Source organism: Shewanella sp. YLB-07 (assembly GCF_009377275.1).
This window is the reverse complement of sequence record NZ_VOQB01000007.1, coordinates 288357-343481: the sequence shown is the minus strand read 5'-3', so window position 1 is coordinate 343481 and position 55125 is coordinate 288357. Positions and strand designations below refer to the sequence as shown.

The window sequence follows — 55125 nt, the reverse complement described above, 5'->3', positions numbered from 1 at the left end:
TATCTTAATATCGCGCATGGTGTTGTTATCTGGTTTGTTTTTGGCGAAATTGATTAGATCAAATTGCACCATGTGTGTCTAGCTTTTGAAAACAAAAGAAATTATCTGGGGATTCCCTAGAACAGGGCGTTAGCAGTCTAATGAGGATTTATGTTATTCATTAAGGAAAACGAAACCACACTTACAATTTGGTGGAAATTGATAGGGTCAACAATTATTTTTGTTGTAGCAGTAGTCGCCGCTCTGACAGGCACACTATACATCCCGTCAAAATATGGATTCCTTACAGCGGAATCTAACCCTTTAACATTTATTGGCTTGGTTATTTTTTTCTTCTGTTTATCGGCATTGTCGTTCTGGCAAGGTGGTTATGGAATATATCAAAAGTACTTTGCAAAGCCGAAGTGCAGCTAACAAGCTGCTAAATTAAGGTTCACCAAGGCTGTCATGCCATTTGCTGAGCAAATCGCCCGCCAGCACATGGTTCACTTATTAGCAGGGCGTTACCGTATATCTGTTTGCAATACTTCCTCTAATGGAAATAGTCATTTCGAGAGCTTTAGTTCTAACGCATTTATGTCAAAAAATGCGTTAGAGCAGCTTTGCTTTAGTGATGAAATATATCTTTAGACTATAACTGAGTACCAAAATACTTTGCCGATCACTGTTACCTGTTTTAACTGGTTGGCATCGAGGCGTTCGTCGGGGTATTCGTCGAGGTTGTAGCTGCGAAGGCGCATACCGCCACCAGGAAGTTTGTACAGCATTTTGACTCGCATCATGCCGTCGTGATTGATGGCGTACATTTTGCCGTCAATGATGGTTGTCGCGGATGTGTCTACCCCGACTGTTGAACCGTGTGGGAGTACGGGTTCCATGCTGTTGCCATTCACTTTTACGCAGGCCGCTTGTAGGCTGTTAACGCCTTGGCGTTTTAGGCTGCTTTTAGCAAAGCGTAGCTTAGGCCCTTTGTGTTCGGCGGTTTCCGCAATGCCTTGACCCGCCGAGAGTTCGACCTCCATGTAAAACGGTATTTCAACTTCATCTTCACCTAATGGGCTATCACTGTCCCATAGTTCAAACCCGCCAGCCCATTCAGCATTTGATTCTGGCTTGGTTTGTCTATTTTCGCCAAAGAGTAACCAATCAGGTGAGCATTTTAGTGCTTTAGCTAACTTATACAGGTTTTCACCTTTTGGTGATGTATCACCAGACTCCCATTGTGAGATTGTCACGCCAGATACTCCAACTTTTTTACTGAGTTGGATTTGAGTTAACTTGATGATTTTTCTTCGCTCTTTAGAGCGTTCGGCTAATGTTTTCATATAAGTAATCTTAAATCAGTTTGACTTAGGTTTTATTTGGTTTTAACTTAAGAAAACTTAAATTATTAGAGTTTCTTAAAATGAATACAGCTGAAGCAGTTGATTACTTTAAAGGGAAAGCAAAATTAGCTAGAGCGTTAGGTATTAATCCCGCGTCAGTTTCCCAATGGGGTGATGACGTTCCAGCGCTTCGCGCATTTCAAATTGAGCGCTTAACCCATGGGGCGCTGAAAGTGAATGCGGTGGCTATTGATAACGCCAAGCCAGTGAATGTGGCTTAGGTTTACTTTAGGTTGAAGGAGAAAAAAGCACATGAAAACCAATTCACATAAGTGCGTGAGCCGTTTGAGTTTGTTGATGAAGACCATTCATCGGGTGTTAGAACTGCCCAAAATGACACGCTTTGCGCTGGCGATGGATTTTGTGGCGGCGGTTGATCGCCTTGGTTTAGCGGAGGTGCTCGCCACTGAGGGCATTAGCTTTGCCCATACCCAAGACATACATAACGATGCGCGGGTGAATGCACAAAAGCTGTTCCGTTGGTTGGGGCAGTACGAGGGGCAGCACCCGCAGGCTGAGCGGTTGTTTCATGTAGAGCAGGCGTTAGTGGCGGCATTGCCGGAGCATTTGCGGGTGCGCTATTTAAATGACGTGTTTAGTTGCGTTGGCGTGACGGTGATTGCCGACAAGGTGAGCGACGGTGCCGTGCTTAAGGTGGTTGATATGGCGGCGTCACTCACCAAAGAGAATGCTGAGGCGCAAGTGGCGGTGATCCATTTGGGCGAGGCGCCTAGCCGTGAGCAGTTAGTGGCGGCGCATCGTGAACTTAGGGAATCGGCAGCGACGACGCAGGGGAGTATGCAAGCGTTAGAGCTGGCTTATCCATATTTGGCAGCAAGGTGAATAAAATGATGATTATGAGCACAAATCAGTTCAGTGATAAGCCGTTAGATGACTTAGACCCTTTAACACATAACCGTATTGAAATTAAAAGCTGTGAGGCCGCCAGCTTAAAGCTTAAGGCCGCTGCTACGGATTGCGAATCTACTCGGTGGCTGCTTTTGGCAAAGTCCAATCTTGCATTTCTTGAGTCAGTAAGAATCGAAGATCTTGCTCGGTCATCGCTTGGCTTCCAGCAAAATTTTAAACAAACATAGAGGTGTACAGCGTCTATGGCTGTTACTCCTTTGTTGTGTGAGTGAAGTGAAATAAGAAAGCCCGCTTTAGTTTGGCGACCGAACGGCTTAATACCTATGAGAGGCAACAACTATGTTACGCATACAAGCATGTTTCGTCAATTTGGCGAGAGTGTGGGGGAGCCCCACATGAGTATGGATCTGATGGTAAAGGCCATGAAGGCAAAAGTGGGCAATCCTTTACGTAAGTTAGTGCTCATTAAGCTGGCTGACAACGCCAGCGACACCGGCGAGTGTTGGCCCAGTTATCAACATATTGCTGAGCAATGTGAAATTAGCCGGCGAAGCGTGATGAACCACGTAAAAAACCTTGAGAACGAGGGCTTTTTGAGGCGTGAATTTAGGAAGGGTGAAAAGGGCAATTCAAGCAATATTTTCCACTTAAATTTAACGTCTTTTGACCGTAATCGACCTAGTGCAGCAGATTCACCCCCTAGTGCAAGAGATTCACTAGGTAGTGCAGCAGATTCACTACCTAGTGCAGGAGATTCACTACCCCCTAGTGAATCTCCTGCACCCAGAACCAGTCACTCTTTTGAACCAGTCAATGAACCTTTAAAAGATTTACCCAAATCGAAAAAAACGATGTTGGATTTTTCTTGTTGGCCAGGCATGCCGAGTGAACAGACCTTGGCTGATTGGATGGCAATGCGTAAGCGTCAAAAAGCCGATGTGAGTCAGACAGTGATCAACCGTCTTGCAAAGCAACTGCATGTTGCAGTCGCTGCTGGATACCCAGTCGATGATTGTTTGGCTGAATGTGTGACTCGAAATTGGCGTGGATTTGAATTGGCTTGGTTGACCAATGCCGGCGTTAGTAAGACAAGGCCTGGGCAAGTATCCGGTGATCCCGAACATTTGAATAACGGTTGGGCTCAACATGTTTTTAACGATAAGGACCCGCTGATATGAGAGCTAAAAGTCTGCAAACCTTGCTGAGTTCAGGGCCGATAGTGGGTGTTGGTGGTTCAGCATCTGGTAGGCCTGAACCGTCAGATATGGATATTGCCATTGTCGATAGTGTGTTTGAGAAGCTTAAAATTTTGTTTCCTGTTGGGGCGCCAAAGATCGAGGTAGAGGGAACTCATAAGGCTGAGTGGCTAAAAACCCTTGCTGCACAAAAAATTCGAAGCCGTGATCAAGTTCAATACGGTTTGAATCGTGCCCGGAGTGAAGTAGGGGAGAGAAAATTTTGGCCTTCACCACGTCAGTTCTGCATTTGGTGTTTGCCTTGTGCGAATGATGCGGGGTTACCTGAAACTGAGCAAGCATTTCGTGAGGCGCTTAAGCACTACCGCAATGCAGCTAGTCACAGTTGGACTCATGAGTTGGTGTGGTTGGCAATGCGTGAAACGGGATACTGGATGTTCAGTCGAGCGAACAAAAAGGAAGTGTTTGAGGTGTATACCCGTAACTACGATGTACTTGTTCGTCGTTTTTTGGCTGGTGAGCCGTTTGATATTGAGCTCCCTAAGGCGCTGCCTCCTAAGATGAATATTCCAACCAAACCTGATGCTGCAAAACAAAATATTGCTTTGATTCGTAAAAATTTAGATTTGAGAGGTTCTAATGACTACAAATGAAACTAATAAACTCACACAAAAATCTCGCCTACAGCAAATCATTACAGGGCCTCAATTCTGGACTCTGTTTGAGATTCAGCTGGAGTGTCTTACTCGCTTTAGCTCTCATGATAGTGAGACTGCACTTTCTGCTCGTTGGCGTGAATTTCCTTTATCCAATCGGGTTAAGCGGATCCGGGCTGGAACCTGTAATACATATGAATATCGTCTAGTGGGTCCTATATGATGTCAGGTGTTGATATTGGTAAATTGAATGATGCGGCGATCAGAAGGTGGCTTAAAGGGGGGATCACTCGTGATTTTCGTGATCTTCGCTTTCCTGAGTTACGTCTAAGGGCAAATGCTGGCCGTGCTAAGGCAAGTGTCTTCTTGGTGTTGAATGTGGGTGGTGAGACAAAGTGGGAGAAGATAGCCACCTGGCCAAGTGTTTGTATCAAGACATTAGCCAATGATCTGCCTGTCATGCTAGCTAAACGGAGCATTGGAAATATGGTTATAGGCCAGTTTGAAAGTTTGGGCGATCTCCTTAACTGGTATCAGGCTCATATCAAAAACAATTCAACTTATAGTGCTAGTTGGCGTAGCAATGTAGCTTCGTTGATTAAGTGCCATCTTATGCCCCGCTTGGGAACGCTTCGTTTGAGTGAGGTCAGTTTTGTTGAAATAGATACTCGACTGGTTAAGACAATGCTTCAAGATGAGTTTTCACCTAACTATATTCGTGAAGCTGTGAATAAGCTTAAGGTGGCGTTCGCTGCAGCTGCAAAGCTTCGTTTACTTAATACAAACCCAATCGCCGGTTATCAAGTGACTGACTCGATAAAGTTAGACGGTGCCAAAGATACCCGACTCTTTGAAACCGATTTATCAGAGTTGTTTGCTCGTTTGAGTGTTGAAATTATGCCGGTACAAATGTTGTTTGTATTGATGATGATGTTTGGTACCCGGATTAATGAGACTCGCCAAGCACGATGGGAGTATTTTGCAGGTGATATTTGGGTGATCCCCGCTAGCCATGTAAAAAATAAGCAAGAGCACCGATTGCCCTTAACAGATTCAGCCAGATCCCTACTTAAACGCTATAAGCAGTGGCAATTTAAACATGTGGGTAAGCGTGCTTATTTGTTTCCCGGCATGATTGGACCTATATCAATCCGTACAGCACACAAGTGGAATACTCATATTCGATTTAAGCATTTTACTAGTCATGATCTGCGTATTTTATTTAGGACCATGCTGGCCGATCTGGGAGTCGATACCATGATTGGTGAGCGTTTGGTTAATCATGCCTTGCCGGTATTGTTGCGTACCTATGTTAAATCAACTCTCGATAAAGGAATGAGCCAGGCATTAGAGCAATATCATGCTTATTTAATTGATCAGGGATTTTCTTCTGTTGCGCCTGAGATATTGCCTAGATCAAGTGTTGATCATGGGACAGCTGAAAGCCAGATGGCTAGTGGGTGGGTATAGCTATGACTGCATCATTACTAACAGAGTATGCATTTGGTAGGTTTTGGGGAAATTTATGAAGAAAAAAGGTTCAGATTTACTCAAAGCAGGTCGAACCATCAGAGGATTTACTCAAGATGAGGTGGCGCAGATTTATGGGATTAGCTCTAAAACTTATGGCAGTTGGGAACGAGGAAGGACTGCAGTTTCTTATGATGATCTGTCAGCGATTTTCGACCAGGTATTTCAATTGCCCCTGGATAAAGTGACTGAGGTGGCAAGCCATGCAGCATGAGAAAAGCGACGCATTAATGAATATTAAGATACTACGGAAAGAGTTGAAAGTGTGGGGCCGCTATTGGGCGCAGCAAGAATTTGGTCAAAGTTACTCAAGCCGAAGTGCTTGCGACCGACTAAAGGAACCGTTTATTCCCAGCAGTTGCGGTGGAAGTCGTGAGCATGTACCACCGGAGCACATCAATCGCTACGACATGAAAGTATATTGCTTGACGGTAGATTGTCGTCGAGCACTAAGAGCCCAGTACATTTGTAACATGGAATGGCCGCTTCTGGGATTCGATAGCAAGAAAGCGTTTTTATTTTGGTTAAGACGCGCTGAAACAGAACTTCTAGCTAATTAATCTCAAAGGCATTAGGGCAAACGGTAAATAGCAATCAGTAAGCAATTGATTTACTGGTGATTAATATTCTGTTAATCTCCTGCCGCACTAGAATAAAGGGAGTTAAATAGTGAAAAACCTTTTTTACTTAATTGCATTGCTGCTGTCAGTTAATGCAAGCGCAACCAGTAATGGCCACCCGCCTGATTATCCAGATGATGCTGAATATAAAGCGCCTACACCTACTTCTTTGAAAACATTATAGGGGAGTACTTATGAAAAGCATTATAACTGCCAGTTTAGCTTTAGTATTAGCATTATCAGCCAATACTGCAGTTGCAGGAAATACAAACATGGATAGTAGTTATATCTCTGTTGATATAGCTCCCATATGCTCTCAACAAGGTCAAATTACTTTAAGTTTTACTAATGTATCAGGGCAAGATCTCCTAGTTGATCCTTATTACATGGACAAGTCTAAGTTTGATCCTATATACGCTGGTCTAAGCTTATATACGGTGATTGAAGGTCCTAGTTTAAATATTACTTATAAAACAAAACCCAACTATGAAGAGTTTGACTGGTATGTGTTAGCAGCAGGAGCTACTGTCGAGCACACTGTTGATTTTAGGGATTATTCAACTAAAACATTCGATGAAACGGTGCAGTATGTCCCCCTATTTAGTGGTAATAATATTGATATAATTACTACTCAAGAGGGGAAAAAGATTAGCTTGTTCATGAATACTGATGATGCACACGAATCTGATATTTTCGGCCCTGAATGCTGGAAGTAGTACTAAGTTTTTTGAATGCATACTAAAGGCGCTCCGGCGCCTTTAATCGTCTTAATTTTTACGTGGGTCCTTCTGGCTAAAAGCCGTGCGGGGGCGGCGAACCTCAGTGCTTAACTACATATGAGGATTTTGGGGTTAGGGTTGTTGTTTTATCGCGGCAAGATAGTCCTGATAGCGATCAACTCACATGAACCCCTAATTTAGCATTGATTATATAGAGTTTTAACAACATCCCCGCTATGACTCTTTGGGTCGCTGAAATCAGATCCAATAGACCAACTTTGTGATCCTTTACGAGTTCAACTGCTTTTTCTCATTCTCTCTCTTATTCTGTTTGACACTTTCAATTGGAATGCTTCAAATCATTAAACTTGATTTTTTAGGTTATTTACTTACAATGACTGTACGGATATACAGTCATTGGGTGGTTTATGAGAATTATCAATATTAGTGCTAGCTGCGGCATTACAGGTTTCGAGAGTCCAGCTAAAGATTACTATCAGAAGCCACTAAATCTAGATGATCTGCTGATTGAAACTCCTTCTGCGACTCAAGTCTATTTGGCTCAAGGAGATGATTTACAAAATATAGGTGTATTCGATGGTGATTTGCTTGTTGTTGACCAGTCGAAGAGTGTTGTTTGTAATGATTTGGTCGTTGCTGAACTGAATGGTGAATTGATCTCCACTCTTATAAATACGAAGTATCGGGTTCTATATTCCGATCCTGGCAGCTCAAGCTCTATTACGATTCAAGAGTTCGATGAGTTTGTAGTTAAGGGAGTGGTAATTCGTTCGGTTCGCTGTCATCGCCCAGTTAAAATTGAAGAGTTATCACTTAACTGATAACTATTGAATACAAGGCTAGGGTATTTAACATTTTGGGTCGATTGTTACCGTTTTTCGGTCGTTTATTACCTTTTTAATCCCCTTCTAAATGGGTATATTTAGCTAAGCTTGTTATTGCTCTGTTTCAGCTATTTCAATCGGTCTCTCGCTTCGTAGCTCCTTTTTAGGAGCTATTTTTTTGCCTGTTGCTAGGTGGGTTTATGTTTCGTAGCAAGGTTTATATTGCCGGGCCAATGTCAGGTTTGGTCGATTGCAATCGTTTGGCGTTTAATCTCGCTGCTGATGTTCAGAAAGAATTAGGCAAAATTGTACTTAACCCAGCAATACTCCCAGCTGGTCTGAGTGAAGCTGAATATATGCAGATCTGCATTCCCATGTTGATGTGTGCTGATGAGATATACGTACTTGATGGTTGGGATCTCTCGGATGGAGCGCTGGCTGAGAAAGCCCTAGCTAAAAAGCTCGACCTCAAAATTGTTTATCAAGAAGGTGTTGATCATGACATCGCTCTACTTGGTTTAACTGCTTCTGCTTAGCCTCGTTAAGGCCTACTAATTCTAGTGAGTTAATGATGAATCTATCCCAAAAACTTGCGGCATTTGGTTTAGCCTCGGTAGCCGTTTTTGCCGGGACAACTTTAGTGGCTCCTTTCGAGGGACGAGTCTTGGAAACTTATGTTGATCCAGTTGGCATTCTTACTGCGTGTTATGGCCACACAGGCCCAGAGCTAGAGCATCGTCAATTTTTCAGTGAGCAGCAGTGTCTAGAGTTATTCGCCAAAGACTTAGCTAAGTTCGATAGGCAACTTCTACGGTTATCACATCCGGTGATGCTCACTGACGGTGAACATGCAGCGTATCTCAGTTTTATCTATAACGTTGGGCCTGGGGCTTTCAGAGATTCAACGCTTCGACGCAAGCTTTTAGCAGCAGATAGAGTTGGGGCTTGTAATGAGCTATCACGTTGGGTCTATGCCGATAGTAAAAAATTACCTGGATTAATACGGCGCCGTGAAGCAGAAAGGAAAATTTGTTTAGAGGAGTTAATTGATGTTGAGACAGCTGCTATCCGCAGGTGGTCGATTTCACCTGTATATCATTGCGTTTTTAATTATAGCGATCGTCCTACTAGGAGTTTCCCTTTCTCTGGTCCGTTCAGAAGTTGCCATTAAAGAAAGTGAAATTGAAACGCTCTCGTTAGCCAAAGCCGTTTTACAGACCGATTTGAACTTCATGGCTGAGAACGTCAGGAAAGCCGAAGTTGAAAAAGAACGCTTAAGGCAAGAGACTCAACGAATATCGGTTCTAAATATTGAAAATTATCAGGCTAAAAATGAGATTGAAACTGCCTTTTACCAACAATCAAAACAGCTGGATAGGTTAAGGAACTCCAAGAATGATCAAGTTAATGATTGGGCCAATACTCCTTTGCCTATTGATGCTGCCAGGTTGCTCAAGCAAGCCGCTAATTGTGCGCGCCGTGACCACCACTCAGACAGAATATGTGTTACCTCCAATGGAAATGATTAGCGAGTGCCAACTGCCTCTTGAACAGGTTACGACTAATGCCGATCACCTCGAGTACAGTTTATTGTTGCTTAGTATTATCGCTAAATGTAATACCGATTGGCTAAGACTCAGAAAGTGGTGGGAGGCTCATACTGATGATTAATGATCCAAATGTGCAAAAAGTATTATCAACTGCGGCCTATGGAGCCTCTTTTACCACCGCTGCAGGGGGAGCCGTATCAGTGAATCATATAGCGCTATGGATTGGCATATTGTTCGCGGTGTTGACCTTCGTGATCAACTGGATTTACCAGGCTGCAAGAAACAGACGTGATACAGAATTGCATGAGTTAGAGACACAATTAATTAAAGCAAAAATGGATAAGTTGGAACAAGAAGATACTTAAGGTGTAACTATGGCTCGTATTACTGCAAAAGAGGTTGAGCCTGTATTACTCAATAAATCTGACTTGTGTAAAAGCCTGGGGATCAGCACCACCGCCTTCGATAAATGGGCGGTACCTATTCATAGTAAAAGGGGCCGTGAGCGTCTATATACAGTAGCCGATGTGGTTGCTAACCGAGTCGGTAATGAGCGTAAAAAACAACAGTCATCCCTTGATGACTTCGACCCAGAAAAGCCCAATATTGACTATGAACGATATCGGCTTACCAAGGCGCAAGCCGATGGCCAAGAGCTGAAAAATGAAAAAGATCGTAAAGAGGTGGTAGAGGTTTTGTTCTCTACCTTTTTTCTGTCAAAAATTGCTGCTCAGATTGCACCGATACTCGATCAAATTCCCTTGCAGATAAAACGTAAATTTCCCGATACCCCCGAGAAGATGATTGATTCTATCAAGTCAGAGGTGATCACTGGGCAAAACCTCTGCGCTGATTTAGCAGGCGAAATGGAAGGACTATTAGATGAGTATCTCGCCAGCACAGATTAAGAGTCTGAAAGCGGCGATATCGGCTGGGCTACGTTCATTCTATAGGCCACCATTACTCACTTGCAGTGAATATGCTGATCAGCACTTTTATATGTCATCTGAGAGCAGTTACTCAGAAGGTCGCTGGACTTCATTACCGTTTCAGGTTGGCATTCTTAATGCCATGGGGAACGACCAGATCACCACGCTGAATTTCATGAAATCGGCGCGGGTGGGCTATACCAAGATGCTTATGGCCAACACGGCCTACAAGATCGAACACAAGAAACGAAACTCAGTGATCTATCAGCCAACCGATGGTTTGGCTAAAAAGTTTATGAAGGCTCATGTTGAGTCTGCAATCAGAGATATTCCTATTTGGCGCAAGTTGGCACCCTGGTTAGGTAAGAAACACCGTGACAGCACTTTAGACACCAAGTTCTTTACCAATGGTAAAACCTTACATGTTCGTGGTGGTACTGCAGCTGCAAACTATCGTGAAATCTCAGTTGATGAATGTATCTATGATGAGCTCGCCGCTTTTCTTGCTGATATCGAAAAAGAAGGTAATGCCACCACTTTAGGCGACACTCGTTTTGAGTTGTCGGCATTTCCAAAATCTATTCGGGGCTCAACCCCTAAGGTATTGGGCGAATGTCAGATAGAGAAAGCTTGCAGTGAAAGCCCTTATCACTTTCGATTTATGTTGCCTTGCCCACATTGTGACGAACGCCAGAGTTTGAAGTTTGGCGGTAAAACAGAGCCATTTGGGATTAAGTGGCCTATAGGTAAGCCTGAATCTGCTTATTACTGCTGTGAGCATAATGGCTGCGTAATAGAAAACGCATCACTAATGGCAATGCAAGAGCATGCTGATGCGATGTGGATATGTGAAAAAACAGGGCTTAAGACAAAAGACTTTCTTAGCTTCTTTGATACTGACGGCATTGAATGTGCCACCCCAGATAATATCGCTGTTTATATCTGGTCTGCCTATAACCCGCTAACGACCTGGGCGAAATTGGTTAAAGACTTTCTTAAGTGTCGAGGTGATCAAGAAAAACTAAAGACTTTCGTGAATACGAAACTGGGTGAGCCTTGGGATGCTGACAATGGTGAGCGTTTAGAGTGGGAAGATTTATCTCGGCGCCGGGAAATGTACCCTGAAAACAAAGTCCCTGATTGGGTGGTGTATCTCACTGTCGGTGTGGATACCCAAGATGATCGTTATGAAGGTCGCATCTGGGGATGGGGACCCGGTAAAGAGTGTTGTTTAGTCGATAGATTTATTCTTTATGGGGATCCCGCTAGCCAAGTATTGCTGGATAAAGTCACTGAACGCTTGCAGCAAAGCTATATTCGCGCTGATGGTGTGCGTTTAGAACTGGGGCTCGTTGGTTGGGACAGTGGCGGTCATTATACCGATACTGTTTATGCCATGAGTAAAAAGCTTGGTCCTATGCGGGTCATACCCATCAAGGGGGCCAACGTCTATGGCAAGCCAATCGCTAATTTTCCTCGCAAGAGAAATAACAAGGGCGTCTATCTGACAGAAGTCGGTACCGACAACGCCAAAGAGCTGATTATGTCGATGCTTCGTATCGCGCCCGATCAGTACGTTCGTAAACCCGGGGCTATTCATCTGCCTCTCAATGAATCCATTTGTGATGATGTTGAACTGCAGCAGCTTACTGCTGAGCGAAAAATAGCGGTTCGTAGAAATGGACGCACTGTTTATCGCTGGGATGCTGGTGGCAGGCGCAACGAAGCACTTGATTGTTTGGTTTATGCCTTAGCAGCCCTATATATCGCCATGGAACGCTTCGGCATCGATTTAGACAAAATGGCCAAAGATAATATTGCCGCAGCCAACGATATCGATTCCGGTAGTGAACAAAGCGCTCAATTCGAGTCAGAAAAACCCCATTCAGAATCACGTTCAACTCAAACCAATAACTGGCTGGGTGATACAGGCACAGGAGGCTGGCTATGAGCCAAGCATTAGCAAAAAAAATGGTAGATGCATATGTCGTAGCTGAACTGGATGTGCTTGATGGTAAAACGGTAGTGGTTAACGGCAAAACCATGGGAATGGAAGATCTGGAACAAATCAGGAAAGGTCGTATGGAGTGGGAGCGTCGAGTTTCAGCATATTCTCGCCCTAATGGCGGCTTTGGTCAGGCTCAGTTCTAAGCCCTTCTTGAGCAATGTTTTAAGGAAAAAATAATGAGCTGGATAAATAATGCTATTTCTCATATCTCGCCAAGGTGGGCATTAAATAGAGAAGCTGCACAGCAAAGCTTTGATGCGATAAAAGGCTATGAAGCTGCAAAGTCTAGTCGAACTCACAAGGCTAAAAAAGAGGGAAGAGGGGCTAACCAAGCTGTATTTGCTGCAGGTAAAAGCTTGCGTGAGCAGGCTCGCTGGTTAGATGAGAATCATGATCTCAGCATCGGTATTCTTGATCGAATGGAGGAGCGAGTTGTGGGGGCTCAAGGAATAGTCGTAGAGCCTCAGCCTCGTGATCTTGAAGGGAATATTCTTGATGACTTTGCTAATGAATTGCAACGCCGTTTCGGTAACTGGTCTCTAAAACCAGATGTTACAGGTCGTTATTCTCGACCCGAACTTGAGCGTTTAGCGTTGCGCACAGCATTACGAGATGGGGAGGTATTTGGTCAGCATGTACTTGGTAAAGTCCCTAAGCTCATTCATCCCAACGAGCAGGGAACGCCTTACTCTATAGAAGCGTTAGAGCCTGATTTTATTCCTTATGAACTTAATGATATCGCTAAGCGGATCAGACAAGGGTTTGAGGTGAATGGTTGGGGCCAGGTGGTTAATTACCATGTATTGCTCGATCACCCCGCAGATCAGAAAGGCTTTCGTTATAAAACGAAGCAAGTCCCTAAAGCTAAGATGTTGCACCTTGGTTTGTTTAAGCGTCTGCACCAGCTACGTGGCATTAGCTTGTTTCACGGCATTATGACTCGCCTGGCAGATATCAAAGACTATGAAGAGTCGGAGCGGGTTGCGGCGCGGATCTCGGCGGCATTAGCCTTTGTTATCAAGCGTGGGTCCCCTGATCTGTTTAATCCTGAGGGAGAAAAGACCCAAGATATAAAATTTGGTCCGGGCATGACTACAACTCTGGCACCAGGTGAAGACATCGACACTCTCGAGTCTAATCGCCCCAATGTTCATCTGGTTGATTTTCGTAATGGTCAGATGAAAGCCGCGGCGGCGGGTACTAGTGGTAGTTATTCCTCTATTGCCCGGGATTATAAGGGAAGTTATTCCAGTCAGCGCCAAGAGCTAGTAGAGCAAGACGAATCAAACCGCATCATGCAGCAATGGTTTTGTGCCGGGTGGTCCAGACCTGTTTATCGAAACTGGCTCAAGATGGAGCAGCTAAATAAAGTTGACCCACTAATTCTGCCTGTAGACCTCGATATCAACACCCTTTTTGATGGTGTTTATTACGGCCCAACTATGCCTTGGATAGACCCTAGGAAAGAGGCTGAGGGGTGGGAAATGATGATAGCCGGTAATGCGGCAACCGAGGCCGAGTGGGCACGAGCCCGGGGCCGAAATCCTGCGGAAGTGAAACGCCAGCGTAAACGCGAGGTGGAGTATAACCGCGACAACAACATGGTGACAGCCAACGACCCTGATCCTTCACTTGGAGAACCTAACAGTGAAACAAACAATACTAGCAACAGCAATGCTCGCGGCAATGCCGACAAGCGCAATGCTAACCGCGCCGCAAGGCATGGCCAGCAAGGCGATTAATGATCAGTCGGTCCCTGATAAAAACTGGTATCAGTTAAAAGCCCAAAATGGTCATGTTGAGTTGATGATCTACGACGAGATTGGTGGATGGGGTATTACCGCTAAGCAGTTTGCCCAAGATCTGCAGGCTCTAGGCAAAGTGAGCTCAATCACTGCCAGAATCCATAGTCCGGGTGGCGATGTATTTGAAGGCATGGCGATTTACAACATCATCAAGGGTCATCCGGCGCAAAAGGTATGCTATATCGATGGGCTTGCTGCCTCTATGGCATCAGTTGTCGCCATGGCATTCGATGAGGTCATCATGCCAGAGAACGCCATGATGATGGTGCATAAACCTTGGGGTGGCACCTTAGGTGATGCCGACGATATGCGCAAATATGCCGATCTGCTCGATAAGGTCGAAAGCAACCTGATTGGAGCCTATGCGCAAAAAACAGGGCTCAGCGATGATGATCTCCATAGCTTACTCGCCAGTGAAACTTGGCTCACTGGTAGCGAGGCTGTTGAAAAAGGCTTTGCAGACACATTAACCGATCCGCTGCAGATGGCAGCATCACTAAGTTCGAAACGACTGAAGGATTTTACCAATATGCCAGAAGCTCTAAAAAACCTGTTTGCACCACAGGGTAATAATCCAGGTGCTACCAATACGCCAACTCCCGCGACCCCTGCACTAAATCAACCCTCACAAGCTGATATCTCTGCCGCTGCGGCAACGATGAATAAAGAGCGAATTGACGGAATTAATGCGGCGTTTGCTTCGTTTCCTCAGTTTGGAGAATTAAAGAATACCTGTATTGCCGATGCGACAATAGATGCTTCAGGTGCTAAAGACAAAATTTTAGCTGCTCTTGGCCAAAATACAGATCCAGCAGCGCCCCAGCCTCAAAGTGTGATTATTCATTCTGGTAACGGCAATTTAGTGGGGGACTCTATCAGTGCGCATTTGATGGCGCGTGCTGGCCACGTTAAAGCTGAAAAAGATAATGGTTACTCAAGCTATAACTTGAAAGAGTTAGCCCGTGCTTCTCTTGCCGATCGTGGTATTGGCATTGCGGGGCTCAACCAGATGCAGATGGTAGGCCTGGCGTTTACTCACAGCTCATCGGATTTTGGCAACATCTTACTTGATGTCGCCAATAAATCGGTGCTACAAGGCTGGGAAATGGCCCAAGAAACCTTTGAGCGCTTCACTAAAAAAGGCCAACTTGGAGACTTTAAAGTTTCCAAGCGTGTGGGCTTAGAAGAGTTCGGCAGTTTGCGCCAAGTACGTGAAGGGGCTGAATATAAGTACATCACTTTAGGTGATAAAGGTGCCGATATTGCGCTGGCCACTTATGGTGAAATTTTCTCTATCACTCGTCAGTGCATCATCAATGATGATATGGATATGCTCACATCAATCCCTATGAAAATGGGGATGGCAGCAAAAGGCACTATCGGTGATCTGGTGTTTGCAATCTTAACCGGTAACCCCAAAATGGCCGATGGTAAAACGCTGTTTCATGCCGAACATGGCAACTTGGGCGGCGGTGCGCCAAGTGTCGAAGTGCTAGGTGTGCTGGCTGAGCTAATGGAGAGCCAAACTACAGGCGGTAAGAACCCGCGCGCGCTTAACATCATGCCAGAATTTGTGCTGTGTCCTCCTAACCTTAAGCGTACCTTGACCCAGATCATCAAGTCTAGTTCGGTTAAAGGTGCCGATATCAATGCGGGCATTGCTAACCCAATGCAAGATTTTGCCGAAGTGATCTCCGAGGCGCGTCTTAAAGCTTCAAGCGACAAGGCATACTACCTTGCAGCAGGTCAAGGTCGTGACACTATCGAAGTCGCTTACCTAGACGGTATCGACACGCCCTATATTGAGCAGCAAGACGGTTTTAGCATCGATGGTGTCGCCACTAAAGTTCGAATCGATGCAGGTGTTGCGCCACTCGATCATCGAGGACTCGTTAAATCTACAGGTGTTTAATCTGCTTGTTCGATCCATTAAGGCCGCCATTTTCTAGGGCGGTTTTGTTATTTCAGCTTTATTAAACAGGAAACCTGTTATGAAGAATCAAATCTGTGATGGTAATACTATTGATCATACTCCCGCTGCCGATGTTCCCAGTGGGGCGCCGGCTTTAATCGGTAAGCTTGTTGCTGTTGCATTAGGTGATGTGAAAGCTAATAACGAAGGAACCTTTGTCACCACCGGTGTATTTGAACTGCCTAAGGTGCAAGCTGATGATATTGGTCAAGGTGCACAAGTTTACATTAAGGCCGATGGCAACATTACCTCAACAGCATCGGGAAACACCTTAGCGGGTAAAGCATGGGCTGCAGCTGGTAACCCGTCAGATACTGCCTGGGTAAAAATTAATGCCTAGTTTTGCGGTTAAGGCTGCAGTTAAGCTCGAAAGGGCTTTTCGTAAACTGGCTGATACCTGTCAGTTCACTCCCGATTCGGGTGGGGTCGTTGCTAATCGTAGTGTCGTTCCTCATGTCACTGAGCCAGATACCTCGCAAGAGTACATACCTCAACCCGTTACAATGGCTGAGTTTCTGCTAAGTGATGGGCCTGTTCATTGTGATGATCTGTTTCAACTTGGCATTCTTGATGGGCAAGGTGATTTTCAATCTACAGGTAAGCAGTGCCGGTTAACCCAGATTTACCAGGTGGATAACATCAGCGTTATTTATATCTATGTAGAAATTTAGCGTGAAGAGGGCAACTTATGGCCAGTAATAAGGTGCATTTAACAGGTTTTGAATCCGTCAATAAAGAGCTCAGGCGAATGCGAAGCCAGCAAGCCCCTGCAATTGCTCAAGCAATTAAAGACACTGCCATATACGGTCAAGCTCAGGCGGTAGATGCCGTGTTTAATCGGTATGGTTTTAAGTCTCGAAGTTATGTTGATGACAATATTAAGCTCCAGGTTGAACCTAGGTTTTTACAGGCTCGAGTGTATTCACGGTATAGAGCCAGTACTTTGACCCGTTTCGTTAATACTCGAAGAACTCGCAACGCCAAGACTAAACCCGCTCGCCAAGTTAGTTCAGGCTATAGCATCAGTTTGCTTCGTAATAAATTCCACATCTTTCGTGGCGCCTTTCAATTCACTGGCCGCAATGGCAATGCGTTAATGGCTATTCGAGAGAAAGGTGATAACAGTTGGCGTGACATTCAACAGGCGTCTTATGGTCCATCAGTGGCGGGGAGCTTTGGGGTTATTCGTCCGGAGATAGATGAAAAAATCAGTCATTACCTTCGTGATCGATATACCAAACATATGACTTAACATGGCTTAATCAGCCGAGGGATCTCATGATAGATGCAATTATCACCCGCCTTGAAGCGGTTGATGGATTTGACGTGCGTGAAGGTTTCTACACGCAATCATCAGCCAGCAAGAGCAAGTTTATTTTTGTTCAACCTCATCAAGATTCTGCTGAAATCCCCTCAGGTAACAATCCCTATAAAGACGAGTTGCGTTTGCAACTGGTTGTGGGGGTTAAGTTGACCTCAACGGCTAAGCCTACCGCTGAACTTATTAATGCTGTCAGGCAGATCCGGGAGGCGTTTTTCAAAGGTGAACGCAACCCGGCTAAACCCTCGTGGCTTACAAGTGTGATCAGCTTTACTGAACCAGAACCGTGTAAATACATTATGCCCGAAGTTCATGAAAAGCATGGCTTAGCGGTGATCACCCTTTCAATAACTCAAACCGTTACATTTGGAGATTTACTATGAGTGAAACAGTAACCGAGAGCTACATCGGCTCAGGCATTATGTATGTCGATGGTCGTGATGTCGGTAATGCCAGCGGCGTTAAAATTGATATCGAGCAAGAAACCAAATCTCAACCGAACTATCGCGGTGGCGGCGGGAACTCTGCTGAGGTTACTAAGATTAAGTCGGTGAAGTTATCAGCCACCATGAATGATTTTAGCAATGAAAATATGGCTCTTGGTTTGCGTGGCAAGGTCGAAGTCGTTGCTGCTGGTGCTGTGGATGATGAGCCATTGACTGCCGTTCTGGATGGCCTTTGTGATACTACAAAGATGATCGACACAAGTATTGCGCCTGTGCTGAAGAATGAGGCTGGCACCACCACTTATGATGTCGATGTTGACTACATTGTTAGCGCTGGTGGTATTCGACCTTTAAGCACCGGTGCTATGACTGAAGGGCAAGCCATTAAGGTGAGCTATACCTCAAAAGCAGGCAACGCCTTACAAGCGCTGGTTGAATCAGGCAAAGAGGTGAAAGTGGTTATTGACGGTATTAACGATGCCACGGGTAAACCTTGGACCTTAAAATTCTACAAGTGGAAGCCAAGCCCAACTTCTTCACTTGATCTGATTGGTGATGATTTTGGTTCATTCGACATTGAGGGCGGCGTGCTGGCCGATGCTTCTATTGTTGCAACCGGTAAGTCGAAATTCTTTGTTCGAAGTGCCGCCTAACACTCTTTTTGTTCTGTGATCCCTTAAGCCATCACCACTATTGAGAACTCGAGAGTGGTGATGGCTTTTTCATTTTGTTGAACCTGTTTATTCATTGGAGTGTTATCGATGAGTTTTAAAGATCAAGTCGTCAACCTGATCATCAAAGGTAAAGACCTTTTCTCATCAGAAGCCAATAAGTCTGAAAAGGCATTGGCTGATCTGGCTCAGCAAAGTGAAATTTTAAATGAACGTTTGCATGAGCTTGAAGATCTGCAAGGTGCCGTAGGGGCGATAGATGATCTGACTCGCGCTATCAGTAAAGGTGAAAAAGCCTATACCGATAATAGCCTTGCCCTAGATAAGTTGGTCAAGGAACAAAAACAAGCCATTACCGCTGTTAAGCTGCTTGATGGTGCGCATAAAGAGGCATCAGCCCAAACTGAGAAAACCGAGCAAGAATATCAACAAGCCAAAACACAGCTAGCCCAGTATGAACAGCAGTTAGAAAATACTCGTGCTCAAGTTGATAAGCTTACAGCACAACAACAAAAGGGCAGTCAGGCCAGTAAGGAACAAGCCGCTGCGCTCAATAAAGCCAGCGTTGATCTTAAGCAATTAGAGCAAGCACAATCGACGACAGAAGCCAGCGCCAAAGCTCTGAGTATAGCCCTCGACAAGCAGCGTCATGAACTCGATGCCATTGGTACCAGTGCCGATGAGGCTGGACGTAAGAAAGCCGAGTATACCCTTAAGGTTAAGAACGCAAGATCTGAGCTTAACAAGTTAGCGACCAGCTTAGGTAAGAATAAGACTGAGCTAGAGCAGCAAACCAATAAACTGACTAAAGCCGGTTACTCAATGGATAAGCTGGCCGATGCCAGTAAAGAGTTAAAGCAACAACAAGTTGCAGCAAAGACCGCGATAAGTGGTGTAAATAAACAACTTTCTCGCCATGATAAATTACTTACAGAGTCGAAAAAATCAGCCCGTGATTTTGGTGGTTCTATCGGCTCGGCTACACAAAGTCTACTTGCTATGGCTGGTGCCTATATTGGTATTGATAGATTGTGGGAAAGTTTGAAGGGGATCTTGACTACAGGTGATGATGCCAGGGCTTTTACTGTACAAATGTCTGCCATGATGGGGTCAATTGCACAAGGAGAGCAAGCGACTGCCTGGATAAAAGAGTTTGCCAATAAAACTGGTACTCGTCTCGAGAGTGTGAGGACTGCTTTTACTTCTCTGAAAACTTTTGGTATCGACCCCATGAACGGTACATTGCAATCCATGGTCGATTACAACGCTAGGCTTGGCGGGAGTCAGGAGAAGTTAGAGGGAATTATTCTTGCGGTCGGTCAAGCATGGGCTAAACAAAAACTGCAGGGTGAAGAGATCTTGCAGCTGGTAGAACGGGGTGTACCTGTTTGGGATCTGCTTGAGAAGGTTACTGGTAAAAATACAATTCAGCTTCAAAAATTATCTGCAAGTGGCCAGCTTGGTCGCGAAACCCTTGCCGCCCTTTTTAATGAGATGGGTAAGCAAGCGAACGGTCAAGCATCTAAAAGCCTCGACAGGTTAGCTGGCCAAGTTAATCTGATCTCCAATAAATTTGAAGAGTTCAAACGGATCATTGCTGATTCTGGTGTTTATCAGGTAGCCGTTGATTTCATCAAAGACCTTAATGAACAGTTCGACAGATTAAATCAAGACGGAAAAATTAAAGCGGCAGCTGAAGATATTAGCCAGTTTTTCTCATCTATTTTAAGGGATGGTGGCAGTAGCCTAAAGGGGATGCTTGACAACATTACTGCATTTGCAGAAGCACTTAACATTATTTCAGGCTCACTAAAAATAGTTTGGAATTCAATAAGTGCTGGCATCATTAGTGTTGCAGCTGTGGCCACTAAAAGTTGGGCCTTGATGACAGAAGGTTTTGCAATATTTGTTGAATCTCTTGGTGGTGAAGAAAGTGCGGCTAAAATTCGTAAAGCCTCTGAGTTACTTAACGCTTTATCTGCCGGTTATTTAAAGCAGTTAGAACAAGACAGTCAAGATATCAAAACTGCTTGGGCACAAGTTACCAACACCGTTGAAAGTGATACTACTGCCGCTTATCAAAAAATAGCTAGCGAAGCAGTAAAGAGCACCACGACTCAGGTGAGTGAGGCCGAAAAGGTTGTTGCTGCAGGTAATAAACAGATTGAAACACTTACTGCACAAGAGCTTGCCGCTAAGCAGGCTTATACTGAGTTGGTTGATGGTGCACAAAAAGGTGGTGAAGCCAGTTATCTGTTCATGGAAGCCCAGAATGATCTCGGTCGAGTCACCCTGGAACTTTCTGTTGCCCAGCAGGGGCAGATTAAAAACCAGCAGCAATTAGAGCTGGCTATTATCAAGGCTACGGCAGCGACTAAGGCAGAATTATTGGTCCAGCAGCAACTCGCACAGCAAACATTAGTTGAGGTGCGCCGAGCATTTATTCAAGGTACAGCTTCAGTTGAGAAATATGGATCTGCACAGAAATCTTTAGAGCTAATCACCGCAAAACTGGCTGCTACTCAGAAAAAACAAACTCAATTACAACAACTGCAAGCCGCTAGTGCAAAAGAACTTGAAGATATCATGGCCAAAGGGGGGATCACTACGGTCAAAACGTTAAGAGATCAAGAACAAGCTGCAAGAATAACCTATCAGGTGATTAAGAAGGGAGCAAAAGAAGGAGCTGTTTCAACTTATGAATTGAATCAGGCTTTTTTGAAATATGCCGAGGCAGCTGTTCAGGCTGCTGTTGCCAGTGATAAGCAAGTTGATGCCTCTGTTCGCCAGCAAGCTGCTGCTTTAGGTTTAACTGGCGACCTTGAACTAGTTATCGCGCAATATCAGCGACTCAATGAAGTTCAAAAAGGCCTTGGGAAACAAACTGGCAATACCAAAGATAAGGTTGAAACGGACTCAAAAGGTATTGGTACCACTATATCTAATACCATGAACACTGTCACCAAAAGTGCAGAGAAAGCTGGGTACGCTTTGGTGTCGATAGCTCAAGCGTTCACTAATCATCTGCAGTCCGTCACTGCAGATATCGCCGAGTTGAGTGAAGGGGCCACAGTTTATTTTAAAAACATACTCTATCACCAGAATAAGTTAGTCGATGATTCATCTGAGCTTGAGAAGGTCAGGGCGGAGTATAGAAGCCTAAGCGTAGAACTTGGCAACATACAGAATGATTTCGCTGCATTTATTGATTTCACCGGCATTAGATCGTTCGCTATCGAAACCGTGATAGCAAGCAAGAAAACCAAGCTCGCTTATTATGAACAGAGAATGGAATTATTAAGATTAACTGAGGCATTAGATGGAGTAGGCGGCGCCAATGTAGAGTTGGTGCGTAAAGCCGAGATGGCCTCCCGTAGTCTTTCACTGGTTAACGATCAAGATATGAGCTTGCTTACCTCGGCTATCGATAAAGCCAAAGATAAAATGGATGAGTTGCGGGGTAGTGCTAAAGACACTCTTTCATCTCTCAAAGATGAGCTCGATGGTTTAGAGGGTGATAATGCCGCGATTGAGAAGCGCGCGTATGAACGCCAGCTTGCCGAACTCAATGAGCGGCTAATTAAAGCCAGGCGAACGGGTGATGAAAACCTGATCGCCCAGCTTGAAGAGTCAGAACGGATCCTTAAGCGTATTCATTCAATGAAGATGGCCGAGTTCAAGGCTCAGAAGGAAGCAGACAAGGCCAGTCGCCAGCAGACTGATACCGAGCAGGCTAAATCCACTCCCGTGCCCGTTAAGCCAAGCCCAGCAGCAACAAAATATATCGCCCCGGTACCCACTCCAACCCCTCAACCCTTGCCCTCATCGTTAGACGAAACTGTCTTGGTTTTACAGATAGGTAGTAAGCGGTTTAATACTCTGACATCAAAGAGCATTTTGGCAGAGCTTATGGCTGAAATGACACGCCAGCAGCAAGTAGGTGGATAATGACCGAGATAGACACCATTACTCTCTCAGAGCCCTTGTTATGGCTTAACAGGGATAAGCAAAAACGAGTTGCAACCAGTATGATTCGCGCCCTTAATGGTGCGCCTCATATTAATCAAGCGCCAATAGCAGCAGGGCTAAGCATCGTGCTTGGCACCTCAGATACTTGGATAACCCGAACTGAGTTTGAACAGGTTCAACAGCACAGCTTTATCACCCTCACCGAATTTACTTTGGTTATCGATGGCCAAAGCTTTCAAGTGATTTGGGATCATTCCCAAGGCGCCGCAGTGTCAGGTACCGACCTCTTTAAGGAGTTTGGCGGTTATAACGATCTCACTGACGCGACGTTTCGATTATTAACCGTGTAGGCTCCCTATGAATAGAAATGATTTAAAGCTCTTTAAGCCCGAACGCTTAGGCAATGATGATAATGCGGGGGGACTAAGAACCAGAAACGAAGTGACCAATGGCAAGGTTAATGATCTATTCCTGCCTATCTCTGACATTGATCATGCTCAAAGTGCTATCGACATTGTGAAGTGTTACCCAAGTTTAGATACTCCAGGCACAGAAACTTTACTCGATGCTCATGTATTTTTCTCTGACCCCCCAAGTGATCCACTAGTGACCATGTTACTCGCTGAGTCTCGCGGTATGACTGATGCCGCTAAATTGTCTGATATGCGTGAAATGCTCGAGAGTGATGTTGTTGCCGGGCAAAAACTCAGGGCGGGAATGTCGGGTTTTCTGCAGTATCAAAACGCCTTTAGTACCGCTAACCTTGCTCGCTGGGATTACTCAGGTAATGAGCCTCAATATGTCAGCCTTAGAGTGGGGGATATTATTGCTATCAGTGTCGAATATGACGGTGCTGAACATGGAAATTGGCCACGCTTAACGCATTATGCTCAAGTGACTCGAGGTGGTGGTAATTCAAGTAATGGCATGATCACCTTTGAGCCAGGTATCCCGTTTGCCACACCCGATAGTGATATAGTTATTAATACTGAATCGCAATGCACTGTGCTGAGAATGATTACCCGCACCTCGCAAGTTAAATATCATGGGGTGAGTAAGTTAACAGAGGTCAGCGCAGGCCAAATATTAAGGGTCGAAGAGACAGTACAAAGTTTGCTACCTACTGTGAGCAGTTCGGTTAGCCATGCAGGCTTATCTCTGAGTACCAACGGTGCAGATCTCGTTAAGAAAACCCTCACCCAAGTAGCAACAAGCGCCCAGACTTATCTCTTTACTGTGAATGATGTATTGCAAAGCGATCTTGCTACCGTTGATTTTACGCCTGAGATTCAATATATCGCTAATGGCCAATTGTATGATGGTGCTGATGCTATCGTTACCGTGGCTAACAATGAGATTAGTGCCACCTTATCGCGTAAACCTGATATTAATACAGCAGTTACGGTTAGCTATATTTCAAGTATTCGTTATGCCGTTTATTATCATGCGGATAGATTCCCTGCAGGGAAAGAAATTATCAGAGGAACACTCACAGGTACCGTTAACTGGGCCATAGGTTCTAGCTCAGAGCGACTTTATGAGCTTGAAGATGGTCTTTACGTGCGTAGAGGCGATGGCTCTGAGTATAGAGCTGCTATTTTAAATTATAGCGATGGCACATTTATGCTAGAGCAAGGGTTTAGCTTCCTTAGTTATCATGCGCTGGTCGGCGGCAGCGAGTCAGATACCGGGGTACAATTTTCTATTCCTTACAACGCTATTTTACTCACTAGTTTTTATCTGCAGGTTGAAACGGTTACAGGTTCATTGTTAAGTGCGAGTAGTGATGAAGCCGGGGTCATTACTGGTACCAGTATCAGCGGCTCTATCTCAGGTCGGTTTGTTGCTATCAGCTTTTCTCAAGCGGTTAAGTTATCCACTTTGCGCTATGACATTAGTGAAGTGGTGGACTTATTGCCGCCCCCGGAGATCTACAACCTCAATCCCTTAAGACTGCCGGAAAAAGGACTCGTTGATATTTTTCACCCTTGGGGAACGATATCAATTCAGCATGTGCAGTTTCAGGCGGTAAATTCCCCTGCACCTGGTGGCACAGTTAATATCCGAGCCGATGCTGATTTTGTCGATATTACAGATTCGCTCGGGGCAAGTCTTTGGACGGGTACCGATGATCATTACAGTGTGAATAAGGCCACTGGCGTAGTTACATTAAACAGTGATTTTACTGGCTTTACCGCGCCATTCATTATCAGCGATACCTTAAGCGAACGTGCCTTAGTGACATCGGTGGAGTCGGGCCAACTGCAGTTAGCTAAAGCGCTATCGAGAAGTTACCCAATTGGCGCCACAGTATCGAGTGTACAGATACTGGGTGATCAACAGGCACGTATTGAGAACGTGCGAGATTTAGCCGCGTGGAATGATAACTGGGACGTTGACGGGCCAGGGGCCACAGCTTCAATGAATACTATTGATTACCCTATAGTGGTGACTAATGACGCCGCCATTAATGAGGATTGGCTGATCCAATTTACCTCTGCTACCGCCTTTAATTTTATTGGTCGCCGAGTCGGTTTTATCGCCTCGGGTGACACCCTCAATAACTTCATCCCGCTAAACCCCTTAGCGGGTAAGGCTTACCTCACTATACCTAAAGAGGCGTTCGGCGGTGGTTGGGTACCAGGTGAAGCAGTGAGGTTTAAGAGCGTTGCTGCAGGCAGCGGCATTATGCCTATACGAGTGGTCGAATCTGGCCATAGCGTTGTCACTAAAGACCAAACCACCCTTGTTTATCGCGGTAACGAAGCCTAACTCGACCCCCAACCACAATCTCAATTAATACAGGGCAAAACAATGTCACTACCAGTAACCGTTTATCGCTGGGACGATCCCGGTGCGCCGCAATTACCAAATAGCCAAGTTAAGCCATCACATTACATTGATATAATTAAAAAATGCCTCGTTGATGGTTATGGGGCTAAAGCATCTCTTGGGTGGACAATGCCATTTGTGAGCCCTGATGGGTTTAAGGCTGTTTTTAGAAATTCATCGGCAGAGGCTAGCGGTTCTTATGTTCAGATAAAATGCAAGACGGGAGCAGATCCCGTTGGTGGAGTTGTTTATTTACAAACTGCACCGCTACTGACTGAATATGACCCAGATTGGACAACGATAAATTGTGCCAGTAAACGATTTGCTTTTGGTGGTAATAGCCGCATAACTAAATGGTGCTTAATAGGCACTAGTGCGGGTTTTTATCTGTTTGCGATTTATGATAGTAAGCTAACAATGAAAATGGGGACATCTGCCCACGTTGCATTTTTTTGCGGCGATATAGATTCGTTTGTGCCTAATGATTTAAATCGTTTTACACTACTATCTTATGCTGCTCACGCCGATCAAATATCGGCCTCTTGGTCTTTGAGTTTAGCGTATCTAAGTCCAGTCAGTGTTATAGGATTTATGCACGAGAGCAATGGTACTAATCATGGCAAGATTATGGAGTTATTAAGTCAATTTATCACATCTCCAACAACGACAACAAACGGTGTTCCCTCAGAATTTAGAGTGTATAGCAGACCATTAATTTCTATAGATGGTTATACAGTTACAGGTACAACAGGGATCAATGCTGATTCGGAAGGGACTCGAATTGGTGACAGTTCTCTACACCCCGCTTATCGAGGTCATGTACCTGGATTAATACAAACTCAAGCCCCAAGGTATTCAGATCAATTATGGCCTCAAACCTCAATGATTGGAGGGCAAGAGCATTGGTTAATACATTCTGGTCATAACGGCGGCTGTAATTTTTGGGTCAATATGGAGTCTTGGTATGATTAACAAATTAAATCAGGTTCTTGTCGATACCAGCAATAACTTTAAGCAAGCATTATTTGAACTGGATGCAGATTTGAATGCAGAAAGGTTTATGATAATTAACCGAAATACGGCTAAAACCATTTTTCACCACCTCGTTCCTCCAAGCGGTATAGTAAAATTAGTTCTCAATCAAAAATATGCTCAGAAGCATGAAATACTCGTCGTTATTCTCGATGATAATGACCAGTACAATGCTGTTTGTATGGATGGCGTTAAGCTGCAAGAGATAGATCCTTTCACGGTAATTATTTAATGAAACTTAGTTTCATCACTAAAAAAAACGGTGAAGTAGTCAGCCCAATATCATTGCGCTTCGATTCGGGTATTGATTTAAAACTCAGGTTCGACACCCCTTGGCCTAATGCAACTAGCCCGATAAAGCTGAGCTTTACGGGAGGGATAGATCCAGAGCCCTCGATCGTTAATAGCATCACCCGGCAGTTTTCGGCGGTGTGGGTGAGTCCTCTTGTCACTGAGTCTCACCAGAGGCTGAGCTATAAGAGCACTCAGCTTGAGGCGAGCAAGGGGCTTAACTGGCTGTCAGAGCGAGCCAAGCAACACTGTTTTAGTTTTGCTTGGGATATTCCGCCTGTTCACATGATAGCCGTAGCTAATGTCTGGTCCGGTACCTTAGCCCACCTTAAACGCTTTTCAACACCCTGGGGCGGCATTAAAACACAAGAGCGGGTGACTGCTATCGCTTACAGCCAAGACTTAGCTTATGTGGTTCGTCAGGGCTTTTCTTGGTTAGATTTTGCGGCCTTGTCTTCTCAATTTATCCCGGTATGGGAAACACTCGATAAGCCACAGGCTCAACATGAGCTGAGCTTTAATACCTCAGCTGTAATTGATGTTTCTCATTATTTAACATGGAGGCCGCATAAGTCATCGTGGCAATGTAGCGATGACTATAGACCTCCCGTTGGAAAAGTAAGCATGCGCTTTTCTAAACCTTGGACTGACTCATCATCTCCAATCGCTTTGCGCTTTGTTAAATCACCAATGGTGTGTGAGTACGATGATGGCGGTGGCCTTATCGATGCAAACCCAAGTTTACCCCCGATAGATTTTGAAGTTCCCATAGAGCCACAACTCAGGAGAGCCTATATCATGCAACCAACTATCGATTGCATAAGAGTGAGTGACAGCAAGCGAATAGTGATCAATAGCGTGAGCCTAAACCATAGCCGTGGCCAGTTCTCACAATCAGTCAGTATTGGCTTTAGCAGCCGTATCGATGCCGAAAATGCAGAAAACCAGCTATTGAAGTTAAGCCTAAATGGCTATGACTTTTATTTTATTTGTGAAGAAAAGGCTGAGAGCAAGTTGTTTGGCTCTCATACTTTTACTGCCAATGGTCGCAGTCGCAGCGCGGAACTAGCCACGCCCTATGAGCTACCCGTTAGCTATACCAATGGCACAGGTCGCTCTTTTGTTGGGATACTGAGCGACTTAATCCAGTTTTCACCTTGGTCAGTTAGCCTGGCGGGTCTTGCTGATTTCACTGTACCGGCAGGGGCATACTCTACATCGGGAGCATCTCCGCTAGAGGCGATAAATGATGCCGCCGAGCAAGTAGGTTGTATGGTGCTGAGTGATGATGACACACAGACTTTAACAGTCGTTCCACGTTGGCCCACTGTGCCTTGGATTATGTCGGGCGCCAATCCTGATATCACAGTACATGAAGCGGTGATCCTTTCTCATTCAATGAGAGAAACGCGCCAGGTACTTTGTAATAGTGTGTGGATCCGGGGCGAACAACAAGGGGTGAGCTGTCAGGTTAAGCGAGCGGGTACCTTAGGTAATGTTAATGCCGCAGATATCAGTGCCCAGCTAGTTGTCGATAATCAAGCCGCCAGAATAGCGGGAACCGTGGCCCTTGCCGACACAGGAAAAAAGCGGATCCATAATATCGCCTTACCTATCATGGCTGACATTCCGCCGTTAACTGTGGGAATGTTGGTTGGTGTTCGTGATGGCGCCACGTTATTTAAGAGTGTTTGTGATAGCGTCAATATTAGCGTCAACGTGTCAGAACAGGGGGAGGTATCAATTGAGCAAGCTATCACAGTCATAGAGTCTTTGGAGTGATCATATGTTTAAGCAATTGAAGAAGACCTTCAATAACCCAAGGCAGATCATGAAGGTGACTAAAGTGAATATCGATGGCACCTTAAATGTTAGCAGCGCCAGTGGCGGCAGTATTAACGCAATAGGCACTGGCACCATAGATACTTGGGTTTACGTGCAAGAGGGGCGTATCTTAGGTGTGGCCGCAGACTTGCCTCACTCATCTATAGAGGTGTAGGCTTGCGGCCTCAAGGAGGAAGTTTATGAGAAATCTATTATTTTTTACTTTACTGGTACCAGAGATGGCGATTAGCGAAGTGTATCAATGCTCTGAAGGTGTTTATCAAGCAACCCCGTGTGGTGATGGAACTGAAGCACTCGATTTAAGTCATGTCGGCAGCGTAGTTGAAAACAGCCATAAATTAGATAACCAAAATAAACAAAATATTCAAAGTTATATTAGCAATCAGCAAGTAGAGCGCGAGATTCATAGTCTAGAATTGCAGAGGAAAACAGCAATAAAGAATCGTGACCGCCAATTAAATAACTTGAGAAATAGAGGCCGATGGGCCAATAACAACTTAGCTGGGGCTACCTGGCAGCAAAGCTTGGCTCAAGAGATGAGTGCTGTTACTCAGCAAGCCGACACGCTAGTTTCAACCATAGACAGGCAAATAGCCCAATTAAGAACTGAGATTAGATAAATGGCATAGGGCTCAGTTGTCGATGCAATGGCTCGAGAGAAGTTTGCTAATTCGGATTCGCCAGAATATGGACATAAGTGAGTTAGGGTATTGGCACTAACTCACTGAGGTTTTGATTAGGCAAAGTATAGTAATCAGAAGTGTGGTAACCATTCTGTAATAGACTAGAGTAACCTAATAACATGTTTGTTATGTATTGTTTTTTAAAAGGGATAGGGAAAAATCGTCCTTGAATTTAGGTGAGAACAGTTTGATTTTATTACCGTCCTCAGATAAAAAACCAATACATGATTGGTCAATATTTCCAGCTAGCCCTAATAGAGAATAAGAGGTGCTGTCATCTTTCTTTTTTGTATATATCCCTTCAAAAGTTGAGCCATATACTTTACCCGTTAATTCAGCAGTGTATGAGGCATCTCCCAAATGTCCAGCCAGCTCTACCCAAGTAGCCTTCATTAACCCCTTATTGATTAAAATGGTCGTTGGATAGGCATTATTAACTAACCAATCCCCATTTAGTGTACTAGAATCTCCTAAATAGTATTGCTCGATATATTTTCTAATAAACTTCTGTCGCTCAAAAGATTTCTCTCTTAATTTCGACCATTTATCACTTTGATTCTTTCTATTCTTATCAATAGCAGAAATAAGGCTATACACATTTTTATGAGGATCATCTAATTTCAGTGCTTGATTTGCTATACTCTCAGCCTCGTCTGCAAAGCCTGCTTCTAGCAGAGTATAGCCTTGGTTTGCCATTGCAAGCGTATTGTTATATTTTGAAGACTTCTTATAGTTTTCTATTGCTTTTATGTTTAAACCTGCATCTAGCGCCCTAACGCCTAAGTTATTGAATGCCATAGAATTATTGCTATCAATTCTGATAAGCTTTATATAATTACTTATTGATATTTCATCAATACCTTCATCACTTGCGGCATGAGCAGAATTAAACAGTTCGTCCCTGTTATATACATCAAACTCCAATGACTTATCTTTGCAGTAAATTGATAAGTGCTTATTTCCCAGAGATTTTTCAATGTTTGATAGCTCTGTATATAGAGTCGATTGTTGAGATTCATCGACTGTATTTAATAGGCGTTTAACAAGGAGGCTCTTCGCTTCTGTTGATTTATCATCCTTAGATAGAACAGAAGCTAGATTAACGATAGCCCTTGTTCTAAGTTTTTCAGACTTTGTCTCAGCTAAAGCAGAGCGCCATAAATCAATTTGCTTTCCATACGTCATGCTGTCTTGGAAGCAAAAGGAAAGCCACGTTAGAGTGTTAAATTTGGAATCCTCTGACTTGGCAATTCTTGCAAGATCTTCTAACTTTTCAATAGCAGAATTATCTTTTTGTTTTTCAAACTTCAAATACAGATAAAAACTTTTATTTCTAAGTAGCTTAGTCTCATCTTGTTCGTCTAATGAATATTGTTTAAAGATGAGATCTGCATCATCAAAGCGGCCTTCATCAAAAGCTTTATTCATTTCGGACGTCCAAGTGCTCTCTATTTCTTCAATTTCGCCGGCCTTTGAATCCACCTCCTCTGAAGCTGGATTTTCATCGGCGCTAGGACCCTCTTTAATAAGATCTTCGCTATCAGATGGGGCTACAGCTTTCATTCCGACTGTTGAATCGCCATTCTTATAGGAAAGAGAAGTGAGCCTAGAAATAAAGTTAGAAATTGCTTTTCTACAAATTATCAACAAAACAAGTAAAACGATAGTAATCGAGTTATTTGAAAGAAAATCAGTAATTATTTTAAGTGCTTCTATCATTGTATTCGATGATTCATTCATGATTTCTATTGTTGCCCTAATGTCTTGGTATATGTGCGTCGTGTGATATCTCAAGATATGAGCAGCGTGTTGCATTTAACCACCACGTCCATGTTTTGTATTGTATAGGTTTTTAGTATTTTTTGGTAGCTGTTCTGTACTACCTCATTTCGATAATCTGCTGATAATAAATGAAATTATCTATAGTGTCGCAAACAGGTCATCTCTCTAATTGTTCATCTTCACGGCTTCAAGTTCAGTATTCATATGAAGATGCCATCCTCGTTAATGCTTAAAATTTTGAGGTGTAGCTTTCTTACGATTCGGGTCTATAGAACAAATTTTGCTGCCGAATGAGAGCGGTAATATCTCATTACTTAAATTATTACAAAATGGATTCACTTACATTTTACTGAGTGTTTTCACTAACTAACTTTGGAGGAAAACGAGATAACTGCTCACCATGAAACTTGTAACCCAGCTGTTTTACATCGACTATCGACCACCGTATTTGCATTTTTCTGTAGCTTTTTTATACGCATTGAGCGCTTACACTCCCATGATGAAACAGGATCTTGCTTGTCCCAGGCTTGCATCAATTGGCGCTGCTGCTTGCTCATTTTGTATTTGGGATAGGTCTGATCCATATAGATGTAAGCACGGGCTATACGGCCGCGAGCGGCTACCGGCGGTTGGGCCTTCATGTTATCGATACGCATATCACAGCTGCCAAAATCTGACTTAGTCGATGGCAACATGGTGAAGTTATAATTACTACGCAGCGCATTTACCGCACCTATGGCCGGAAACAAGTTATGCATATCTGACTGCATGTATCGATACTCGGTATTCATTTTCTCGGCGCACTTTCTGCCTTTGAATTTCTTGCCCTTACTATCGACACAGCTTTTATGGCCATCACGCCACTCACCGAAGGACCTACCAAAGTTTTGAGCCGGCCACATGTTCCCACTCGACCCGCTTCGCTCGTTTAGCGTATTTAGAGGTAACAAAACCAGCCGACGTGAGGATGTTTTTCTTAGCATCAAACTCAGCTGCACAATAGATGGTTACCCGGTGATCACTATACACCTGGCGCTCGAGCATTTTCTTAGCCTTATTGAACGATTGATTTGAGGTATTGCCAGCGCCGATAGCCGCAGTACTAAAGGCTAATTGCAACAAAGGAAGAGTTAGCTTGAGTAAATACATAATGATATTTCTACCAGGGAAGAAGAGTGAATTAACAGAGGTAATATGTTCATCTAAGCAAGAAGAAAGCAAGGCCGACTTAATGAGATAAGTAGCATTTAGCTGTCATTATAAACATTTATAATGGATACCACGTTTAGAATCATAAAAATATGCAGAATATAAAAGATGAAGAAAAGCTGTCCTGCGAACTTAGAATGCTACAGTGCATCTTTATCCTTTAAAATCAGTGTGTTGCTGGATTCCAAAAGAGCTGTGCAGACTTCATAAACACCGACGTATATTTTTATCAGACAGTTTTAAGTGATCTTCTTTACGAAATAAAAAAATATTCCTTTTACAGCAATGGTTTGTAAGTTATAACCTACCTAAATAATCAACAGTCAAGAACGTTATCGTGCAGCTATTCAATAAGCCGTTAGCATTTGAATTAAAACTAGATATTAAACGAAGGAAGTCTGATGAGTGATAAAGAAAGTTATGGTAGTGTAAGTCTAGTTCGCCAAGGTGATTTTAGGTTTTACTCATTTACTATGCCAACTGATGTGCTTGCAGAGACATGTTACGTTGTAAATCGCGATGAAGACCCTATTGAAGGTTTTCAGCGGGAATTGGATACAAAAAGAGCGACTGAAATAGCCCATTACATCGATTCAGGATTAGGAACAATTCCTAGCTCAATTGTCTTGTCAGCGCAAGAAGGTAGTGAATTTCATTATGACTCGAAAAATAAGTCCGTAAGTTTTTTGAATATTAATAAGGCATTCTTAATCATTGATGGGCAGCATCGAGTTTATGGTTTTAAACTCGCGAAAACAGCGCTAAGAATACCTGTAGTCGTGTATGAGAATCTATCTAAACGCGATGAATCTAGACTGTTTATTGATATCAATTCAAAGCAAAAAGGCGTGCCCACTGAGCTTCTCTTAGATATCAAGAAAATGGCGGAGTACGAGAATGATACTGAGCAATATTTGAGGGAGCTTTTCGATACATTTTCAACGGAAAATGATAGTGCCCTGTATAATAGACTGTCAGCATCAAAGAGAGATAAGGGGAAAATAACACGTGCAGTTTTTAATACTGCTGTAAAACCGTTGGTGAAAGTATTTGGGAATAAGAATGCAGACGAAATATATGAAATTTTCAATTCTTATTTAATTGCTTTCAATGAAGGGATTTTAGTTCCTCATCAATTAGAGGAACAAGCATTTAATACTACTGTATTTAAAGCGATTTCGGGTTTTTTCCCAATAATCACTGCGAGAGTAAAAGACAGGTTTGGCGCAATTTATTCTGTTGATAATTACTATGAATTTACGGAAATTACTGGTCAAAGAATTAAACCAGCCAAGCTTGCGAGCCCTACCAATGCTTATAAGCCGATCGTAGATCACTTAGAGGAGTCATTAAAGCAGGAGTTTACTCTTTAAATGACACCTGAGATTAAAATAATTCACCAACTTTCGTTGAATGAGATATTTGAAGTAAATCTATCATCGGAATCGGACCTAAAGGCATGGGTTGCAAATGGACACTACTTAATGTCGAAGTGTCTGGTACCTGTCGGGAAGAATCGAGCTACTGAATTCGAGTTACGATTTCAGCAAACGGAAATCCTCCATGCCTCATTAGCAAACGATAGTAATAGATTTGCTCAAGCGGCGATTGAGTCTATGTGGAGCGTAGGAAAGGTTAATAAACTGCCAAAGAGTACAGGTTGGGCAGCTGTTCAAATGTATTATTCTGCTTTTTTTGCAGCCCATGCTCTATTACGAGTTTATGGGCGGGCATGTAGTCAATTAGAGGGAGACCATGTAGATAAAGTTTTCCAAATTGCGAGTGCAACGCAGCTTGACGGTGGCGTTTCTAGCATAGAAAACGGATTCTATTTTTCATCAATTTCAAATAATGAAATAACGTTCAGCAAACTAAAAGATTCACATGCTGATACATGGTCATCATTTTCAAAGTTACTAACATGGTTGATTGATAATATTTCAAATACTACCGGGCTTGGAAAGCAAAAGTCAGAAGCATTAACTTTGATTTCAAATATTAAAGCTGCATTAAACATGTCCGGAGCGACTAAAGGAAATTGGCCATCTAGAATTAGAAATAAAATTAATTATCAGCATACTCACGGTGTATGGTATCCCTATAAAGGTGCGCTACATGATCATGATATGGTGTTGAGGAATACTGAATGGCTAAAAGATCCAACTTCTTTTGACTTGGGATCCAGTAATAATGATATTTCAATTCTATACAATGTGAGTAACGCGATTTTGTCATTAATGTACCACCTCATGAAGTATGGCTATGAGCGCTCAGGAAAAGTATCTTTACCTCTAAGTAATGGGTTATTTCGTCTAATAAATCAAATACAGGCAGCATAATACTAACAAATGACTGCCAGTTGGACTGGTAAAAGCTCTGACCGTTGACTGCTGAACTAGGCGTTGCCGTATATAAGGCGGCCATATTGTCTTAATGCCAATAGCCACTTTCGATAAAGGGGTCTGAGCCAGGGTGAGAGCGTGAATGCTTTTTGAACGACAATTGAATGATTTTAGAACCAATCTAGAGCGATAAACAATCAATCGTATACAGTTAGTTCTGGCTTCAGTTTAAAGCTTGAGCATAGTGAATAAAAAACATTCACTCGTGATCTTGCCCTGGGGTCTGAGCCTGACGAATCCCCACAAAAGATAAACAGAAATAATAAGATAGGTGAAAAGTCGAGGGGGATTCATGGCAATTGGTGACCAAATTTATCGAACAAAGGGGTCGTAGCTAATTAACGTTTAGAGCGATCGCTCTAAGACGTGCCTGGACAAAAGTTAGTTAGTGCTAAGACTCTAGCTCATTAGTTTTTGATTAGGAAAAGTATGGCGGCCGGATGTGCGGTAATGCCCTATTAACACCTACTTCATGGTTTTATTATTGAGATTGGTCTGATACTTAATCAACAACCAGCCTGCACATAAACCTAAAAACAAAGCGTTATATATGTAACCTAGCATTGCCTCTATAGAAGCAGTTATTCTCATTGATTCTGTTGGTTGAAAATCCCCATAGCCTAAAGTTGTCCATGTCACTATAGAGAAATAAATCATATCGATAGGCTCTTTCGTAATTTGCCCCGATGGATCCAAAATGCCATTCATTTTATATAAATTAGCAAAAACCAATAAAGAGATAATTAAGGTTGATATCAGGTCATAAATAAACAAGTTAATATTATTATCAAAATTACTATAAATTTTCCAAATAATACTAATTATGGGATAAAAACTTAATGCAGATAAAGTATAAAAAAGCAAGTTATTGTTTGTATCTAGAAATAAAAACAGTAAAAGGCTGAGTACAAAAAATGGGGTATATAAATATTGAAATAATTTCATTTACTTCTCTAAGTGCTAACGACTTGCATCAGTTGCAGCCCGTAGGGCCGAATGTAGCTAATTTTTGGAACGAAGTGCGAAGGCCGTAGTGGAGAAATGTTAACTGCATACAATTGTTAAGTGCCATGATCAAACGCCCCCATAATTTCTAGGTCTCTACGGCTAATTATGCTTTCTAAGTCTTTGTGACTGCCCATATTTAAAGGGGGTAGACATACAAAAATCGGTGAGCAGCTTATAAGCCATGTTCCATCATCTTGTTTATGAACTGAACGAACAAGAGAGTAAATTAGATGACAGGTCTTTGTTCCTAGTCTTGCTATCGCTGACACTGACATCATATAGCTAGGGTCCAATATCCATTCAACTCGAAAGCTTCGTTTTTTGTAATGCATTTTTATCGGCGGAGTGGCGCCATTTAGAGGTAGGCCTGGGGACTTTGAGTAAACCCCGCCAACGAACGTTGTATACCTCCCACAGAGATTATTCTCTTTCAACTTAGCTACAGAAAAATAGCTTCTCAGATCGACAAATTCCACCCTTCCAGCTATGCGCTGAAGAAGATATTTGTAATGCTGAGTTTCCCCATGGGTTATATAGTCAAAAAGGTAGCTTCCAGAAGACAAGTTCTCTTGTACATATTTTTTGTCAAATGAACCAAACTTGTTGAGAATTCTGGCTTCGACAAGCCTGCCAGTGAGGTTCGTTGTAGGTATTTCCTCAAACAGGCTGATGCAGAGCTCCTCTACTCTATTTATATTTATGTAATCGATTCCTGATTGATCAATGTGAATCAATTGAGATGCACGCAATTCATTTTGCCTCTCTACCTTTTGCTCCCAGTTGTTCTTAGCTCTTCTCAGGAACTTAGGGTCGAGCTTCATGCTGAGTCCCGATTGGTGAGCCATGTCATGATCATTGAGGCAGAGAACAACCAAGTTGCTATAACTATTGTCTCGTGACTGTTCGTATGGAATTATGTGATGAACTACAAATGACTTGCCCTTGTCACCCTTGCAAACACAGCAAAGTGCATTGTTACGTTCAATTAGGCGATGTAAAACGTCAGTTTCGATTGGCGATCTTTTGACACACTTGGCAATTTCCTTTGCCTCATTAGCGTTCAAACCAAAGTTTTTTACCAAGTTAGCCAGAGACAGCGGGCGGCATTTTGAAACTGAAAGCCCAACAGATTCTGCCCGAGCAGCTAAATCAGTAGACACCCCATATTTGAGGAGATTTTCTGTGATATTCAATGGTCACCGTCCATGTTGATTTGGCACCTAACGTTTATATAGTGCGCATGCGTGTATATTTGGCAAAACACGCATGCACATTTAATAAATCTATTATCTAAACTGCGCTTTGGCAAAGCCATTGATTAATAAGCATTCTATCATGGAGGCGCAGAAAAAACGAACAAACTTAATCGAAAAATGCGCATCGATACAAATGTCTGACTGAAAGCAGCCAGTTAGTGCCATTAATGGATTAGTGAAGCTAGGCCAACTGACTGGTTATTTACTTAGGTTGTTTATCGAATGCAACTCGCTTTGAGGCAATAGTAAGTTAGAGAAAAAAACAGATAAGATTCAATTCTCCTCGGAAAGATGACAGGCTACGTCTAAACCAGCAAAGAGGAAAGAAGAAATTAGTTTGATTTATGTTATTCAAGCTATAGGTTTAATTTGTTAAACATATGCCCAGTTTGGAGTGTTTCTATCTACTGTGTTTGTCAGCCTGCCTTCACTTAAAAAATCAACTACTTAAGAACCAAGAAGCAAGGGGAATGACAAAAGTGCATCATAAAGTGCATCATGATACTTTTAGCTTAATAATATTTATTATTAATCAGTATGTTAATTGGCAGGGTGCATAGTCGTGCCAGAAGATGGTGTGGTTTGAACTGTGAGGCATAGGTGATTATTTTTAGGAAATGGTTGTCAATAATCATAGCATTCTATTATATCCCTTGTCGTTAGCCTGATTGAGTACGCTGGGCCGTTAGTGGTATAAATCAGTAAGTATTGTGAGATTACAAATAACAAGCCAGCCAGTGAGCCTAGATAAAGCGGTAGAAGATTGGAGGTGAAAGTCCTCTGTTTAGACCTGCATGGCGTATGTGAACCACTCTTCATGAATAGATATTCCCATTCGTGCCAAGGTGGCAGATACAGCAGGATCCTCAGAGTTCAATTGCTGTTTAAAGGCCCTGTAGAAACGCTCCAGGAGTTAGATGCTTACTGTCAGCATCTAGAGCGTAAACGTAGGCAAGGGGGCTGCGAATTGCCATAAATGGATAGATAGTGCCTAGCAGAGAACCATTTTCCCAATAGAGTACAGATCTCAAGATAAAACAGTTAACCGAACTTATGTTCGGAATTTTTGATGGTTTAATTTTAGAGATAAGTCGACATTTTAGATTTTAATAATCAAGTTACTCTCATTTATGCTTATTTAGCAGGAAAAATGTTGAGTCCTGAAATATGTGGTGCTCTTCTACTTTGAACAAGGGCGGGGGAATTAGCGGGTTGGAGTCACTGAAAACTAAATCGGAATCTAACTTCCCATACTAGAATGATTGATTGGTGACGAGTAACCCCCCTAAAGCTCAGTTGACGAAAATGAAATCTAGGTAGTTAGACGGTAAGAAATTAAGGCAAAAAAAACCGCTAAGATAGGGTTGCAACTTAGCGGTCAAAAGATAGCAATGTTTGATAATGAGTAACGCAAAAAAGCAAGTGGAATGCCTTTCCTTCGCCACTAGAATGAGGGATAGAGTAATACTGAGCAACTCTCCCTATGGTCAGTTGACATAAAGATGAAATCATCAACCATAAACGTGGTAAATTCAGCTTCAAGTGTACAGTTATTTCTTTGATATAAATCATAATAATTTAAATTAAATGCAAATTTTTTAGATGCTGGTTCAGGGCTGTTAAAGCTGTAATGTGGTCCTTTGAAACTCCTGTTTTTCTGAAGAAACAAGTAAAAAATCACTCTTGATAATTAGCCTATTCCAGCACTGTGACACTTGAACCTATAATGGAGCTCTATACCTTGAAATGATAAAGTTCAGTCTAGCTTTTAATTTAATTATTAAGTGTTTTTTTGAATAAGCTTCCCATCATTGGTATGCTCAATTGAGTTGTATTTAATTAAGTCATGCTGCTTTTAAAGTGATGAAGGTTAATTAGCATTTGGTAAAGCTAGAGTTTTTTTAAATGATAATTTAATGTGTCGCCACTAACGGAGTAGTAACGACTAAGTTATGACGTTAAAGTGGTCTTATTGAAATCATTAGCTCGGTATTAAAGAACTCACCGTCACTTTCTACCCAGTTTCCATTAATGCTATCTATAAATAAATTAAATTTATCGCCGCTAGAAGTTCTTATGTCGTAGTATTGACCTTCGCTCATTGGTAGATATTTGTTTTTTCTCATAAGCAGTTCACTTTGGATTACTTCATTGTTTTCAAATTGTTTAGTGGTTTCTACTGGGTTTGCTACCGCTATGCCGACGAGCGGAAATAATATACTTGCATATAGAAATATTAATAAAGTTTTACTGATTTTCATTTTTCTTCCTTTTCAACTTTATGACCATGATGAATAATTAACCTTCGCGGTTAGGATGAATAATGAGTCGATAATGAACAACTCACCTAAAAGGCAGTTGACGAAGATAGATGATATCTGGTTAACCTATCTATTTAAGAGGTAACAAGTATCCCTCATGCCCTGCTATTATACCCCTTGTCGTTAGCCTAATTAATAACCCTGAACCATTGATGCTATTTAGTATTCTGCTGTTTAAATAGGCATTGGAATACTTCTTGCCATCCTTAGATGTTGCTCACCTAACACATTGATGTTATTAGAGTGTTGTTGCAAGCTGTCCCTACGGTCAGCAGCGATACTACTGCCTTTTATGTTTTAATTCTGTTCTGCACTGTTGCCGTTGAATTAATGGTGGCGTGTGTCCTTGAAAATAAGTTTTTTATATAATTGGTGATAAAATGATTAACAGCAAAATAGCTAAGGTGATAGCTTCTGTCCTTATTCTCTCCTCAGCTTATGCTTATGCAGAACAGACAGGAAATTTAAAGTTTGATGAAGATGCAGCCATGGCTGAAACAGCTGAAATGGCTCAGGATGATCCGGTAAATTATTCTGGTGACGGTGGATATGCACAAGTAAAGGTATTCAATTCAACAGATCAAAATATAGAGGGAGTAGCTAAGTACAAATGGTGCGGTCAATCGACTTTCAAACTTTCTGCCAATCAAGCTTTTAGAGATGTAGGGCGTAATTTATGCCTAATTAGCTCAATCGAAATAACATTCCCTGACAATCCTGATGCAACAGTTTTTAATTATCATAGTTCGGGAACGAGCTTTGCTGAATTTGTACTGTTTAAAAAAGGGGAGTTAGGACAGCATTATACAGTAACAAGAAACACCAGTACCGATGACCCTTACAATATGCCAAATAATGAGTACGTAGGGCGAAATTAAGTACTCATATAATTAATCACTCACTTTGATAGTATATCCAAAAGCCTCATGTTGGGGCTGAGTTATTGAGTTATTGAGTTATTGAGTTATTGAGTTATTGAGTTATGATCGGTAATGAACGGCTTGCCTAGAAATATGTGAGCCGTTTTGCTTTGTCGTAAAGTGTATTATTTATGAAGCGGTAGGCACTGTACTATTAGTGAACGTCTTAAAAGCTTGTCATTGTGGAGGCCATAAAATTACAATAAGCTCAGATCACAGAGTCACCCATCTATTTTTGATAGTGTCGGGCCGATGCTAATAATTAAATTGTCATATTCGTTTATCCTGTTTGTTTTTAGTCTCTTACCCCTCTGGTGCTGTAAAAGGAAGCAAGGTACACTGCCTCCTTAACCTGAGGTGAATTTGTCATGTTTGAACCCTTGCTAACCCAGCCTGAAATCCTTACTTTTGATCATGGCTCGACTCTCAATATATATCTTAATGAAACTGTCAGTGATTTTGGTTTGCTACAGGCCATGAGTGGTCATGTCGGTGAGTTTATTTTAGTCGAAGTCGGTCCGACATCATTATCTGTGTTATTTAGGTTGCATCCATTTTTATCGCTTAAGTGCGGATCACAGCTGACGCAAACAAAACCTGACACCAGTATCCTCTCAAGAGGGGTAGGGCAAGGTTGGCGGTTATTTTCTGGATTAGGCGTTTCTCCCACCTTATGTGGACAACAGCTGAGGTCTGGACTGGCGATTAATATAGACTTCAAAGCCAATGAAAATGTCGAATTTAGTATAGCCGATTCTACTAAGTGGCAATTAGTGGCGCTCGAAGAAGACTTGCGCCTGTTTCATGGGCCCAGAGAGTTAGTGCAGGCGAGGGCTTTGGTGTCGAGAGAGGTGCTTCATGGTTTCACTACCGAGCAAATTTTACTCGAGCTTTCTGAGCTGGAAAATGTCAGAAGCGATCTTTCCAGGTTTGGCTGTAGCGAACTCGTGCTAAGACACCCGGATGTCAGTGTGGAAGTATTGAAGCTTGATGCGCAGCTGTCCCGCAAGAAGCAGTGGCTATCACGGAGTTTCAATCAATCTGTGGAACGGCCAAATTGGCAAGCGGCTTCGCATCATAAATTAACTAATGATGTTCAGGCTCGAAAATTAGAGTATTATCGCCTGCTTTCGACCCCTGCCGTCAATGACATGATACAAGAACTCATTTTGGATGAAGAATAACCCTAGGACCATTGGATTAAAAATGAAATACGTTTGCCCCATCTGTAAAACCCCTTTGATGCTTCAACAGAAGACCTGGTCCTGCTCCAATAATCATAGATTTGATTGTGCTAAGGAGGGTTACGTCAACCTGTTGCCGGTACAGAACAAACATTCTAAAGATCCTGGCGACAATAAAGAGATGATGTTCGCTAGGAGAGAGTTTCTTAATCAAGGTCATTACCAACTGCTCAGTGACAGAGTGAATGCACTCGCCAAGCACCGTTGTCCGGGCGCCAAGCTGGGTTTGGATGTCGGCTGTGGGGAAGGCTATTATAGTCACCGTTTGTTTGATAGCTTGCCTGAGCTGGACCTGCAAGGGCTGGATATCTCTAAGTCAGCATTAAAATATGCGTCTAAGCGATACAAAGACATGAGTTTTTGCGTTGCCAGTGCATTTGAAATGCCATTTGAAAATGAACAGTTCGATTTCATGTTACGAATATACGCTCCTTCATTAGACGAGGAGCTGAGACGAGTCATTAAACTGGGCGGCACGCTCATTACGGTATCTGCTGGCAAGCATCATCACTTTGCCCTGAAAGAACTCATTTACGAGGCACCTAAACACCATATTAGTGAGAGTAGCTATATAGAGGGCTTCGAATTAGTGCATAGAGAAAATCTAGAGGCTGAGCTGGTGTTGAGCAATGAAGTGGATATCACTCATTTCCTTAATATGACCCCTTATAGCTGGAAGTTAACTCAGCAGCAGAAAGCCGACATGATTAGCCAAGGCCTCAAGTGTGAACTCGATTTTAAAATCGAAGTATTTAAAGCAATTTAATTTTTAAATTACAATGATCGATTAAAAAGTGACCAAGCGTTTGTTTTTAGTGTTTTTCCCCCATTTATTGCTAGCGCTAATTTGGACAAGCGACAGAAAATAAAGCGAAATTAGACTGACTTATTGTGTTTGATTGTTGACATAGGCTGAGAATGATTTATAGTGAACGCAGCTTGAAGGTTGGGCTTATTTTTATGTATCAATGCGATCCGTTCGTCCTGTTAACATAAGTAATACCGGCATTTTCCAGCTTACTGCCGTTTTGGCTTTATTTTTTTATTTAGTTACAGGATTTATATCATGTCTCAAGTTACTGGCGTTGTTAAGTGGTTCAACTCTGACAAAGGTTTTGGATTTATCGAGCAAGAGTCTGGTCCAGACGTCTTCGTTCACTTCCGTGCGATTCAGTCAGACGGTTTCAAAACTCTTGACGAAGGTCAGAAAGTTCAATTCACTGTGACTCAAGGTCAGAAAGGTCCACAAGCTGAAAACGTAACTATCGTTTAGGTTTGGACTTTCGATTAGCTTTTAGCTAATCCAAAAGAATTTGTAAGAGCTGCGATTTATCGCGGCTCTTTTTTTGCCTGCAATTTAGAAAATAATAATTTAACTCAAAGTGTTAGGCTTTCTGGAACTCTCATTCAGCATAGTGTTAGCGAGTTGACTAAGGGCCACTTCTGGCACCCAAACTCATCTTCATTTATACCTTTGAACAAGCCTCTCCTATAAACCTCATTCCTCTAAAGTTGTGGGTAAAAGAAGGGCGCCTCATGGGCGCCCTTGCTATTGATTGATATGATGGTATTAAGTTAAGAGAAGAGTTTGTCTTCCAGAGTACGTCCCTTGAGTATCGCCTTGTACCTCCAGCCGAGACTGGCGAATAGGGTAAAAAGCTGCACCTCTATATCTTTTACCTCACTGGCTGCGTAATGAATTAAAAATTCATTCTCCTGTTTAAGGGTCACCGAATTTATGCCTGTTAGCGCTTCAACTCGTGCAATTAACGCCTGATTGTCGCACTCCTGCATCGAAATCGTCAGGTACTCATCGAGTAAGTTCTCCTGCATAGAAACAGATTGGCCTAACTTTCCTTGATCTAAGTAGAGCACCTGATCGCAGAGTTTCTCTAACTCATCTAAGTTATGTGAGCTAATGACGAAGGTGATATTAGCTGAAAGGGACTTGACCAGCTCACGGACCACCTTGGCATTGACTGGGTCCAGTCCTGCCGTGGGCTCATCTAATAGCACCATCTGAGGTGAACCTATTAAGGCTTGAGCTATGGATGCACGCTTACTCATTCCATGGCTTAATGCCGTTGGCTTTTGCTCGACAACATCACTCAATCCCACCAGTGACAGGACACGCAGGCCCTCGGCCTTAGCCTGGTTCTTAGTCAATCCCTGCAGGGTGCCAAACAGGGTGAATTGGGTGATAAGGTTTAGGTTTGGATCCAGGCTGGCGTCTTGTGGTAAGGAGGAGACTCTGCCGAGTAATTTTCTGCTGCCGGGCTTCTCACCCATTATGGTCACTTTGCCGTGACTGGGTAGCAGGTATCCGCAAAGTAAGCTAAACAGGGTGGTCTTGCCCGCACCGTTCGGGCCTACGAGGGCGATTGGTGCCCCGGGTTTCAGCTCGAGTGTGACCGAATCCAATGCGAGTTTACTGCCGTAGGATTTACTGAGATTTTCACATTTAATCAGACTCATAGTGAACTCCTGATCATGTAACTTCTGCCTATGAAAAGTAACACGCCTGCTTGAATGAGAGGTATCGGGGCATAAATCAGGCTAGCGATCCCTTGGGTATTGATCATCATGCTTAGCTGAGCACCGGGTAATATCCAACTTAATAGTTCCCCAACCGCGGGCAGCTGACTATTGACGATAGCAATCACAATCGCACTCACGGCCCAGAATAAGATGGCGTAGATAGTGGCTTGTCTCGCGGAGTTAGCGTACAAGGAGAGCAGGGCCATCAAGGCCGTGTATGGCAGCAAGATGATGAAGATATTAATAAACACCATCAGGCCTGAGCCTAATGCGGGCAGTAACAGGCTGGACTCCCGTGACAGTGCCAGCAGTATCGTGGCCGCTACAGTTAACATTAATAGTAAAGATTGAATGAGCATGTGGCCGATGAAGCGACCGAAAAATAAACTGTCTCGCCCCGTCCTTAAGATCAAGAAGCGAAAGCTGCCTCTGCTTTTATCTGAGGCAAATTGATCGGCGGAGACAAAAATGCTGAACATGGGAAAGAGATACAGGGCCGCGACCCAAAATATCGCCATCTCAGCCACTTGCCACTGGAAGAGTTTATCGACCGAAGACTCGCCAAATATCCCGGCGATCAACTGCCTGAAATCCGCGCTCAGGAGAATATCCGAGGCGCCGCGAATGGGATAGAGTAAGATCAACATCCACACGAGTGTGAAGGCGATGAGGGCGATCAAGCCCTTAGGATTAAACAGTAACTTCTTTAATTCAAACTTGGCCAGTATGAGCGTATTGCGCACTAAGCCGGTATTTAGGTTAGGTTCCAAAATCATCCCTTATTATAGTTATCGAACACTGATACAGGCGTCAGATTATGAGTTGAGAAAATCCTGCATGTATTGCTATCGAAGATATACAGACGTCAGGTTATCATTGTCATATATGTGCTTGTATCTCGTTTAGTAACATGCTGTTTCATGTGGCAGCGCTATCAGTTGAGAAAATCCTGCAGTGCTTCTTTTAACTGAGCGACTTCCTGCTCGAGCGTGGTCACTCTTGCGACTAAATCGGCTTGAGCTAAGCTCTGGTCTTCAGTGGCAGATTCTGGGGCTGCGATTGAGCGAGCGCTTGTTGGCGTGAATGCCATATCAGATCCACTCGCTTGGGCCACCTCGTCTGAAAAAAGCCCGATAAAGCGTGAGTCTCGTCTCCCAGGCTCTCTGGCAAGTTGCTTGACTAAAGCCGGGTCGGTGAGGGTTAACGAGTGTAAGGTCTTATCGACTTCGCTGACATCGTTGAAAAGGTGTAAACGGCCACTTCGACTCTTCAACTCTCCCGGTGTCTGGGGCCCCCGTAACAGTAATAAGCAGATGATGGCGAATTGAGCCGAATTAAACTGTAGATCGCTAAACTCGGTGTTACAGAATCTATGCTTATACTTAACCACTCGCGAACCGAAGCCAGTTTGATCTGTCACTAGCCTGCGTTTCATCAGCGCATCGATACTGGCTTGAGTTTCGGCTTCCGTCATGGCAAGAACCGGATCTCGACTCGACTTTTGGTTACAGGCCATAGTGAGTGAATTGAGCGATAAGGGATATTGATCTGGGGTGGTGACTTCTTTCTCAAGTAGACAAGCGATCACTCTTGCTTCATGGAGCGTTAGATTCATTTCAGTAAACTCATAAAAAAGCATGACTTTGTTATAACAGAGTCATGCTTTTAATCAAAGAGCCAAGCAATAAGTTACTGGTTTTATGCACGATAACTAGACAATTATCGATGCTTAGGCCAGATGTAGCTAGTCTTCTACTATTCTAATGCCATCGGGCGCTATGGTGATCTGCTTATTCTTATACAGTCCACCTATGCTTTTCTTGAAGGCTTTCTTACTCATCGACATTTTGGCATAGATGGTTTCTGCATCAGTCTTATCATTGAGAGGCAGGAAGCCGCCAGCTTGGTTAAGTTTAAACATGATGGTAGTCGAATGTTTATCCAATTCGGATTTTACACCTTGTTGCAGGATAAGGTCTATTTTGTCATCGCTGCGTACTTGCTTGATGAAGCCCTTCAACCTTTGACCAAAACTCAGGGTACGAAACACCTCATTTTTGAAGATAACGCCCCAATGGCTGTGGTTGATGATAGCTTTATAACCAAGATCTGTGGTGCCACCTATGATCAGGTTAACCGCTTCATCTTTATCATATGGAGGCGGCGTTCTGTCGAGGAACTTATCGACTTTAGCCGAGGCGACAATGCGCTCATCGACGTTGCTGGTGTAGATATAGACTAAATAGGAGCGACCCACTTCAATCTCTCTGTGTTGTTCAGCGAAAGGAAGTAGCAGATCTTTATCTAGCCCCCAGTCGAGGAAGGCACCGTATTGACCGGTAGCAACAGCTTCTAAATAGGCAAACTGACCTACTTCAGCCAGTGGCTTCTTGGTGGTCGCAATGATGGCATCTTCTGAGTCCAGATAGAGAAAAACATCGACTTCATCACCGACATTACACTCTTTGGGGACCACCTTGCTAGGCAATAGTACTTGGCCTAGGTCGTGTGCATTGAGATAAACGCCAAAGTCGACTCGTTTTACGACTTCGAGGGTGCAAGATTTTCCTATTTGTATCATGTGACTCTCTGTTGCTTGGGGACTGCTTCGATGCTGGATTATAGTGGAAAAAGGATGAACAATCTTTAAGTGATTTTAATCTCTGGGGCTGATTTGTTTAAAAAGTCGACGTCGAGTGCGGATTCACCCCCAATCATGTTAATCTTGACGGGTTTTTTGACCTTAGATTTTTATATCTTATGCTTGCAATAGCATCGTCTGGGGTGTTTAATTACGCCCCATTTTTATGGTCTGGGTATCAGGTTTCATATTGAAGCCAGAGCCAGATTGTTCTATGGTTTGTGCTGGCACAGGCGTCGATATCGCCTTTGTTTTTGATTTCTTTTTTAGGTTTAACAATTATGAGTGATTGGTCTATTAATGATGCCCGCAACGGGTATAACGTTAATTATTGGAGTCAGGGACTCTATGGGATAAGCGACGCCGGAGAGGTCACCGTTTCTCCCGATCAAGCTAACCCGGAATTTACTATTGGCTTAAATGAGCTTGCCCAGGATATGGTCAAGTCTGGCGTGGCCCTTCCCGTATTGGTTCGTTTTCCGCAGATTTTGCATCATAGGGTCCACAGTCTCTGTCATGCGTTTAATCTGGCTATTCAGAAATACCAATATGAGTCAGACTACTTGCTGGTTTATCCGATTAAAGTGAACCAGCAACAAACGGTAGTAGAAGAGATCCTCGCCAGCCAGAAATCGAAAGAGGTGCCGCAACTCGGTCTGGAAGCCGGCAGTAAGCCTGAACTGATGGCGGTGCTGGCCATGGCTCAGAAAGCCAGTTCTGTGATTATCTGCAATGGTTATAAAGACATTGAATATATCCGCCTCGCGCTTATCGGCGAGAAATTAGGCCATAAGGTTTATATCGTACTCGAGAAGCTGTCGGAGCTAAAAAGCATACTCGAGGAAGCTAAAAAGCTAGGCGTGACTCCCAGACTGGGTTTACGTGTACGTCTGGCGTTTCAGGGCAAAGGTAAGTGGCAAGCCAGTGGCGGAGAGAAGTCAAAATTTGGTCTCTCAGCGGCCCAAGTTCTGACTGTGATTGAATCTCTCAAAGATGAACAAATGTTAGACTCCTTGCAGTTACTGCATTTTCACCTGGGATCGCAAATTGCTAACATCAGAGACATAAGGCAAGGGGTGAGCGAAGCCGGACGTTTCTATTGTGAGCTACAAAAGCTTGGCACCAATGTTAAATGTTTCGATGTCGGTGGTGGCTTAGCGGTCGATTACGATGGGACTCGTAGTCAAAGCAGCAATTCGATGAATTATGGTTTGACGGAATACGCCAACAATATTGTTAGCGTGTTGACCGATATCTGCAAAGAATATCAGCAACCTATGCCACAAATTATTTCAGAGTCTGGTCGATACCTCACGGCTCATCATGCGGTGCTTATCTCAGATGTGATCGGTACCGAAGCCTACAAGGCCGAAGTCATTGAAGCGCCCGACGAAGCCGCGCCTCAGCTGCTGCATAATATGTGGCAATCTTGGGTGGAGGTGAGTGGCCGTGCAGATCAACGGGCCTTAATAGAGATTTATCATGATTGCCAGAGTGATTTGGCCGAGGCTCACTCATTGTTTGCCTTAGGTCAGCTGTCTCTTATGCAGCGGGCCTGGGCGGAGCAAGTTAACTTAAGGGTGTGTCATGAACTTCAAGGCGTCATGAGCACTAAGTATCGTTTTCATCGGCCAATCATAGATGAGCTTAATGAAAAGTTAGCCGATAAGTTTTTTGTGAACTTTTCTCTGTTCCAGTCGCTACCCGATGCATGGGGCATAGATCAAGTCTTTCCGGTATTGCCGTTATCGGGCTTGGATAAAAAGCCAGAGCGACGCGCGGTGATGTTGGATATTACCTGTGACTCCGATGGCTCTATCGATCAGTATGTCGATGGCCAAGGCATAGAAACCACCTTGCCAGTTCCGGCCTGGAGTGCCGAGAGCCCCTATCTGATTGGCTTCTTCTTAGTGGGAGCCTATCAGGAGATCTTAGGGGATATGCATAATCTCTTCGGTGATACTAACTCAGCCGTGGTCCGGGTCGATGAGAATGGCCTGACTAATATCGAGTCTGTTTTAGCGGGCGATACGGTCGCGGATGTACTCAGGTATGTAAATTTAGATGCCGTGTCATTTATGCGTACCTATGAAGAGCTGGTTAACATGCATATAGAAGAATCTGAGCGAGCTAATATCCTGGAAGAGTTGCAGTTAGGCTTGAAAGGCTATACCTATCTGGAAGACTTTACTTAACTTGAAGGCCTCAACGAGCACTGATTTTGACAGTGATACTTGAGGCCAAGGTAACCCTATATGGTATTTGAAGGTTCTGAAAAGATCATCGAGCTGGGTGTGCAGCCTGGCTCGCCTTCATTAAGACGTCTTCCCTATGCCTTTTGGCAGACTCTGGTGACGAGTGCGGGCGCCGAAATCATCTCTTGTGTGAAAAATGACGCGTGCGATGCCTATATCCTCAGTGAATCCAGCCTGTTTGTGTGGGATGGACGGATCAGAATGCTGACTTGCGGCGCGACTCAGTTATCCAATGCACTGGTGCTGTTTATCGAAAGGCTAGGGGCCGAGTCGATCGCTTACGCGACGTATCAGAGAAAAAATGAGTATCTGCTGCAACCACAAATTCGCAGCTTCGATCAAGACCTTGCTTATATCACTCAGACCATACCTGGTAAGGGATACAGAATAGGCCATCTGGACAGTCATCATCATTATCTTTTTACCGCCAATGGCGAAGCGCATTCGGGTAAGTCACTGGCTACTGCTAAGCCTTTAGCCACCATTGAGCTATTGATGTATCACTTAAAAGGCCCTTTGGCTGAGTACTTTCGTTCCCCCCAACAGACTACTGAGGGGATCCGTGATGCCTTGCAGCTGAGTTCCATGTTTATTGATTTCGAATTTGATGACCACCTCTTTAGCCCATGTGGCTATTCTCTCAATGGCATTAAAGGAGATAGATATTTCACCCTGCACATTACCCCACAGGAACAGAGCTCCTATTGCAGTTTTGAGACTAATTTGACTGAAAAGGATCTACCGGCTGAAGTACTCGAGCACTTTTTAGTAAAATTACAGCCCGAGCGCTGGGACTTGATCTGTGTCGACCGGCCCTTGCTCGTCGCTAAACCGCGAGATAATACCAGCATCAACACCTGTTTAATTACTACTGATGGCGGCTATGATGTTAATTTTAAGCATGTTGATCAACAAGATGAATTGCTTTTTACCCAAGTTATATAAATATTTAGACCTGTTGGAGAGTGTATGACCACCATGATAGATAAACCTGATTACTCATTGTATTCCAATGCCTTTGGTTATCTAAGACAACCCCTGAATTTTAATCCCATTGCATCGGATGCCGATGTGGTGATCTTAGGCTTGCCGTTCGATATGGCAACCACAGGTCGCTCCGGTGGTCGTATGGGGCCGGGTGCTATCAGGCAGGCATCGATTCATTTAGCCTGGGAAGAGACACGTTGGCCTTGGGATTTCAAACTCAAAGATCATCTTAACATCGTCGATGCCGGTGATCTTGTGTATGACTGTGGCGATTCGGCAGATTTCACCCGAAGAGTCGAAGACTTTGCAACGGCAATTCTCGATGCCGATAAGGGCTTGTTGAGTTTTGGCGGGGATCACTTTGTCACTCTGCCTCTGCTCAGAGCACATTTTAAAAAGCACGGTAAGATGGCACTACTGCATTTCGATGCACATACTGACACTTACAGCCAAGGCAGTAAGTACGATCATGGCACCATGTTTCACCATGCACCGAAAGAGGGGCTCATCTCAACCGAGCATTCGATTCAGGTCGGGATCAGAACCGAATATGATCGCGAATCACATGAGTTTCAGGTGATCGATGCCGCGACTGCTAATGATATGCAAGCCGATGATATCGTGGACCAGATAAAGGCGCGTGTTGGTGACATGCCCTTGTATGTGACATTCGATATCGATTGTTTAGATCCTGCATTCGCGCCAGGTACAGGCACTCCCGTGTGTGGCGGGTTAACAAGTGATAAGGCCATGAAAATTTTACGTGGCCTGCGCGGCATGAACCTGGTTGGCATGGATGTAGTCGAAGTGGCCCCAGCTTATGACTCGGCCGAGATCACGGCTCTGGCGGGAGCAACTCTGGGACTCGAGATGTTGCATTTGTGGGCGGATAAAAAAAGAAATACCCAGAAAAAATAGTGATTAATGACTTGTGTAGGGAAAGCAAAAAATGTCGAAACTGAGTGATATCAGGCGTGAATATACCTTGGGCGGACTCAATGAAGAGGATCTTCCAAGCGATCCTATGGTCTTGTTCTCTAAATGGATGGAGCAGGCAAGGGACAGTGAATTGCTAAGCGACCCTACCGCCATGGTGGTTGCCACTGTCGATGCCGATGGACAGCCATTTCAAAGAATCGTGCTGCTTAAACGTTTCGACACCGGTGGCTTCGTATTTTTTACTAATTTAGCCAGCAGGAAATCACAGCATATCGCCGTTAACTCGAAAGTCAGCATCTTGTTCCCCTGGCATTCACTAGAGCGACAGGTCGCCATAACGGGCGAGGCGGAGGCGTTGTCGACAGCTGAGGTAATGAAATACTTTATCACTCGTCCCAAAGAGAGTCAGATCGCTGCCTGGGTCTCTAAGCAATCCAGTAAGATCTCAGCAAGGCAGGCGTTAGAAAGCAAGTACGCCGAGATGAAAGCCAAATTTAGCAAAGGTGAGGTGCCCTTACCTAAGTTTTGGGGAGGCTACATCGTTAAGCCTAGCAGCATTGAGTTTTGGCAGGGGGGGGAGAAACGTCTTCATGACCGCTTCCTCTATACCAAAGAAGCGACCCGTTGGGACATCAGCAGGCTAGCGCCATAAAGACTCACATATATATGTTTAAGTAAAAAAATGGGAGTGGCGATGCCACTCTCATTTTTTTACTTTCTTTATCAGCATTTACTTATGTAAATTCATTTATATACTGTTACTAACCAATCATATTTTGATTATGACAATTAGTAGAGGGAGCAGGCATGAATAAGTTATTGATAGGGATCTTGTTATGTACCATAGGCGGGGCGGCATCGGCGACGCCTTGGATCGTCGACAGTAAAAATTCCAATGTGAATTTTATTTCGATAAAGAAAGTCAACGTGGCTGAGGTCCATCATTTTAACTCTTTCTCAGGTCAGTTGGATGACAGTGGTAAATTTGCGTTGACTATAGACTTGGCGAGTGTGTGGACCAATATTGAGATCCGTGATATTCGGATGAAAGAGCTGCTTTTTGAAGTGGGTGTGTATCCAAGGTTAGTATTGAGTTCAAATATCGACTTGTCTAAGCTTGCCGATATTCCTGTAGGCGGTACCAGTGTCATGGATATGTCTGCCGAATTATCAATGCACGGCAAGAAACAAATAATGCCTATTACGGTCACTATTGCAAAATTGTCAGATAATCAGCTCTTGGTGGTGAGTACAAAACCTGTGATAGTCAACGCGGCTAACTTTGATCTGACGCCAGGTATTGAGAAATTAAGAGAAGTTGCGGGCTTAACCTCGATAAGTCAGGCTGTACCCGTCTCATTTGTATTGAACTTAACCCGTTAAAGGCCTGATGTAACAAATTAGCTAACCTATGATGAAAACGGTTTAAAACTTCTATAGACTGGACAGTGAGCATGGCATCTACCATGCTCTAACTGAATAGGTGAATAGGGTTTAAGATGGTTACAGATAAAGATGGATATATGCATCTCATTCAGTACCTCACAGAGCATTTAGGTCTGTTTGAGGGGCAAGAGGTGGTTTCCGTGGTGGGAGATACCGTGATGGAACTATTCGAAGAGCAGTTATCGGCGCAAATCATCATGGTGTGTGGTCAAAATCCTTCTCTGAGTTTTGCTCAAAGAAATACGGTGATCCGTGAAATTGATGCGATAGTCTACGATCTCGAAGAGATCTTAGCCAATGTAGCCAAAAGAAATGCAACTCCTGAGCAGACGCTGTTTATCACCGAATTCTCTGGCTTGATCAAAAACCTGTTCGATCAAGAAATCTCTAAATTGGTGGAAGCACCGCAGTAACTATAGAGTCGCCGTAGATATTTGTCGCGCTAGCTATTCGTCGTACAAAATACTCTTTGTATCAAAATGATTGGTACGTTTATTTTTAGCTCGATTTTATATTTAGTTACAGTCTTTTACATTTCCATTCTTGTGGTCAATTCATTAGGCGCCTAATGTTATACCGATGGGTATAATACCTTCTAAACATTAGGACTCTCATTTGAACGGTTTCACTGGCTCTAGTCACAATCAGCATTTAGCTGTGTATCTGGCACTCTTGTTATTTTGGTGGGCGATTCACACTTTTAGTGCTAATGCGTTCGAGCTTGGATGGGGTTTTTTCCCATTAGTTGTGTCGCTTCCATTTGTTCCGTTTATACTTGTTTGGTTAGGTGTTCAATTTTCCCGGCATTTTAGGTGCTTTAAAACTGGTGCAAACTTAGGCAAGCATCTGATTCATTGTTTGTGTATTTTTAGCCTATTTAGTTTGTTTATTTTTCATTTTATCTACTGATAGTTCGTTGTTAACAGCTTTGCAAGGAGAGCATAATGTTAGAAATCTTGGATGGGTTTAATCACGATACCGTGGCGATAAAGGCCTCTGGTGTTGTCACTGGCGATGACTATGACAAGCGTTTGCTGCCTGCGATTGAAGGCAGACTTAAAGACCATGCGTCGATCAAACTTTGGTATGAGTTTGACGAAGGCTTCAAGGGCATCACGGTGGAAACATTATGGGATGATGCTATGTTAGGTTTTTTTCATTTGACTGACTTTTCCAGAGTCGTCATTATTACTGACAGTGATTGGGTCACTGGCATGGCGAAAGCTATGGCTTATATGATCCCCTGTCCGGTTAAGGTGTTCGATAAAAGTAGTAGCCATTTGGCTGAACAATGGATTGCAGATAACGAAAGTTAATCTCTCGCTTTGGTTAATGGATAACCACTTGAAATCGGGTCGGCTCTTGGGTCGGCCTTTTTACTGTTTAATTTCTATCTTTGATCTTTTGGAGTTGGTAAACATAATGCTGAAAAAAATAGGTTTATGTATGTTGTTACTCTCTACACCTGTGTTAGCACAAGATAAAACCATCATAGGTCCGACGGCACAAATGTCTGTGGTCGAGACTAAGCTCGCCTTTGAGGCCAGAATCGACACTGGGGCGGTAAATACTTCATTGAATGCCTTCGATCTGCAAGTGGAAGGTGGCAGTGCGAAGAAAATGAAAGATAATGTGGGCAAGATGCTGCATTTTACCACAGAGAATGCTTCTGGAGAGCGTCAAAGACTGTCGGCTCCAATAGTAAGAACATCGACCGTGAGTAACTCTCAGGGACGTGAGACTCGCTATATGGTCTGGCTCCACGTGGGCTTCGATGGCAAGGAACGTAAAGTGCTGGTTAATTTACGCGATAGAAGCCACATGGATTACAAATTACTCATTGGCCGCAGCTGGCTAAAGGGGAAATACCTAGTCGATGTGTCTGATAAGAAAGTGATAGGGCCTGTAGCACCTATCCATATCATTGAGACGGGCTTAATGTTTAAGACTCGTATCGACACAGGCGCTGTGGAAAATTCACTTCATGCGGTAGATTTGAAAGTCGACAATGGGGTCGATAACATGAACGAAAATATCGGTAAGATGCTCAGCTTTACCACGGAGAATGAGAAGGGTGTTTCTCATCGTGTGAAGGCCATGATTGTCGAGACATCGCTGATCCGTAACGCCCAGGGCAGTGAGATCCGCTATATGGTGGAGCTCAATGTTGGAGAGCCTGGTCAGGAATATAAGGTGAAAGTGAACCTCAGAGACAGAAGCAAAATGAGTTATAAGTTACTCATAGGACGAAACTGGCTCCAGGGTCATTACCTGGTGGACGTAGAGCGTTAATCAGCTGAGTGTTTATAGGCGAGAGAGGCGTTCCCTCTCTCGTCTTGTTTTTCTATTCGTGTTGTTTTCAAGTCGGGTCATCTAGTTCATTCAACTTTGTCTCTAGGCATTGTTCCTAGGCTCTTTTTCTAGGTATTGCCTTTAGTCACTGCCATCAGGAATGGTGAGTAAACACCTTATTTCTGTGTATTTGGACAGTTCAGAGCTAAGACTTAACTCTCCTCCAAATTCGATTTTCAGCCAGAGGGCTAACTCTGCCAGGGTGCCTGTACTCGTGTGTTCTTTAATCTGCTTATTTATCTCTTCCAGATGTGAAGGTTCGACACCTACGCCATTATCCCTGATGCATATCACTAGCTGTTGGCCGTCTTTATGCACTGAGATCGCGATCTCATTCTGATCTGTGTCCATGGTGAAGCCATGGGATAAGGTGTTCTGTAACAGTTTATAAAACAGCAGTAACAGTGACCAGGGCGAGACTTGTAAGGCCAATTGCTCAGAACATTCCAGGCTAGCCTTCACCTTGTATACATCGAATTGTGGGGCTAACACGGCCAACAGGTGTTCCACAAACTGTTTGATGTGCACCGACTTGATTTCTTCGCTCTGGGGCACAACCAGGTAGAGCAGGTGACGAAGCTTATCGGTTTGCTCTGTGACAAGGCGCATAAGCTCCAACAGCTCATCCCCCCGTTGTAACGGACTGTCCT

The 55125-nt window shown here is 43.5% G+C and carries 57 protein-coding genes and 3 pseudogenes (1 of these 60 cut by a window edge); 49 read left to right on the top strand and 11 right to left on the bottom strand.

Features of this window, described 5'->3' with window-relative positions:
* Positions 1-150: 150 nt before the first annotated feature.
* Positions 151-414 carry a hypothetical protein gene (locus tag FS373_RS17555; protein ID WP_144046994.1) on the top strand — a complete coding sequence of 88 codons (264 nt, stop codon included), beginning with the start codon at positions 151-153 and terminating at the stop codon, positions 412-414.
* A gap of 212 nt (positions 415-626) precedes the next feature.
* On the opposite strand, the gene FS373_RS17550 is transcribed toward FS373_RS17555, so the two are convergent.
* Complete coding sequence (locus tag FS373_RS17550; protein ID WP_152829977.1) at positions 627-1325, bottom strand: S24 family peptidase; 699 nt, start codon at positions 1323-1325, stop codon at positions 627-629.
* An 80-nt stretch (positions 1326-1405) separates the two neighbouring features.
* Between FS373_RS17550 and FS373_RS17545 the strand changes: the two genes are divergently transcribed.
* The 33 genes and pseudogenes from FS373_RS17545 to FS373_RS17385 all read left to right on the top strand — a co-directional run bounded on the left by FS373_RS17545 (position 1406) and on the right by FS373_RS17385 (position 29112).
* Positions 1406-1606 (top strand): Cro/CI family transcriptional regulator, encoded by a 201-nt coding sequence (locus tag FS373_RS17545; RefSeq protein WP_152829976.1) that lies wholly within the window; start codon positions 1406-1408, stop codon positions 1604-1606.
* Between the two features lie 31 nt (positions 1607-1637).
* The gene (locus FS373_RS17540; protein WP_152829975.1) at positions 1638-2228 is read left to right on the top strand and encodes a hypothetical protein; all 591 of its coding nucleotides are present in this window, start codon (positions 1638-1640) and stop codon (positions 2226-2228) included.
* A 5-nt stretch (positions 2229-2233) separates the two neighbouring features.
* The gene (locus FS373_RS17535; RefSeq protein WP_152829974.1) at positions 2234-2482 is read left to right on the top strand and encodes a hypothetical protein; all 249 of its coding nucleotides are present in this window, start codon (positions 2234-2236) and stop codon (positions 2480-2482) included.
* Positions 2483-2650: 168 nt separating this feature from the next.
* Complete coding sequence (locus tag FS373_RS32070; RefSeq protein WP_227992919.1) at positions 2651-3433, top strand: helix-turn-helix domain-containing protein; 783 nt, start codon at positions 2651-2653, stop codon at positions 3431-3433.
* Positions 3430-4104 (top strand): replication protein P, encoded by a 675-nt coding sequence (locus FS373_RS17525; RefSeq protein ID WP_152829973.1) that lies wholly within the window; start codon positions 3430-3432, stop codon positions 4102-4104. The genes FS373_RS32070 and FS373_RS17525 overlap by 4 nt, the downstream gene beginning before the upstream one ends.
* Positions 4091-4330 carry a hypothetical protein gene (locus FS373_RS17520; RefSeq protein WP_152829972.1) on the top strand — a complete coding sequence of 80 codons (240 nt, stop codon included), beginning with the start codon at positions 4091-4093 and terminating at the stop codon, positions 4328-4330. Before FS373_RS17525 ends, FS373_RS17520 begins: the two co-directional genes overlap by 14 nt.
* The gene (locus FS373_RS17515; protein ID WP_152829971.1) at positions 4327-5577 is read left to right on the top strand and encodes a tyrosine-type recombinase/integrase; all 1251 of its coding nucleotides are present in this window, start codon (positions 4327-4329) and stop codon (positions 5575-5577) included. The genes FS373_RS17520 and FS373_RS17515 overlap by 4 nt, the downstream gene beginning before the upstream one ends.
* Before the next feature lie 55 nt (positions 5578-5632).
* Positions 5633-5851 (top strand): helix-turn-helix transcriptional regulator, encoded by a 219-nt coding sequence (locus FS373_RS17510; RefSeq protein WP_152829970.1) that lies wholly within the window; start codon positions 5633-5635, stop codon positions 5849-5851.
* A 455-nt stretch (positions 5852-6306) separates the two neighbouring features.
* A complete protein-coding gene (locus tag FS373_RS32465; protein ID WP_265575337.1) occupies positions 6307-6441 on the top strand; it encodes a hypothetical protein in 135 nt (44 codons plus the stop codon).
* Between the two features lie 10 nt (positions 6442-6451).
* The gene (locus FS373_RS17500) at positions 6452-6973 is read left to right on the top strand and encodes a hypothetical protein (protein ID WP_152829968.1); all 522 of its coding nucleotides are present in this window, start codon (positions 6452-6454) and stop codon (positions 6971-6973) included.
* Between the two features lie 431 nt (positions 6974-7404).
* On the top strand, positions 7405-7818 hold the full coding sequence (locus FS373_RS17495) for a S24 family peptidase (RefSeq protein WP_144046875.1): 414 nt from the start codon (positions 7405-7407) through the stop codon (positions 7816-7818).
* A gap of 203 nt (positions 7819-8021) precedes the next feature.
* The gene (locus FS373_RS17490; protein ID WP_144046874.1) at positions 8022-8357 is read left to right on the top strand and encodes a DUF4406 domain-containing protein; all 336 of its coding nucleotides are present in this window, start codon (positions 8022-8024) and stop codon (positions 8355-8357) included.
* A gap of 35 nt (positions 8358-8392) precedes the next feature.
* Positions 8393-8866, top strand: a pseudogene (locus tag FS373_RS17485) (lysozyme); the annotation flags it as partial.
* Between the two features lie 350 nt (positions 8867-9216).
* Complete coding sequence (gene lysC, locus FS373_RS17480) at positions 9217-9492, top strand: Rz1-like lysis system protein LysC (protein ID WP_152829967.1); 276 nt, start codon at positions 9217-9219, stop codon at positions 9490-9492.
* 10 nt (positions 9493-9502) lie between these two features.
* Positions 9503-9736, top strand: a complete 234-nt coding sequence (locus tag FS373_RS17475) for a holin (protein WP_194165873.1) — start codon at positions 9503-9505, stop codon at positions 9734-9736.
* Between the two features lie 9 nt (positions 9737-9745).
* Complete coding sequence (locus FS373_RS17470) at positions 9746-10279, top strand: terminase small subunit (protein WP_152829966.1); 534 nt, start codon at positions 9746-9748, stop codon at positions 10277-10279.
* Complete coding sequence (locus FS373_RS17465; RefSeq protein WP_152829965.1) at positions 10254-12251, top strand: phage terminase large subunit family protein; 1998 nt, start codon at positions 10254-10256, stop codon at positions 12249-12251. The genes FS373_RS17470 and FS373_RS17465 overlap by 26 nt, the downstream gene beginning before the upstream one ends.
* Complete coding sequence (locus tag FS373_RS17460) at positions 12248-12451, top strand: hypothetical protein (RefSeq protein WP_144046870.1); 204 nt, start codon at positions 12248-12250, stop codon at positions 12449-12451. Before FS373_RS17465 ends, FS373_RS17460 begins: the two co-directional genes overlap by 4 nt.
* Before the next feature lie 33 nt (positions 12452-12484).
* Positions 12485-14050 carry a phage portal protein gene (locus tag FS373_RS17455; RefSeq protein WP_144046869.1) on the top strand — a complete coding sequence of 522 codons (1566 nt, stop codon included), beginning with the start codon at positions 12485-12487 and terminating at the stop codon, positions 14048-14050.
* Positions 13956-16025, top strand: coding sequence for a ClpP-like prohead protease/major capsid protein fusion protein (locus FS373_RS17450; protein WP_322619523.1), 2070 nt, complete (start codon positions 13956-13958; stop codon positions 16023-16025). Before FS373_RS17455 ends, FS373_RS17450 begins: the two co-directional genes overlap by 95 nt.
* Positions 16026-16104: 79 nt before the next feature.
* Positions 16105-16425, top strand: a complete 321-nt coding sequence (locus FS373_RS17445) for a DUF2190 family protein (protein WP_152829964.1) — start codon at positions 16105-16107, stop codon at positions 16423-16425.
* Positions 16418-16756 carry a hypothetical protein gene (locus FS373_RS17440; protein ID WP_152829963.1) on the top strand — a complete coding sequence of 113 codons (339 nt, stop codon included), beginning with the start codon at positions 16418-16420 and terminating at the stop codon, positions 16754-16756. Before FS373_RS17445 ends, FS373_RS17440 begins: the two co-directional genes overlap by 8 nt.
* Before the next feature lie 17 nt (positions 16757-16773).
* Positions 16774-17337 (top strand): hypothetical protein, encoded by a 564-nt coding sequence (locus FS373_RS17435; RefSeq protein WP_144046866.1) that lies wholly within the window; start codon positions 16774-16776, stop codon positions 17335-17337.
* 26 nt (positions 17338-17363) lie between these two features.
* On the top strand, positions 17364-17789 hold the full coding sequence (locus FS373_RS17430) for a hypothetical protein (protein ID WP_144046865.1): 426 nt from the start codon (positions 17364-17366) through the stop codon (positions 17787-17789).
* Entirely contained in the window at positions 17786-18505 is a 720-nt protein-coding gene (locus FS373_RS17425) for a hypothetical protein (protein WP_144046864.1), read from the top strand. The genes FS373_RS17430 and FS373_RS17425 overlap by 4 nt, the downstream gene beginning before the upstream one ends.
* 108 nt (positions 18506-18613) lie before the next feature.
* A complete protein-coding gene (locus tag FS373_RS17420; RefSeq protein ID WP_152829962.1) occupies positions 18614-22471 on the top strand; it encodes a tape measure protein in 3858 nt (1285 codons plus the stop codon).
* The gene (locus FS373_RS17415; RefSeq protein ID WP_227992917.1) at positions 22471-22842 is read left to right on the top strand and encodes a hypothetical protein; all 372 of its coding nucleotides are present in this window, start codon (positions 22471-22473) and stop codon (positions 22840-22842) included. The genes FS373_RS17420 and FS373_RS17415 overlap by 1 nt, the downstream gene beginning before the upstream one ends.
* A 7-nt stretch (positions 22843-22849) precedes the next feature.
* Positions 22850-25264: a hypothetical protein gene (locus FS373_RS17410; protein WP_152829961.1), complete on the top strand. Its 2415-nt coding sequence runs from the start codon at positions 22850-22852 to the stop codon at positions 25262-25264.
* A gap of 42 nt (positions 25265-25306) precedes the next feature.
* Entirely contained in the window at positions 25307-26296 is a 990-nt protein-coding gene (locus tag FS373_RS17405) for a hypothetical protein (protein ID WP_152829960.1), read from the top strand.
* On the top strand, positions 26289-26588 hold the full coding sequence (locus FS373_RS17400; protein WP_152829959.1) for a hypothetical protein: 300 nt from the start codon (positions 26289-26291) through the stop codon (positions 26586-26588). Before FS373_RS17405 ends, FS373_RS17400 begins: the two co-directional genes overlap by 8 nt.
* Complete coding sequence (locus FS373_RS17395; RefSeq protein WP_227992914.1) at positions 26588-28429, top strand: hypothetical protein; 1842 nt, start codon at positions 26588-26590, stop codon at positions 28427-28429. The genes FS373_RS17400 and FS373_RS17395 overlap by 1 nt, the downstream gene beginning before the upstream one ends.
* A gap of 4 nt (positions 28430-28433) precedes the next feature.
* The gene (locus FS373_RS17390) at positions 28434-28646 is read left to right on the top strand and encodes a hypothetical protein (RefSeq protein WP_152829958.1); all 213 of its coding nucleotides are present in this window, start codon (positions 28434-28436) and stop codon (positions 28644-28646) included.
* 25 nt (positions 28647-28671) lie between these two features.
* A complete protein-coding gene (locus tag FS373_RS17385; protein ID WP_152829957.1) occupies positions 28672-29112 on the top strand; it encodes a hypothetical protein in 441 nt (146 codons plus the stop codon).
* A 189-nt stretch (positions 29113-29301) separates the two neighbouring features.
* Here the strand turns inward: FS373_RS17385 and FS373_RS17380 are convergent, their stop codons facing one another.
* Positions 29302-30990, bottom strand: coding sequence for a tetratricopeptide repeat protein (locus FS373_RS17380; RefSeq protein ID WP_227992913.1), 1689 nt, complete (start codon positions 30988-30990; stop codon positions 29302-29304).
* A 362-nt stretch (positions 30991-31352) separates the two neighbouring features.
* Positions 31353-32106: pseudogene (locus tag FS373_RS17375) on the bottom strand (endonuclease).
* A 461-nt stretch (positions 32107-32567) separates the two neighbouring features.
* Between FS373_RS17375 and FS373_RS17370 the strand changes: the two are divergent.
* Both FS373_RS17370 and FS373_RS17365 read left to right on the top strand, forming a co-directional pair.
* Positions 32568-33539: a DGQHR domain-containing protein gene (locus tag FS373_RS17370; RefSeq protein WP_152829956.1), complete on the top strand. Its 972-nt coding sequence runs from the start codon at positions 32568-32570 to the stop codon at positions 33537-33539.
* Positions 33540-34505 (top strand): hypothetical protein, encoded by a 966-nt coding sequence (locus tag FS373_RS17365; RefSeq protein ID WP_152829955.1) that lies wholly within the window; start codon positions 33540-33542, stop codon positions 34503-34505.
* A gap of 528 nt (positions 34506-35033) precedes the next feature.
* Here the strand turns inward: FS373_RS17365 and FS373_RS17360 are convergent.
* Positions 35034-35513, bottom strand: coding sequence for a potassium channel family protein (locus FS373_RS17360; RefSeq protein WP_152829954.1), 480 nt, complete (start codon positions 35511-35513; stop codon positions 35034-35036).
* Positions 35514-35629: 116 nt separating this feature from the next.
* Positions 35630-36769, bottom strand: coding sequence for an HNH endonuclease signature motif containing protein (locus FS373_RS17355; protein ID WP_152829953.1), 1140 nt, complete (start codon positions 36767-36769; stop codon positions 35630-35632).
* Between the two features lie 943 nt (positions 36770-37712).
* Here FS373_RS17355 and FS373_RS32065 point away from each other — a divergent pair.
* A pseudogene (locus FS373_RS32065) lies at positions 37713-37827 on the top strand (transposase); the annotation flags it as partial.
* Between the two features lie 963 nt (positions 37828-38790).
* Here the strand turns inward: FS373_RS32065 and FS373_RS17345 are convergent.
* The gene (locus tag FS373_RS17345) at positions 38791-39093 is read right to left on the bottom strand and encodes a hypothetical protein (RefSeq protein ID WP_144046850.1); all 303 of its coding nucleotides are present in this window, start codon (positions 39091-39093) and stop codon (positions 38791-38793) included.
* A 440-nt stretch (positions 39094-39533) separates the two neighbouring features.
* Between FS373_RS17345 and FS373_RS17340 the strand changes: the two genes are divergently transcribed.
* From FS373_RS17340 to FS373_RS17325, 4 genes are all read left to right on the top strand, one after another.
* Positions 39534-40031, top strand: coding sequence for a hypothetical protein (locus FS373_RS17340; protein WP_152829952.1), 498 nt, complete (start codon positions 39534-39536; stop codon positions 40029-40031).
* Between the two features lie 410 nt (positions 40032-40441).
* A complete protein-coding gene (locus FS373_RS17335) occupies positions 40442-41257 on the top strand; it encodes a hypothetical protein (RefSeq protein WP_144046848.1) in 816 nt (271 codons plus the stop codon).
* Between the two features lie 22 nt (positions 41258-41279).
* Positions 41280-42083, top strand: coding sequence for a 23S rRNA (guanine(745)-N(1))-methyltransferase (rlmA, locus tag FS373_RS17330; RefSeq protein WP_185976843.1), 804 nt, complete (start codon positions 41280-41282; stop codon positions 42081-42083).
* Between the two features lie 300 nt (positions 42084-42383).
* Positions 42384-42590, top strand: a complete 207-nt coding sequence (locus FS373_RS17325; protein ID WP_005501438.1) for a cold-shock protein — start codon at positions 42384-42386, stop codon at positions 42588-42590.
* Between the two features lie 302 nt (positions 42591-42892).
* Here FS373_RS17325 and FS373_RS17320 read toward each other — a convergent pair whose 3' ends face one another.
* The 4 genes from FS373_RS17320 to FS373_RS17305 all read right to left on the bottom strand — a co-directional run bounded on the left by FS373_RS17320 (position 42893) and on the right by FS373_RS17305 (position 46436).
* Positions 42893-43792 (bottom strand): ABC transporter ATP-binding protein, encoded by a 900-nt coding sequence (locus FS373_RS17320; RefSeq protein ID WP_144046846.1) that lies wholly within the window; start codon positions 43790-43792, stop codon positions 42893-42895.
* Positions 43789-44631, bottom strand: coding sequence for an ABC transporter permease subunit (locus FS373_RS17315; RefSeq protein ID WP_185976842.1), 843 nt, complete (start codon positions 44629-44631; stop codon positions 43789-43791). The genes FS373_RS17320 and FS373_RS17315 overlap by 4 nt, the downstream gene beginning before the upstream one ends.
* Before the next feature lie 158 nt (positions 44632-44789).
* Positions 44790-45470 carry a YceH family protein gene (locus tag FS373_RS17310; RefSeq protein ID WP_144046844.1) on the bottom strand — a complete coding sequence of 227 codons (681 nt, stop codon included), beginning with the start codon at positions 45468-45470 and terminating at the stop codon, positions 44790-44792.
* A 129-nt stretch (positions 45471-45599) separates the two neighbouring features.
* Positions 45600-46436 (bottom strand): S1 RNA-binding domain-containing protein, encoded by an 837-nt coding sequence (locus FS373_RS17305; protein WP_144046843.1) that lies wholly within the window; start codon positions 46434-46436, stop codon positions 45600-45602.
* A gap of 341 nt (positions 46437-46777) precedes the next feature.
* Here FS373_RS17305 and speA point away from each other — a divergent pair, with 341 nt between their 5' ends.
* The 8 genes from speA to FS373_RS17260 all read left to right on the top strand — a co-directional run bounded on the left by speA (position 46778) and on the right by FS373_RS17260 (position 54415).
* The gene (gene speA / locus FS373_RS17300; protein ID WP_144046842.1) at positions 46778-48691 is read left to right on the top strand and encodes a biosynthetic arginine decarboxylase; all 1914 of its coding nucleotides are present in this window, start codon (positions 46778-46780) and stop codon (positions 48689-48691) included.
* A gap of 60 nt (positions 48692-48751) precedes the next feature.
* A complete protein-coding gene (locus FS373_RS17295; RefSeq protein ID WP_144046841.1) occupies positions 48752-49696 on the top strand; it encodes an adenosylmethionine decarboxylase in 945 nt (314 codons plus the stop codon).
* A 24-nt stretch (positions 49697-49720) separates the two neighbouring features.
* Positions 49721-50656: an agmatinase gene (gene speB / locus FS373_RS17290; protein WP_144046840.1), complete on the top strand. Its 936-nt coding sequence runs from the start codon at positions 49721-49723 to the stop codon at positions 50654-50656.
* A 31-nt stretch (positions 50657-50687) separates the two neighbouring features.
* Positions 50688-51329 (top strand): pyridoxamine 5'-phosphate oxidase, encoded by a 642-nt coding sequence (gene pdxH, locus FS373_RS17285; RefSeq protein WP_152829951.1) that lies wholly within the window; start codon positions 50688-50690, stop codon positions 51327-51329.
* A 155-nt stretch (positions 51330-51484) separates the two neighbouring features.
* On the top strand, positions 51485-52060 hold the full coding sequence (locus FS373_RS17280) for a YceI family protein (RefSeq protein WP_144046839.1): 576 nt from the start codon (positions 51485-51487) through the stop codon (positions 52058-52060).
* A 116-nt stretch (positions 52061-52176) separates the two neighbouring features.
* On the top strand, positions 52177-52536 hold the full coding sequence (locus FS373_RS17275) for a DUF3802 family protein (protein ID WP_144046838.1): 360 nt from the start codon (positions 52177-52179) through the stop codon (positions 52534-52536).
* A 531-nt stretch (positions 52537-53067) separates the two neighbouring features.
* Complete coding sequence (locus FS373_RS17265; protein ID WP_144046836.1) at positions 53068-53439, top strand: STAS/SEC14 domain-containing protein; 372 nt, start codon at positions 53068-53070, stop codon at positions 53437-53439.
* A 106-nt stretch (positions 53440-53545) separates the two neighbouring features.
* On the top strand, positions 53546-54415 hold the full coding sequence (locus FS373_RS17260) for a RimK/LysX family protein (protein ID WP_144046835.1): 870 nt from the start codon (positions 53546-53548) through the stop codon (positions 54413-54415).
* Positions 54416-54556: 141 nt separating this feature from the next.
* On the opposite strand, the gene FS373_RS17255 is transcribed toward FS373_RS17260, so the two are convergent.
* Positions 54557-55125, bottom strand: partial view of a PAS domain-containing protein gene (locus FS373_RS17255; RefSeq protein ID WP_152829950.1) — the final stretch only. 2053 nt of this gene lie beyond the right edge of the window; only the last 569 of its 2622 coding nucleotides appear in the window; its start codon lies beyond the right edge, outside the window; it ends in the stop codon at positions 54557-54559.

Coding starts and splice junctions, on each gene's coding strand:
- pdxH (WP_152829951.1), top strand. CDS start 50,688: ATGTCGAAACTGAGTGATATCAGGCGTGAATATACCTTGGGCGGACTC.
- FS373_RS17460 (WP_144046870.1), top strand. CDS start 12,248: ATGAGCCAAGCATTAGCAAAAAAAATGGTAGATGCATATGTCGTAGCT.
- FS373_RS17400 (WP_152829959.1), top strand. CDS start 26,289: ATGATTAACAAATTAAATCAGGTTCTTGTCGATACCAGCAATAACTTT.
- FS373_RS17495 (WP_144046875.1), top strand. CDS start 7,405: ATGAGAATTATCAATATTAGTGCTAGCTGCGGCATTACAGGTTTCGAG.
- FS373_RS17515 (WP_152829971.1), top strand. CDS start 4,327: ATGATGTCAGGTGTTGATATTGGTAAATTGAATGATGCGGCGATCAGA.
- FS373_RS17320 (WP_144046846.1), bottom strand. CDS start 43,792: ATGAGTCTGATTAAATGTGAAAATCTCAGTAAATCCTACGGCAGTAAA.
- FS373_RS17520 (WP_152829972.1), top strand. CDS start 4,091: ATGACTACAAATGAAACTAATAAACTCACACAAAAATCTCGCCTACAG.
- FS373_RS17445 (WP_152829964.1), top strand. CDS start 16,105: ATGAAGAATCAAATCTGTGATGGTAATACTATTGATCATACTCCCGCT.
- FS373_RS17425 (WP_144046864.1), top strand. CDS start 17,786: ATGAGTGAAACAGTAACCGAGAGCTACATCGGCTCAGGCATTATGTAT.
- FS373_RS17280 (WP_144046839.1), top strand. CDS start 51,485: ATGAATAAGTTATTGATAGGGATCTTGTTATGTACCATAGGCGGGGCG.
- FS373_RS17390 (WP_152829958.1), top strand. CDS start 28,434: ATGTTTAAGCAATTGAAGAAGACCTTCAATAACCCAAGGCAGATCATG.
- FS373_RS17305 (WP_144046843.1), bottom strand. CDS start 46,436: ATGATACAAATAGGAAAATCTTGCACCCTCGAAGTCGTAAAACGAGTC.
- FS373_RS17335 (WP_144046848.1), top strand. CDS start 40,442: ATGTTTGAACCCTTGCTAACCCAGCCTGAAATCCTTACTTTTGATCAT.
- FS373_RS17420 (WP_152829962.1), top strand. CDS start 18,614: ATGAGTTTTAAAGATCAAGTCGTCAACCTGATCATCAAAGGTAAAGAC.
- FS373_RS17550 (WP_152829977.1), bottom strand. CDS start 1,325: ATGAAAACATTAGCCGAACGCTCTAAAGAGCGAAGAAAAATCATCAAG.
- FS373_RS17310 (WP_144046844.1), bottom strand. CDS start 45,470: ATGAATCTAACGCTCCATGAAGCAAGAGTGATCGCTTGTCTACTTGAG.
- FS373_RS17545 (WP_152829976.1), top strand. CDS start 1,406: ATGAATACAGCTGAAGCAGTTGATTACTTTAAAGGGAAAGCAAAATTA.
- FS373_RS17435 (WP_144046866.1), top strand. CDS start 16,774: ATGGCCAGTAATAAGGTGCATTTAACAGGTTTTGAATCCGTCAATAAA.
- FS373_RS17555 (WP_144046994.1), top strand. CDS start 151: ATGTTATTCATTAAGGAAAACGAAACCACACTTACAATTTGGTGGAAA.
- FS373_RS17410 (WP_152829961.1), top strand. CDS start 22,850: ATGAATAGAAATGATTTAAAGCTCTTTAAGCCCGAACGCTTAGGCAAT.
- FS373_RS17325 (WP_005501438.1), top strand. CDS start 42,384: ATGTCTCAAGTTACTGGCGTTGTTAAGTGGTTCAACTCTGACAAAGGT.
- FS373_RS17380 (WP_227992913.1), bottom strand. CDS start 30,990: ATGCAACACGCTGCTCATATCTTGAGATATCACACGACGCACATATAC.
- FS373_RS17360 (WP_152829954.1), bottom strand. CDS start 35,513: ATGAAATTATTTCAATATTTATATACCCCATTTTTTGTACTCAGCCTT.
- FS373_RS17490 (WP_144046874.1), top strand. CDS start 8,022: ATGTTTCGTAGCAAGGTTTATATTGCCGGGCCAATGTCAGGTTTGGTC.
- FS373_RS17465 (WP_152829965.1), top strand. CDS start 10,254: ATGAGTATCTCGCCAGCACAGATTAAGAGTCTGAAAGCGGCGATATCG.
- FS373_RS17470 (WP_152829966.1), top strand. CDS start 9,746: ATGGCTCGTATTACTGCAAAAGAGGTTGAGCCTGTATTACTCAATAAA.
- FS373_RS17430 (WP_144046865.1), top strand. CDS start 17,364: ATGATAGATGCAATTATCACCCGCCTTGAAGCGGTTGATGGATTTGAC.
- FS373_RS17370 (WP_152829956.1), top strand. CDS start 32,568: ATGAGTGATAAAGAAAGTTATGGTAGTGTAAGTCTAGTTCGCCAAGGT.
- rlmA (WP_185976843.1), top strand. CDS start 41,280: ATGAAATACGTTTGCCCCATCTGTAAAACCCCTTTGATGCTTCAACAG.
- FS373_RS17315 (WP_185976842.1), bottom strand. CDS start 44,631: ATGATTTTGGAACCTAACCTAAATACCGGCTTAGTGCGCAATACGCTC.
- FS373_RS32070 (WP_227992919.1), top strand. CDS start 2,651: ATGAGTATGGATCTGATGGTAAAGGCCATGAAGGCAAAAGTGGGCAAT.
- FS373_RS17455 (WP_144046869.1), top strand. CDS start 12,485: ATGAGCTGGATAAATAATGCTATTTCTCATATCTCGCCAAGGTGGGCA.
- FS373_RS17395 (WP_227992914.1), top strand. CDS start 26,588: ATGAAACTTAGTTTCATCACTAAAAAAAACGGTGAAGTAGTCAGCCCA.
- FS373_RS17340 (WP_152829952.1), top strand. CDS start 39,534: ATGATTAACAGCAAAATAGCTAAGGTGATAGCTTCTGTCCTTATTCTC.
- FS373_RS17345 (WP_144046850.1), bottom strand. CDS start 39,093: ATGAAAATCAGTAAAACTTTATTAATATTTCTATATGCAAGTATATTA.
- FS373_RS17385 (WP_152829957.1), top strand. CDS start 28,672: ATGAGAAATCTATTATTTTTTACTTTACTGGTACCAGAGATGGCGATT.
- FS373_RS17295 (WP_144046841.1), top strand. CDS start 48,752: ATGGTATTTGAAGGTTCTGAAAAGATCATCGAGCTGGGTGTGCAGCCT.
- FS373_RS17440 (WP_152829963.1), top strand. CDS start 16,418: ATGCCTAGTTTTGCGGTTAAGGCTGCAGTTAAGCTCGAAAGGGCTTTT.
- FS373_RS17540 (WP_152829975.1), top strand. CDS start 1,638: ATGAAAACCAATTCACATAAGTGCGTGAGCCGTTTGAGTTTGTTGATG.
- speA (WP_144046842.1), top strand. CDS start 46,778: ATGAGTGATTGGTCTATTAATGATGCCCGCAACGGGTATAACGTTAAT.
- FS373_RS17525 (WP_152829973.1), top strand. CDS start 3,430: ATGAGAGCTAAAAGTCTGCAAACCTTGCTGAGTTCAGGGCCGATAGTG.
- FS373_RS17415 (WP_227992917.1), top strand. CDS start 22,471: ATGACCGAGATAGACACCATTACTCTCTCAGAGCCCTTGTTATGGCTT.
- lysC (WP_152829967.1), top strand. CDS start 9,217: ATGATCAAGTTAATGATTGGGCCAATACTCCTTTGCCTATTGATGCTG.
- FS373_RS17535 (WP_152829974.1), top strand. CDS start 2,234: ATGATGATTATGAGCACAAATCAGTTCAGTGATAAGCCGTTAGATGAC.
- FS373_RS17265 (WP_144046836.1), top strand. CDS start 53,068: ATGTTAGAAATCTTGGATGGGTTTAATCACGATACCGTGGCGATAAAG.
- speB (WP_144046840.1), top strand. CDS start 49,721: ATGACCACCATGATAGATAAACCTGATTACTCATTGTATTCCAATGCC.
- FS373_RS17500 (WP_152829968.1), top strand. CDS start 6,452: ATGAAAAGCATTATAACTGCCAGTTTAGCTTTAGTATTAGCATTATCA.
- FS373_RS17275 (WP_144046838.1), top strand. CDS start 52,177: ATGGTTACAGATAAAGATGGATATATGCATCTCATTCAGTACCTCACA.
- FS373_RS17260 (WP_144046835.1), top strand. CDS start 53,546: ATGCTGAAAAAAATAGGTTTATGTATGTTGTTACTCTCTACACCTGTG.
- FS373_RS17405 (WP_152829960.1), top strand. CDS start 25,307: ATGTCACTACCAGTAACCGTTTATCGCTGGGACGATCCCGGTGCGCCG.
- FS373_RS17365 (WP_152829955.1), top strand. CDS start 33,540: ATGACACCTGAGATTAAAATAATTCACCAACTTTCGTTGAATGAGATA.
- FS373_RS17510 (WP_152829970.1), top strand. CDS start 5,633: ATGAAGAAAAAAGGTTCAGATTTACTCAAAGCAGGTCGAACCATCAGA.